Source organism: Streptococcus minor DSM 17118 (genome assembly GCF_000377005.1).
GTDB classification, from domain to species: Bacteria; Bacillota; Bacilli; order Lactobacillales; family Streptococcaceae; genus Streptococcus; species Streptococcus minor.
In genome coordinates this window covers 169,724-218,829 of the sequence record NZ_AQYB01000032.1, presented here as the reverse complement: position 1 = coordinate 218,829, position 49,106 = coordinate 169,724, and the positions used below count along the sequence as shown (strand labels likewise).

48 protein-coding genes (1 of these 48 cut by a window edge) are annotated in these 49,106 nt (G+C 41.5%); 19 read left to right on the top strand and 29 right to left on the bottom strand.

Annotation, left to right across the window (positions count from 1 at the left end):
* The first annotated feature begins 456 nt into the window (after positions 1-456).
* Positions 457-1,092 (top strand): MBL fold metallo-hydrolase, encoded by a 636-nt coding sequence (locus F602_RS0106300; RefSeq protein WP_018167118.1) that lies wholly within the window; start codon positions 457-459, stop codon positions 1,090-1,092.
* A 129-nt stretch (positions 1,093-1,221) separates the two neighbouring features.
* Here the strand turns inward: F602_RS0106300 and ftsX are convergent, their stop codons facing one another.
* From ftsX to F602_RS0106270, 6 genes are all read right to left on the bottom strand, one after another.
* Positions 1,222-2,151: a permease-like cell division protein FtsX gene (gene ftsX, locus F602_RS0106295; protein ID WP_018167117.1), complete on the bottom strand. Its 930-nt coding sequence runs from the start codon at positions 2,149-2,151 to the stop codon at positions 1,222-1,224.
* Positions 2,144-2,836 (bottom strand): cell division ATP-binding protein FtsE, encoded by a 693-nt coding sequence (ftsE, locus tag F602_RS0106290; RefSeq protein ID WP_026183338.1) that lies wholly within the window; start codon positions 2,834-2,836, stop codon positions 2,144-2,146. The genes ftsX and ftsE overlap by 8 nt, the downstream gene beginning before the upstream one ends.
* Before the next feature lie 36 nt (positions 2,837-2,872).
* Positions 2,873-3,968 (bottom strand): peptide chain release factor 2 gene (gene prfB / locus F602_RS0106285; RefSeq protein ID WP_156801869.1). Its coding sequence is split into 2 segments (ribosomal slippage): positions 2,873-3,895 and positions 3,897-3,968, totalling 1,095 coding nucleotides; the frame shifts between segments, so codons are not numbered across the junction.
* A gap of 58 nt (positions 3,969-4,026) precedes the next feature.
* The gene (queG, locus tag F602_RS0106280; RefSeq protein WP_026183337.1) at positions 4,027-5,148 is read right to left on the bottom strand and encodes a tRNA epoxyqueuosine(34) reductase QueG; all 1,122 of its coding nucleotides are present in this window, start codon (positions 5,146-5,148) and stop codon (positions 4,027-4,029) included.
* A gap of 176 nt (positions 5,149-5,324) precedes the next feature.
* Positions 5,325-5,684: a TM2 domain-containing protein gene (locus F602_RS0106275; protein WP_018167113.1), complete on the bottom strand. Its 360-nt coding sequence runs from the start codon at positions 5,682-5,684 to the stop codon at positions 5,325-5,327.
* Between the two features lie 71 nt (positions 5,685-5,755).
* Complete coding sequence (locus F602_RS0106270) at positions 5,756-6,484, bottom strand: glycerophosphodiester phosphodiesterase family protein (protein WP_018167112.1); 729 nt, start codon at positions 6,482-6,484, stop codon at positions 5,756-5,758.
* Between the two features lie 103 nt (positions 6,485-6,587).
* Here F602_RS0106270 and F602_RS0106265 point away from each other — a divergent pair, with 103 nt between their 5' ends.
* Positions 6,588-6,989 (top strand): hypothetical protein, encoded by a 402-nt coding sequence (locus F602_RS0106265; RefSeq protein ID WP_018167111.1) that lies wholly within the window; start codon positions 6,588-6,590, stop codon positions 6,987-6,989.
* Positions 6,990-7,045: 56 nt separating this feature from the next.
* Here F602_RS0106265 and F602_RS0106260 read toward each other — a convergent pair whose 3' ends face one another.
* A complete protein-coding gene (locus F602_RS0106260; protein WP_018167110.1) occupies positions 7,046-9,727 on the bottom strand; it encodes a cation-translocating P-type ATPase in 2,682 nt (893 codons plus the stop codon).
* A 286-nt stretch (positions 9,728-10,013) separates the two neighbouring features.
* The gene (locus F602_RS0106255) at positions 10,014-10,406 is read right to left on the bottom strand and encodes a YwiB family protein (protein WP_018167109.1); all 393 of its coding nucleotides are present in this window, start codon (positions 10,404-10,406) and stop codon (positions 10,014-10,016) included.
* A 115-nt stretch (positions 10,407-10,521) separates the two neighbouring features.
* Between F602_RS0106255 and F602_RS0106250 the strand changes: the two genes are divergently transcribed.
* The 4 genes from F602_RS0106250 to F602_RS0106235 are packed head-to-tail and all read left to right on the top strand — an operon-like array spanning position 10,522 to position 15,080.
* Positions 10,522-11,835, top strand: coding sequence for an HD domain-containing protein (locus F602_RS0106250; RefSeq protein ID WP_018167108.1), 1,314 nt, complete (start codon positions 10,522-10,524; stop codon positions 11,833-11,835).
* Complete coding sequence (gene yidA / locus F602_RS0106245; RefSeq protein WP_018167107.1) at positions 11,825-12,634, top strand: sugar-phosphatase; 810 nt, start codon at positions 11,825-11,827, stop codon at positions 12,632-12,634. The genes F602_RS0106250 and yidA overlap by 11 nt, the downstream gene beginning before the upstream one ends.
* Complete coding sequence (locus F602_RS0106240; protein ID WP_026183336.1) at positions 12,634-13,851, top strand: aminoacyltransferase; 1,218 nt, start codon at positions 12,634-12,636, stop codon at positions 13,849-13,851. The genes yidA and F602_RS0106240 overlap by 1 nt, the downstream gene beginning before the upstream one ends.
* A complete protein-coding gene (locus F602_RS0106235) occupies positions 13,848-15,080 on the top strand; it encodes an aminoacyltransferase (RefSeq protein ID WP_018167105.1) in 1,233 nt (410 codons plus the stop codon). The genes F602_RS0106240 and F602_RS0106235 overlap by 4 nt, the downstream gene beginning before the upstream one ends.
* A gap of 103 nt (positions 15,081-15,183) precedes the next feature.
* Here the strand turns inward: F602_RS0106235 and F602_RS0106230 are convergent, their stop codons facing one another.
* From F602_RS0106230 to F602_RS10615, 3 genes are all read right to left on the bottom strand, one after another.
* On the bottom strand, positions 15,184-18,516 hold the full coding sequence (locus F602_RS0106230) for a GBS Bsp-like repeat-containing protein (protein ID WP_018167104.1): 3,333 nt from the start codon (positions 18,514-18,516) through the stop codon (positions 15,184-15,186).
* A gap of 71 nt (positions 18,517-18,587) precedes the next feature.
* Positions 18,588-19,340 carry a triose-phosphate isomerase gene (gene tpiA, locus F602_RS0106225; RefSeq protein WP_018167103.1) on the bottom strand — a complete coding sequence of 251 codons (753 nt, stop codon included), beginning with the start codon at positions 19,338-19,340 and terminating at the stop codon, positions 18,588-18,590.
* A gap of 83 nt (positions 19,341-19,423) precedes the next feature.
* Positions 19,424-21,298: a GBS Bsp-like repeat-containing protein gene (locus tag F602_RS10615; RefSeq protein ID WP_018167102.1), complete on the bottom strand. Its 1,875-nt coding sequence runs from the start codon at positions 21,296-21,298 to the stop codon at positions 19,424-19,426.
* Between the two features lie 164 nt (positions 21,299-21,462).
* On the opposite strand from F602_RS10615, the gene F602_RS0106215 reads away from it, so the two are divergent.
* The 4 genes from F602_RS0106215 to F602_RS0106200 are packed head-to-tail and all read left to right on the top strand — an operon-like array spanning position 21,463 to position 22,848.
* Positions 21,463-21,882, top strand: coding sequence for a hypothetical protein (locus F602_RS0106215; protein WP_018167101.1), 420 nt, complete (start codon positions 21,463-21,465; stop codon positions 21,880-21,882).
* The gene (locus F602_RS0106210; protein ID WP_018167100.1) at positions 21,875-22,447 is read left to right on the top strand and encodes a DUF3796 domain-containing protein; all 573 of its coding nucleotides are present in this window, start codon (positions 21,875-21,877) and stop codon (positions 22,445-22,447) included. The genes F602_RS0106215 and F602_RS0106210 overlap by 8 nt, the downstream gene beginning before the upstream one ends.
* A 1-nt stretch (position 22,448) precedes the next feature.
* Complete coding sequence (locus F602_RS0106205; protein ID WP_018167099.1) at positions 22,449-22,661, top strand: helix-turn-helix transcriptional regulator; 213 nt, start codon at positions 22,449-22,451, stop codon at positions 22,659-22,661.
* A gap of 1 nt (position 22,662) precedes the next feature.
* Complete coding sequence (locus tag F602_RS0106200; protein ID WP_018167098.1) at positions 22,663-22,848, top strand: hypothetical protein; 186 nt, start codon at positions 22,663-22,665, stop codon at positions 22,846-22,848.
* Between the two features lie 171 nt (positions 22,849-23,019).
* On the opposite strand, the gene tuf is transcribed toward F602_RS0106200, so the two are convergent.
* The 7 genes from tuf to F602_RS0106165 all read right to left on the bottom strand — a co-directional run bounded on the left by tuf (position 23,020) and on the right by F602_RS0106165 (position 30,988).
* The gene (gene tuf / locus F602_RS0106195; protein ID WP_018167097.1) at positions 23,020-24,216 is read right to left on the bottom strand and encodes an elongation factor Tu; all 1,197 of its coding nucleotides are present in this window, start codon (positions 24,214-24,216) and stop codon (positions 23,020-23,022) included.
* A 127-nt stretch (positions 24,217-24,343) separates the two neighbouring features.
* Positions 24,344-25,429: an anti sigma factor C-terminal domain-containing protein gene (locus tag F602_RS0106190; protein ID WP_018167096.1), complete on the bottom strand. Its 1,086-nt coding sequence runs from the start codon at positions 25,427-25,429 to the stop codon at positions 24,344-24,346.
* Positions 25,413-25,910, bottom strand: coding sequence for an RNA polymerase sigma factor (locus F602_RS0106185; RefSeq protein ID WP_018167095.1), 498 nt, complete (start codon positions 25,908-25,910; stop codon positions 25,413-25,415). Before F602_RS0106185 ends, F602_RS0106190 begins: the two co-directional genes overlap by 17 nt.
* Positions 25,911-26,005: 95 nt before the next feature.
* Positions 26,006-28,702: a phosphoenolpyruvate carboxylase gene (ppc, locus tag F602_RS0106180; protein ID WP_018167094.1), complete on the bottom strand. Its 2,697-nt coding sequence runs from the start codon at positions 28,700-28,702 to the stop codon at positions 26,006-26,008.
* Positions 28,703-28,737: 35 nt separating this feature from the next.
* A complete protein-coding gene (ftsW, locus tag F602_RS0106175; protein ID WP_018167093.1) occupies positions 28,738-29,949 on the bottom strand; it encodes a cell division peptidoglycan polymerase FtsW in 1,212 nt (403 codons plus the stop codon).
* A 177-nt stretch (positions 29,950-30,126) separates the two neighbouring features.
* Positions 30,127-30,501 (bottom strand): DUF4430 domain-containing protein, encoded by a 375-nt coding sequence (locus tag F602_RS0106170; RefSeq protein WP_018167092.1) that lies wholly within the window; start codon positions 30,499-30,501, stop codon positions 30,127-30,129.
* Positions 30,473-30,988: a hypothetical protein gene (locus F602_RS0106165; protein ID WP_018167091.1), complete on the bottom strand. Its 516-nt coding sequence runs from the start codon at positions 30,986-30,988 to the stop codon at positions 30,473-30,475. Before F602_RS0106165 ends, F602_RS0106170 begins: the two co-directional genes overlap by 29 nt.
* A gap of 118 nt (positions 30,989-31,106) precedes the next feature.
* On the opposite strand from F602_RS0106165, the gene F602_RS0106160 reads away from it, so the two are divergent.
* The 6 genes from F602_RS0106160 to F602_RS0106135 all read left to right on the top strand — a co-directional run bounded on the left by F602_RS0106160 (position 31,107) and on the right by F602_RS0106135 (position 36,533).
* Positions 31,107-31,958 carry a glycoside hydrolase family 25 protein gene (locus tag F602_RS0106160; protein WP_018167090.1) on the top strand — a complete coding sequence of 284 codons (852 nt, stop codon included), beginning with the start codon at positions 31,107-31,109 and terminating at the stop codon, positions 31,956-31,958.
* Positions 31,959-32,071: 113 nt separating this feature from the next.
* Entirely contained in the window at positions 32,072-32,914 is an 843-nt protein-coding gene (locus tag F602_RS0106155; protein WP_018167089.1) for a DUF368 domain-containing protein, read from the top strand.
* Complete coding sequence (locus F602_RS0106150) at positions 32,911-33,399, top strand: aminoacyl-tRNA deacylase (protein WP_018167088.1); 489 nt, start codon at positions 32,911-32,913, stop codon at positions 33,397-33,399. The genes F602_RS0106155 and F602_RS0106150 overlap by 4 nt, the downstream gene beginning before the upstream one ends.
* Positions 33,396-34,043 (top strand): histidine phosphatase family protein, encoded by a 648-nt coding sequence (locus tag F602_RS0106145; protein WP_018167087.1) that lies wholly within the window; start codon positions 33,396-33,398, stop codon positions 34,041-34,043. The genes F602_RS0106150 and F602_RS0106145 overlap by 4 nt, the downstream gene beginning before the upstream one ends.
* 118 nt (positions 34,044-34,161) lie before the next feature.
* Positions 34,162-35,658: a lysine--tRNA ligase gene (gene lysS, locus F602_RS0106140; protein WP_018167086.1), complete on the top strand. Its 1,497-nt coding sequence runs from the start codon at positions 34,162-34,164 to the stop codon at positions 35,656-35,658.
* A 266-nt stretch (positions 35,659-35,924) separates the two neighbouring features.
* On the top strand, positions 35,925-36,533 hold the full coding sequence (locus tag F602_RS0106135; protein WP_018167085.1) for a TetR/AcrR family transcriptional regulator: 609 nt from the start codon (positions 35,925-35,927) through the stop codon (positions 36,531-36,533).
* Between the two features lie 53 nt (positions 36,534-36,586).
* Here the strand turns inward: F602_RS0106135 and F602_RS0106130 are convergent, their stop codons facing one another.
* The 4 genes from F602_RS0106130 to F602_RS0106115 form a co-directional block, all read right to left on the bottom strand.
* The gene (locus F602_RS0106130; RefSeq protein WP_018167084.1) at positions 36,587-37,639 is read right to left on the bottom strand and encodes an LLM class flavin-dependent oxidoreductase; all 1,053 of its coding nucleotides are present in this window, start codon (positions 37,637-37,639) and stop codon (positions 36,587-36,589) included.
* 282 nt (positions 37,640-37,921) lie between these two features.
* Positions 37,922-39,172, bottom strand: a complete 1,251-nt coding sequence (locus F602_RS0106125) for an ABC transporter permease (protein WP_018167083.1) — start codon at positions 39,170-39,172, stop codon at positions 37,922-37,924.
* The gene (locus F602_RS0106120; RefSeq protein ID WP_018167082.1) at positions 39,172-39,867 is read right to left on the bottom strand and encodes an ABC transporter ATP-binding protein; all 696 of its coding nucleotides are present in this window, start codon (positions 39,865-39,867) and stop codon (positions 39,172-39,174) included. The genes F602_RS0106125 and F602_RS0106120 overlap by 1 nt, the downstream gene beginning before the upstream one ends.
* Positions 39,839-41,008 carry an efflux RND transporter periplasmic adaptor subunit gene (locus F602_RS0106115; protein WP_018167081.1) on the bottom strand — a complete coding sequence of 390 codons (1,170 nt, stop codon included), beginning with the start codon at positions 41,006-41,008 and terminating at the stop codon, positions 39,839-39,841. The genes F602_RS0106120 and F602_RS0106115 overlap by 29 nt, the downstream gene beginning before the upstream one ends.
* A 256-nt stretch (positions 41,009-41,264) precedes the next feature.
* On the opposite strand from F602_RS0106115, the gene gorA reads away from it, so the two are divergent.
* Positions 41,265-42,617: a glutathione-disulfide reductase gene (gene gorA, locus F602_RS0106110; RefSeq protein ID WP_018167080.1), complete on the top strand. Its 1,353-nt coding sequence runs from the start codon at positions 41,265-41,267 to the stop codon at positions 42,615-42,617.
* A gap of 201 nt (positions 42,618-42,818) precedes the next feature.
* Here gorA and F602_RS0106105 read toward each other — a convergent pair whose 3' ends face one another.
* From F602_RS0106105 to F602_RS0106080, 5 genes are all read right to left on the bottom strand, one after another.
* The gene (locus F602_RS0106105; RefSeq protein WP_018167079.1) at positions 42,819-43,445 is read right to left on the bottom strand and encodes an ABC transporter permease; all 627 of its coding nucleotides are present in this window, start codon (positions 43,443-43,445) and stop codon (positions 42,819-42,821) included.
* On the bottom strand, positions 43,438-44,208 hold the full coding sequence (locus F602_RS0106100) for an ABC transporter ATP-binding protein (RefSeq protein WP_018167078.1): 771 nt from the start codon (positions 44,206-44,208) through the stop codon (positions 43,438-43,440). The genes F602_RS0106105 and F602_RS0106100 overlap by 8 nt, the downstream gene beginning before the upstream one ends.
* Before the next feature lie 13 nt (positions 44,209-44,221).
* Positions 44,222-45,139 (bottom strand): glycine betaine ABC transporter substrate-binding protein, encoded by a 918-nt coding sequence (locus tag F602_RS0106095; protein WP_018167077.1) that lies wholly within the window; start codon positions 45,137-45,139, stop codon positions 44,222-44,224.
* A complete protein-coding gene (locus F602_RS0106090; RefSeq protein ID WP_018167076.1) occupies positions 45,129-45,761 on the bottom strand; it encodes an ABC transporter permease in 633 nt (210 codons plus the stop codon). Before F602_RS0106090 ends, F602_RS0106095 begins: the two co-directional genes overlap by 11 nt.
* 553 nt (positions 45,762-46,314) lie before the next feature.
* Complete coding sequence (locus F602_RS0106080) at positions 46,315-46,887, bottom strand: DUF459 domain-containing protein (protein ID WP_018167074.1); 573 nt, start codon at positions 46,885-46,887, stop codon at positions 46,315-46,317.
* Positions 46,888-47,022: 135 nt separating this feature from the next.
* Here F602_RS0106080 and F602_RS0106075 point away from each other — a divergent pair, with 135 nt between their 5' ends.
* Positions 47,023-47,562, top strand: a complete 540-nt coding sequence (locus F602_RS0106075) for a biotin transporter BioY (protein WP_018167073.1) — start codon at positions 47,023-47,025, stop codon at positions 47,560-47,562.
* A gap of 5 nt (positions 47,563-47,567) precedes the next feature.
* Here F602_RS0106075 and F602_RS0106070 read toward each other — a convergent pair whose 3' ends face one another.
* A complete protein-coding gene (locus tag F602_RS0106070) occupies positions 47,568-47,783 on the bottom strand; it encodes a YdbC family protein (RefSeq protein ID WP_018167072.1) in 216 nt (71 codons plus the stop codon).
* Between the two features lie 89 nt (positions 47,784-47,872).
* On the opposite strand from F602_RS0106070, the gene F602_RS0106065 reads away from it, so the two are divergent.
* A complete protein-coding gene (locus F602_RS0106065; protein ID WP_018167071.1) occupies positions 47,873-48,196 on the top strand; it encodes a hypothetical protein in 324 nt (107 codons plus the stop codon).
* Between the two features lie 14 nt (positions 48,197-48,210).
* Here F602_RS0106065 and F602_RS0106060 read toward each other — a convergent pair whose 3' ends face one another.
* On the bottom strand, positions 48,211-49,106 hold the 3' portion of the coding sequence (locus F602_RS0106060; protein WP_018167070.1) for a peptidase U32 family protein. Its footprint extends 391 nt past the window's final position; only the last 896 of its 1,287 coding nucleotides appear in the window; its start codon lies off the right edge, out of view; it ends in the stop codon at positions 48,211-48,213.

Here is a 49,106-nt window from a genome sequence, read left to right as displayed (position 1 = left end):
TCCTTTTTTATAAGTTGTATCCATAACGGTTTATAATTAAGTGCCATAGTTCATTCTCTTATCTACATAAACTTTATCGATTATAACATATAAATTGAATAAACTTAATCTAATGTTTCTCAAACTCAGTTTTGCAAACCTTGTTTTACTTGTTATTTCATCTTTATTCTGCCATTAAATGCTTGATGCACGGAGAGGATCTAGTTGCATTGACCTTAGTCATAGGCTGAATCAGCACTACTTCAATGATAATCTGCTCCTTGCTATCGGCTATCCACCAGTTAGTTGCCCGATTTCTTCCAGCATTTTTTATACAATTCGTACACAATCAACTCCATATACTCATCCTCTCATCTTTTTTTGTAACAAAATTCAAGTGAAACTTTTATGCAGAAGCCACCAACTCTGTCAAATTTTTATTTTTTTGTTAGACTAGTATCATAAGGAGGATTTCCTATGAAACTACACCGTATCACTAATACCATCGCAGCTGAAAATACCTATATCCTTGAAAAGGATAGTCATCTGATGATTGTTGATCCAGGTAGCGACTGGTCTGTTATTGAATCCACTATCCGTAGCCTCAATAAGCCCATTGCAGCGATTTTACTGACTCATACCCACTATGACCATATCATGAGTTTAGAAAAAGTGAGAGAAAACTTTGACAAACCACCTGTTTATGTGGCGGAGAAGGAGGCTAGTTGGCTCTATTCTCCTATGGACAACCTTTCCGGTCAGCCTAGGCACGATGACTTGCCAGATGTCATCTGTCAACCAGCCGAGCATATTTTCCAGTATGACACTGTATACGATATAGCAGGGTTTCAGTTCCAAGTGGTCGAAACCCCCGGTCATTCTTGGGGCGGTGTGTCCTTTATTTTTCCCAAAGAGGAGCTAGTCATCACTGGGGATGCTCTTTTTCGTGAAACGATTGGTCGCTATGACCTCCCCACAGGAAACTTTGAGCAGCTGATTGAAGGCATCAAGGCAAAACTACTTTCCCTACCAGGACACTATAGGGTCTACCCCGGTCATGGCTTTGATACCACTATCAACCATGAAAAAGTCTTTAATCCCTTTTTACGATAAAAAACCACTCTCTGGCTCACTTACAGTGAGTGCCTTTTAGCTAACTAGGTCTATTTTGCTAGTCACTTACTCCCAGTAAATCTTGCTTTCCAGAATAAAAAATACGCCTTGATGGGCGTATTTTTAGCTTTAAATCTTCAAGAAGCGGCTCATAGAGATAGTAGAACCAATTGCTCCGATGACAATTCCGACCAAAAAGAGGCTTCCAACCATGATTGGAACAAAGATGTTCATTGGAATCAATGACAAGTTCTGTGAAGCTAGACTTGGGCTCACTGACTGGTAGGCAATCTGATAAAGGAAGTAAATCAAAGCCGATGGAGCAATAGCTCCAAGTAAACCAACCCAGGCACCTTCTAGGAGGAAAGGTCCACGGATATAGGAATTCTTGGCACCAACCAGACGCATGATTTGAATCTCACGACTACGGGAAATAATCGTAATCCGAATGGTATTAGAAATCAAGAGAATGGCTGTGACCAACAATAGGACGGTCGCAACCAATCCCCATGTACGCACCAAATCTGCTAGTTTAAAAATTCGCTCAGTTTCTACTTCACCATCACGAACCTCAGAAACACCATCAATCTGTGCTACTGCATCAGCTACTTTTTTCACCGATTCAGGTGTCTTGGTTTCGATAATATAAGCATCATAAAGTGGATTAGCATCACCTGCAAAAAGATTCCAAGTTTCTCCCAATGTATCTGTCAAATGTTTGAGTTGCTCATCCTTGCTCGAATAAATTACATTATCAACATCTTTCATGTCCTTGATTTGGTTAAAAATAGCCAAATAACTCTCATTTTGAACCGTTTCACCGACATCATTGACAACCATTTCTTGTTGATCTGTTGCACCTTCTCGCAGATAGACATTGATGCGAACATTATTTTCTAAATCAGTAGCCAGCTTAGCTGTATTCAAAATCACAGAAGCAAAAATCCCTACCAGAATCAAGGTAATGGTAACAGAAGAAATGGCTGCAATGGTCATCCAACCATTTCGCTTGAGACTCTTCAGCGACTCAAGAAAATGTCTAAAAAATCGTCTAATCATCGTATCCGTACTCTCCTTCATGTTCATCACGTACCACTCGTCCATCTTCAATCGCAATCACGCGGTGGCGGAGGGTATTGACGATCTGGCTATTGTGGGTCGCCATTAAAATCGTTGTTCCTTGCAAGTTGATGCGCTCCAGCAGATTCATAATTTCCCATGAATTTTCTGGATCCAGGTTACCGGTCGGTTCATCCGCAATCAACACTTTTGGATTGTTAACGATAGCACGGGCAATGGCAATTCGTTGCTGCTCCCCACCTGAAAGTTCATTTGGGAAGGAACGAATTTTATGCTTCAAGCCGACCAAATCCAAGACTTCCATGACTCGCTTTTTGATATTGCGGGGTTTTTCACCAATAACTTCCATGGCATAGGCAATATTTTCAAAAACTGTTTTTCGTGGTAAAAGTTTATAGTCTTGGAAAACAACCCCAACACTGCGGCGCAACAAAGGGACATCTTTTTTCTTGATTTTGGCCAGATTAAAATCCCCAACCGTCAAGTTGCCCTTATCAATTTTTTCCTCACGATAAAGCAACTTAATAAAGGTTGATTTACCAGCTCCAGATGGACCTACAATGTAGGCAAACTCACCTGATTCGATACTAACAGATACCCCTCTAAGGGCTGTTGTTCCGTTTCCATATTTCTTAGAAACGTCTCTCATTTCTATAATTCTCATAAGTTTCCTGTCCTAAGACAGTCCTTTCTTCAGATTTTAGCGGATACGCCATTTCAAATAGGCGTCAATAAAGCCTTCAATATCCCCGTCCATGACCTTGTCCACCTGAGCCACTTCAAAGCCTGTACGGTGGTCTTTGACCATGGTATAGGGGGTAAAAACATAGGATCGAATCTGACTCCCCCAGGTAATTTCTTGCTTGTCTCCCTTAAGAGCATCTACCTCGGCTGCTTTCTTTTCTTGCTCCATTTGATAAAGCTTGGCCTGAAGCATTTTCATAGCCCGATCTCTGTTGCCATATTGGGTACGATCAACAGTAGATGCAACCACAATTCCAGTCGGAATATGAGTCAAGCGTACCCCAGTGGAAACCTTATTGACATTTTGACCACCAGCTCCTCCTGAGCGGAAAGTATCCATCTTGATATCATCTTCACGAATATCCACTTCGATAGTATCGTCCAATTCTGGCATAACCTCCACGGAGGTAAAGGAAGTATGGCGACGTTTGGCTGAATCAAAGGGAGAGATTCGGACTAGGCGATGAACACCCATTTCTGATTTGAGAAAACCATAAGCATTTGGTCCCTCAAAAGAAAGAGTGACAGACTTGATACCAGCCTCATCTCCTGCCTGATAGTCCAAGGTTTCAACCTTGTAACCCATAGCATTACCATAACGCATATACATACGCATGAGCATCTCGCCCCAATCCTGAGCCTCCGTTCCACCCGATCCCGGATGGATTTCTAAGATGGCATTATTGTGGTCATAGGGCTCTGACAAGAGCAGGGTCATCTCATAGCTGGTCATCAACTTATCCAATTCCCCTAGCTTCTCCACCAATTCATCATGTACGGACTCATCCTCGGCCAGAAAATCTCTGAGGATTTCTGCTTCTTCTAACAAATCAATCATCAGATGAAAATTGGTATAGGTTGTTTTCAGCTCATTGAGCTCCTGCGATGTTTTTTGGGCCGCTAAATTGTCATTCCAAAAATCAGGTTCGGTCATCTTATTTTCTAAGATGGCAATCTCTTCTTCTAGACCATCTAAGTCAAAGAGACCCCCTGAATGAGTTCAATTTGGCCTTAAGTTCTTCGATTTTTTGTCGAATTTCTGCTGTATCCATATACACCTCATTCTTCATTAGCTGTGTAAACAGCCTTATCTTATCTATTTTATCACATTTATAGCCCTTTGGCTAATTTGACAAATGCAGCTTGCTCCACTAAGACATCGGGATGGTCTGTTTGAATACCTTCAATAAAAGAGATCAACTCCTCTGTCGGTTCCTTGACCAGCTCACCAAGGGCCCATATCGCCGTGGCTGCATGAATTGGATTTTGTCCCTTATCAATAATTTCCAAAAGTTTTGGAATAGCAGAACGATCATGAGCATTCGCCAAAGCAATGATAGCATTTCGCTGAAGGATATTCTTCCCTCGCCAAGAGCCAGCAATCTGTCCAAACTTTTCCTTAAACTGACCATTGGAGAGCTCAAGAAAGGGAATCAGTTCAGGTTGAGCCAAATCAGGGTCAATGTCAACCACTGGCGGACTATCAATCCCCTTATTGTAGGGGCAACATATCTGGCAGATATCGCAACCATAGATGACTGTCTTGATCTTCTTGCGAAATTCTAGCTCCATCATCCCCTTGTCCTGAGTTTGAAAGGAAAGGCAACGCCTAGCATCCATGGTCGAATCTCCTAGTAAACAGGAGGTTGGACAGGCTTCCACACAACGATTACAGTCTCCACAATCATAATCTACTGGACTATCTGGCTCTAGTTCGAGATTGGTAATCAATTCCCCCAGAAACATGTAAGAGCCATATTCTTTTGAAATGACCAGACCATTTTTTCCGATAAAACCTATACCTGCTCGCCTGGCAACCGCCGTATCTACTAGGGCACCGGTATCCACCATTCCCTTATACTCAAAGTCAACTGTCAGCTCCTCAATTCCCCGAGCTAGACGCTCCAACTTGTCCTGAAGGATATAATGATAGTCCAATCCCCAAGAATTAGGTGTAATTTTTCCACGACGAAAACCTGTCTTTTGTGGCTGTTGGGGCAACCGCCTTGGATAAGCTACTGCAATAGAAATGATCGTCCTCGCTGATGCCAAACTGAGTTTAGGATTTATTCTCTCCTCAATATTTTTATGCTCAAAACCGGTGGTCCGTCCCTCTTCTACACCAGCTCTTAAGGACTTCTCTAGGTAGGCAAAATCATCTGCAGTAGTAAATCCTATTTTTGAAATCCCTATTTCTTGGGATAATTGAATAATTTTTTCCTTTAAATTCATCCCTTTTATTCTAATCAAAAAAAAAGGAAAAATCAATCGCATTCTACGATTATTGGTCCTTTTCTCTCCTAGGTATCGGAGTATTATAACAAAAAAAAGAGAGACTTTGGTTACAGTTTCGTAACGATTCCCTCTTCTTATTACATTATTTTTACAATTTGAATCAATCAGTTCTCTTAAGGATGAAACATCGTCGCAGCATTGATAGCATGATTCAAGTTTTCAAGGTTAGTCTGACGAGTCGCTCCCATGATAAGAAACCAGTCTATTAGTGGCCAAAGTCCCAAAGTCATCCAGGACAAGAGCAGTTTTGCAACTCCTAAACCTATATGACCAATATAAAAGCGGTCAACTCCCAAATAACCAAAGAAAATAGAAAAAATCAAGGCTGTGGTAGGATTCTTCAAATCAGCCGAAAGGACATATGCTTTCTGGCTTTCTGTCAAGTTTTCCAGGCGTTGGCGAAGCATTGGGATGGCTTCTGGTGGAAGATTACTAGCATTGGCTGCCAAATAAGAATCAGAAAATACGGACATGATAATCTCCTTTTTTATTTATTCATTTATTATACACAGAGTGAATCCTTTTGTAAAGAAGAAGCCACAAACTAGTCCCGCTTCACTTGACTTCGTAATCGGATAGCCTCCTCTGGTTTATCTGTGATGATGGCTCTGATATCTGAGCGAAAGGCTTTCTTCATGACTTCTTCATTATTGACTGTCCACAAGCGCACTCCTTTTTTATAGGTCGACTGATTATGAAAATACCACTTGTGAGATAGGTGTAGGGTCGTAATCCAAGGCAATATTCTACCTAAAAGAAGTAAAAAACGACTCTTTTTAACCAAATAAGCAACCTCTGCCGTAGGATCTAACCGGTGCATCCGCAACAGTGCCCGCAAACTAAAAGAAGAGTACATGATGTCAAAAGGCCAGTCCTTTTTGTCCAACAAAACCTGGACCTTTTTCTCCATATTTGGATAGGGGTGAAAGCCAGTCTTAAACTCGATATTGAGACTCCCTCTAAAGCCTGTCCTCTCCAAGAGTTCTAAAACTTCAAGAAGAGTTGGAATCTTTTCTCCTGTAAAGGCTACATCAAACCAAGAACCTGCATCTAGTTCTTTCAATTCTGCTATCGTTAGATGACGAACCCGTCCACTCCCGTTTGTTGTCCGATCCACTGTCTCATCATGAATCACCACAACTTCACCATCTTTACTAAGGTGGACATCTAGCTCGATACCATCTGCACCGACACGAATGGCTTCTGCAAAAGCTGTGAGTGTATTTTCTGGTCGATTGATTCGACTCCCTCGATGGGCAACAATTTCTGTCATCAATGTCTCATTTCTCTTCATTTTTTACATTGTATCACAATTTCTCAAAAATTTAATGCCGTCCATCTTTTCCTATGATATAATAAGAAAAAGAGGTGATAATATGGCTGTGACCATTCTACGAAAAACAGGCTTTTGGGGAGCGTGGGGTAAACTATCCTTGATAGTACAAGATGAGGAAATAACGACTATCTCAGACGGGCAAACTGTGACCTTTGACTTGCCCACCTATCCAACTTACATCAGTATCAAAGGAAATCCAAAGTCCGCAGTACTGGTCAGTGACCATCACCAATACATTCTCTGTACCCATCCGCAGTTTATCTGGGCTCAAGTTTTATCTGCCAACATTCTAATTCTTAGTGCATTTATCCCCAGCCTAGTTATCAAAATGTCCATGTATCTCTGTTTTATCTCCTTGGCAATCATTTTGTACTTCTTTCTCCCCCACTACTCTTTCAAGCCCCTCATTGGACCAAAAATAAAGATTAAAAAATTTTGTTAAAACAATAAAAACCCGAATCGTATGAGTCGGGTTTTTATGATGTCTTATAATGTCATTTAGATAGCTTTTTCATCTTGTCCAAGTGCACGTTGAACAGCTTTTACGATTTCTACAAGCACTAACATAAGGAGACTTCCAATTACAACAACTGTCCACTGAGTTGGTGTCAAGACTGACACATGGAAGAATTTATTAAATCCTGGAAGGACAATGGTAATCATCAAGAGAACAAATGCGATTGGAATCGACATATTGAACAGACGATTCTTGAAGAGTCCAACCTTAAAGATAGATTGATAAACGGACTTGACATTAAAAGCATGCACCAATTGAATCAAACCAAGAGTAGCATATGCCATTGTCAAGGCATCTGCATGCATCAACTGGTATTCCGTATGTTCTGGATACTGAAGAGCAAACCAGTAAACTCCCAAGACCAAGAGGGTTTGAAGAGCACCCTGGTAGAGAATAGCTTCCAAGACGCCTCCGTCAAAGAAGCTGGATTTGCGTCCACGAGGTTTATGAGTCATAACACCTGGCTCTGCAGGCTCTACACCAAGGGCGATGGCTGGAAGAGTATCTGTAACCAAATTGATCCACAAAAGGTGTACTGGCTCTAGAACATCCCAGCCAAAGAGGGTTGCCAAAAAGATGGTAAATACTTCGGCCATATTCGCTGACAATAGGTACTGGATTGTCTTTTGGATATTGGAGAAGACTTTACGGCCTTCTTCAACTGCCACAATAATAGTTGCAAAGTTATCATCAGCAAGAACCATATCAGAAGCACCTTTAGATACTTCTGTACCTGTGATACCCATACCAATACCAATATCGGCTGTCTTCAGAGATGGAGCATCATTGACACCATCACCAGTCATGGCAACCACTTTGCCATCATTTTGCCACGCTTTGACGATACGTACCTTATGTTCTGGAGAGACACGGGCATAAACAGAATATTGCTTGAACACTTTTTGGAATTCTTCATCTGACAACTCATTTAGTTCAGCACCAGTGAAGACATGATCCTCTGTGTCATTCTCATCGATGATACCCAAACGTTTGGCAATAGCTTCTGCCGTATCTTGGTGGTCACCGGTAATCATAATTGGACGGATGCCAGCTTCTTTAGCAACTCGTACAGCCTCTTCAGCTTCTGGACGCTCAGGGTCAATCATCCCTACCAGACCTGAGAAAATAAGGTCAGCTTCGACAATTTCTGTTTCTAAAGTTGGTATAGCATCTGTGTATTTGTAAGCCATCATCAGGACACGAAGAGCTTGTTTGGCCAATTCTTTATTGGTACCAAGAATAGCTTCGCGATCCTCATCCGTAATCGGACGGACAGAACCATTATCTTCGATTTGAGTTACTCGTTTGAGCAACTGATCTGGAGCACCCTTAACTGCTACGAAGTATTTGCCATCAGCTTGTTTGTGGATAGTAGACATAAGCTTACGGTCTGAATCAAATGGCAATTCTGCCACACGTGGCTCAGCAAGTAAAGCTTCACGAACATCAAAGGTGTGGTCTAAGCCGTACTGAACAAGAGCAGTTTCTGTTGGATCACCAATCAATTTGCCAGATGGGTCAACCTTAGTGTCATTTGCGAAATTCATAACACGCAAGGTATTGTTATCCATAGCAATTTCTGCACCAGAAGAAAGCAACTGACCATTGGTGTAGATTTTCTCAACTGTCATCTGGTTCATGGTCAAAGTACCTGTTTTATCAGATGCAATGATTTCAGTTGAACCAAGAGTTTCTACTGCTGGCAATTTACGTACGATGGAATTGCGTTTTGCTAACACTTGAGTTCCCAAGGAAAGGACAACTGTTACGATGGCTGGTAAGCCTTCTGGGATGGCTGCAACTGCGAGCGCCACCGCTGTCATCAAACCATCTAATGGTTTTTGGCCACGGAAGATCCCAACAGCAAAGGTAACTGCTGCAACTGCCAGAACGACATAAGTCAGAATCTTAGACAATTGGTGTAGGTTTTGCTTGAGTGGTGTATCTGTTTCATCAGCATTAGCCAACATGCCAGCGATATGCCCAACCTCAGTATACATACCTGTATTCGTGACAACACCTGTACCACGACCATAAGTAACATTGGAGTTTTGGTAAGCCATATTGACCCGGTCACCAATACCTGCATCCTCTGATACTTCAACAGACAAATCCTTTTCAACAGGAACAGACTCACCCGTCAGGGCTGCCTCTTCAATCTTCAGAGAAGCTGCTTCCAAAAGACGCATATCAGCTGGAACCACATCCCCAGCTTCCAAAAGGACGATATCACCTGGTACCAACTCTTTGGAGTCGACTTCCACCACATGACCATCACGGCGAACACGCGCCATTGGACTGGACATTGACTTGAGAGCTTCAATAGCTGCTTCTGCCTGACCTTCTTGGTAAACACCAAAGGCAGCATTCAGAACCACAACGGCCAAGATAATAATAGCATCCGTTAAACCATGCATTCCTTCTGTGATAACAGATAAAGCCGCAGCTACCAAGAGGATGATAATCATCAAATCCTTGAATTGATCCAAGAATTTCATAAAGAGGCTGCGTTTTTCCCCTTCATCCAACTCATTGCGCCCAAAGTCTGTCAGACGTTTCTTGGCTTCTGCCTTGGTCAAACCATCTGTGTTGGTTTCCAAGCTAGATAAAACCTGCTCCTTAGACTGCGTATAAAACAATTCTTTCTTTTGTTCTTTTGACAAAATACACTCCTTCTAGTCTCTTTTTCATACAAAAAGAGACCTGTTTGATTAAAACAAGTCTCGCTGTTTAAGATTATGCCGGAAATGGGTGATTTCGTAATGACGACATAAACGCAGTTTTTTCCTATTTGTCATCGTCTGCTCTCCATTTTCTTTAGAAAATCGGAAAAACATACGCAACATCAGACTAAAAAACTACTAGCTACTCCCTCTGTTTACTTTAAATTATATCAAAATGAGGGAAATTTTCAAGAATAAGAACCATTGAAAACGTTTTACAAATCCTTTAACCCCATGTAATCTCCATCTGGTAGGAGGCAAAAACGCCCTCGTTATCCAGTTGTTTTAGGTCATAGTGAAGTTCGATTCTTTGTTGCTTCTGGTCAAATAGGTAGTGTTTAGTATCCGTTACAAAGTGCTGGATACCAAGTGGTGTTTGGAGGGTAACAATGGCTTCTTTTTTTGTCACAAAGCGCATGACGGACTTAGGATTAGAAAAGCGAGTCATGACTAACTCAGCCACGTCGCATTTGATAAGTGTCTTTTCCTTTTCTTCGTTTGTAAAGATGAGATAGAGCTGTTCTTTTTTGACCCTGGCTTCCACAGGATAAGATTGGTCTACCACTTCCATTTCCAGCTTGTCATCTAAATAGATTTCATTTCGTAAACGAATCTGCATATCTGCCCTTCCTTTTTGTTTCTTGATACTATTATAAGCTAAAAAGCAACTTTCGTAAATCTTTGAACCTAGGCAATCTTTTCATTTTTTATCCAATCTCTGCTATAATAGAAGAATGATTGAAAAAGTATTTCGTGACCCTGTTCACAACTATATTCATGTTGACCATGAAGTCATTTACAAACTGATCAATAGCAAAGAATTTCAGCGACTACGCCGCATCAAGCAACTAGGAACAACTTCCTATACCTTCCATGGTGGCGAGCATAGTCGTTTTTCACACTGCCTCGGTGCCTATGAGATTGCCAGACAGATTACCGAAAAATTTGAAGAAAAATATCCTGAAACTTGGGAAAAGAGTGAGTCTCTCCTAACTATGGTGACAGCCCTCCTTCATGATATTGGGCACGGGGCTTATTCCCACACCTTTGAGCGCCTCTTTGATACCGACCATGAAGAAATGACCTGCGCTATCTTAACCAATCCGAAAACAGAAGTACACGCTATACTCAAGCAAGTGGCTCCTGATTTTCCAGACAAGGTAGCCAATGTCATTCGTCATACCTACCCAAACAAACAAGTAGTACAGCTGATTTCTAGCCAGATTGATGTCGATCGGATGGATTATCTTCTACGGGATTCTTATTTTACAGGGACCAATTATGGTCAGTTTGATTTGACCCGAATCTTGCGGGTTATTCGCCCAACAGAGACTGGTATAGCTTTTCGCGAATCAGGTATGCATGCAGTGGAAGACTATGTCGTTAGTCGGTATCAGATGTACATGCAGGTATACTTCCATCCAGCTAGTCGCTCCATGGAGGTTCTCTTGCAAAATCTTCTCAATCGTGCCAAGGTCCTCTACGCTGCTGAAAGAGATTTCTTTGCCCAATCCTCACCTAGACTGCTACCATTCTTTGAGCATCGATTTACCTTGGAAGACTATTTGTCTCTGGATGATGGTGTTATGAATAGCTATTTCCAAAGCTGGATTGATGGACCTGATCGAACTCTATCTGATTTGGCCCAGCGCTATATCAATCGAAAAGTCTTTAAATCTGTGACTTTTTCATCAGAAGATGAGGATAAGCTAGACATTCTCCGCAATATTGTGGCAGATGTTGGGTTTGACCCTGAGTACTATACTGCTGTTCACCATAATTTTGATTTACCTTACGATATTTATCGACCACGTGCTACCAAAAAGCGCACACAGATCGAGATTATACGCAAAGACCATTCTCTCATTGAACTTTCTCAACTATCCCCTATCGTGGCCTCTCTTTCAGGTACCATCCACGGAGACAGCCGCTTCTACTTCCCCAAAGATATGCTTGAGGAGACAGGGATTTTTGCAACTAAAAACGAAGAATTTTTAAGTTATATTTACAATGATCACTTTAGCCCAGGAGAAAAAAATGAAAATTAAACTCGTAGCTGTCGATCTAGACGGAACTCTTTTGACGAATGAACGTGAAATCACACCTCAAGTCTTTGAAGCGGTGCAAGATGCCAAAAAGGCTGGTGTTAAAGTCGTGATTACCACTGGCCGCCCAATCAGTGGCGTGCAAAAAATCTTGCAGGAGCTCCAGTTGACTGACCCAGGTGACTATGTCATCACCTTTAATGGCGGTCTGGTCCAAGATGCCGCGACTGCTGAAGATGTTGTGAAAGAAACCTTATCCTATGATGATTATTTGGATATCGAAGCCTTGGCCCGCAAACTGGACGTTCCTATGCATGCCAGTACCAAGAAAGGTATGTATACAGCCAACCGCAACATCGGTAAATATACTATTTACGAATCCATGTTGGTTGATTCCCCTGTTTTCTACCGAACTCCAGAAGAAATGGTTACAAAAGAAATTGTCAAAATTATGATGGTTGATGAGCCCCATATCCTAGACGAAAAGATCAAGCTCATTCCATCAGCCTTTTTTGACAAGTACAATATCTCTAAATCAGCTCCTTTCTATCTGGAAATCACACCTAAAACTGCCAACAAAGGGAAGGCGATCCAGTATCTGGCTGAACACTTGGGGCTAACACTAGCTCAAACCATGGCTATCGGCGACCAAGAAAATGACCGCTCCATGCTAGAAATGGTAGAAAACCCAGTTGTCATGGAAAATGGTACAGAGGAACTGAAAAAAATAGCCAAGTATATCACCAAATCAAACCAAGAAAGTGGCGTAGCTCATGCTATTCGCGAATGGGTATTAGACTGATGTATACTTATAAAATTGGGATTCCTGCAGAAGAACATGATTCCTTTGTCAAGCAGAGTCCGCAGAAAAATCTCCTCCAAAGCAGTTCATGGGCTAAGGTCAAAGATGATTGGGGAAATGAACGTATCGGTTTTTATAAAGATGGAAATTTAGTTGCTACTGCTTCTATCCTCATTCGTCCTCTTCCCTTAGGCATGACCATGTTCTACATCCCGCATGGTCCAGTGATGAATTATCTGGACAAGAACTTAGTCGCCTTTGTCATGACTAGCCTCAAGAAACTAGCCAAGCAGAAAAAAGCACTCTTTATCAAATTTGATCCTTTTATCCTCTTCCAACACCATCAGATTGACGAGCAACCGATTCAAAATCCTGATGCTAAAACTATCACCCGCAACTTACAGGATGCGGGCTGTGAATGGGGCGGACGTACGACAGATATGTCAGAAACTATTCAACCCCGCTTTCAGGCCAATATCTATTCTAAGGATTTTTCGGAAGCGAACCTATCTAAGAAAATTCGTCAATCTATCCGAACGGCTAAAAATAAAGGTGTCCATGTACGTTTTGGTGGTCATGAGCTCTTAGCGGATTTCGCTGATTTGATGAAAAAAACTGAGGACCGCAAGTCCATCCATCTCAGAGGTATCGACTACTACCGTAAACTCTTAGATGCTTATCCAGAGCATTCCTATATTACTCTAGCTACTCTCAATCTCAAACAACGCTTGGGGGAATTGGAGAAAGAATTGGAAACTGCCGAAAATGCATTGGTAAACTATCCAGAATCCGTCAAACCAAACAAGATTGCCAATACCAAAAAGGATATTGAGCGCCTGACGGATGAAATCAACTTTCTCAAAGAAGAGTTGACCAAAGGCAAAGAAACAGTAGCCCTATCCGGTACGTTATCTCTTGAATTCGGCGCTACCTCCGAAAATATTTACGCAGGGATGGATGAGCACTTCCGTCGCTATCAGGCAGCCATCTATACCTGGTTTGAAACAGCCAACCATGCCTTTGAGTGTGGAAATGAATGGCAAAATATGGGTGGAATTGAAAATGACCTGTCTGGCGGACTCTATAGCTTTAAATCTAAATTTAAACCTGAAATTGAAGAAATGATTGGGGAATTCAATCTCCCTGTCAGCCCACTTTATAAACTATCAAATCTTGCTTATACCATCCGCAAGAAATTGAGGAGTAAACGCAAATGACCTTGAAACAATTAACCCCGGAAGAATATGTCGATTTCCTCCAGCACCAAAAAGACTACTCCTTTCTGCAAACCAGTGAAATGGCCAACCTCCTAAGTAAAAAAGGAATGACCGTCCGTCCTATGGCCCTGGTAACAGACAACCAAGTGAAAGTCGCTGGTCTTCTTTATAGCATGCCTATGACAGGCGGACTTCACATGGAAATCAACTCTGGTCCAGTCATTGCAGACGAGACTTATTTGACAGATTTTTACAAGGAAATTCAAAATTTTGCCAAGAAAAATGGTGCTTTGCAGCTCATTATCAAGCCTTATCAGACCTATCAGACTTTTGATGGGCAGGGTCAACCTATGACGCCAGAGAAAAAAGAGTTGATTGAACAATTAACCCAGTTAGGATTTCAATTTGATGGTCTCCAAACTGGCTATCCGGGGGGCGAACCTGATTGGTACTTTGTCAAAGATTTATCCAATTTGACTCAAGATAGCCTCATCTCATCCTTCAGTAAGAAGGGGAGGCCCCTAGTCAAGAAAACCAATAGCTTTGGCATCAAGATCCAAGCCTTGAAACGCCACGAACTAGAACGTTTCAGCAAGATAACGTCTGCTACTTCTGATCGCCGGGAATACCAAGACAAGTCCTTAGACTACTATGAAGATTTCTACGATAGTTTTGGGGATAAGGCGGACTTTCTTATGGCTAGTATCAATTTCCAAGATTACCATGACAACCTACTAGCTGGTCAGGCTAGCCTGCAAGAAAAATTGACTCTGATTCAGGCAGATTTGGACAAGATTCCAAATTCCCGTAAAAAACAAAATGAACACCGTGAAATCTCCAGCCAGATTGAGACCTTTGAAGTGCGCCTAGCTGAAGCCAAGAATTGGATGACTAAATATGGCACAGAGGATATCGACCTCGCAGCCAGTCTCTTCATCTATACGCCTCAAGAAATGGTCTATCTCTTCAGTGGTTCTCTAACAGAATTTAACAAATTCTATGCCCCGGTTGCCTTGCAGGAATATGCCATGAGAAAAGCATTAGAATTGAACATCCCTTTCTATAATTTCTTAGGAATCCAAGGTGTTTTTGATGGGACAGATGGGGTCCTACGCTTCAAGCAGAATTTTAATGGCTACATTGTCCGCAAGATGGGAACCTTCCGCTACTATCCAAACCCACTCAAATTCAAGTTACTCCATACCATCAAAAAAATCTTGGGAAGATAAAATCTTATTTCCTTTGAACTATCTCATGTACCCACATACTGAAAATAGTACACAAAAAGAATCTGACTTACTCCTGTCAGATTCTTTTTTGTTTTCTTAAAGGTTATTGTGTAAACCGACCAGTATAGTCAATATTTAAATCAAAATAAGGACGATTTTGTAGCAGAAGTGCTCGTGAGGTGAACTGCCATGCTGCTGCTGCTGCATAATAGGCCAGACGTCTCGCCTGCTCTACTGGCATACCGTTGATATAAGGATACTGCGCTACCCAGAAATTACTTAAACCGAAATCCCCAGTTCTGATAGGGCCAGCATAGCCCAGATTATTGTTATCAATCCAGCTGGCTCCTGTATAATGAATCAAGTTATTGTAACCAAGACGGCGCATCTCAGCTTCCCAGGCTTTCATATTGGCATTGATATTTTCACGGCTCTTATATTCCTCAATATCATTCACCATCACAATTGTCTGATATAGCCCTAATCTCTTAGCTGCATCGACAAAATAACGAGCCTCTGCTTGGGCTGTACTAGCCGATGTAAAGTGTGAATAATGGTAAACAGATACCTTCAAACCAGCAGCTTGAGCATTTTTGATTTGATCAGGGGCATAGGGATTAAAGTAACTAGTACCTTCTGTCAACTTGACAACCACACCATACACACCCTGTACCTTGAGTGCATTGTAATCTGCCACTGATAAATAGCCATTGTGACTACTGATATCAATAAAGGCTTGTCCTGTTTTTTTAGTATACGTTACATTAGCAGTAGCTGCCCCAACACCATATTGGCGACCATTACTTTCAATGTATACATGGGCATTGTAAACCCCTGTCTCATATTTATGATTGCCCAAACGTATCGTCGCATGATAGTTTCCATTGGATTGTTTGTAGGCTTCATACCAAATGATATCATTTTGACCATTGATACTGGACCAAACCGGTATTTGGACCTTGGTTACTCCAGCTGGTGCAAAGATATTTGAGACAACAACATTAAAGTACCCGTAGGTATTGTCTATATCTTGAATCGAAACCTTGGCACTAACACCCGTTTGAGAAATAGAAATAGCTGTTTTGGTTTGAGCTACTCCCACTACACTACCATCTTTCTGTTTGAGATAGAGGTGAATATGGTAAGAACCAGTATCGTACTTGTGGTTGCTCGCTTCAACTGTTACTTTATAGGTACCATCTGCCTGTCTGCTAGCAAGGTACCACTGAATATCATCCTGGCCATTTTTTTCTGACCAGACTGGTACTTGAACAGCATCCAAACCTTTCGGTGCCACAATATCAGAAACAACAATATCAAAAGTACCTTTCTCTTGATTGTGATTACGAATAGTCAGTTTTCCAGCAGCATCCCCTTCTGGCAAGGTAAATTTACTGCTGGTAATGCCATCTGTTTTACCATTTTTAAAATGGAAATAAAGATGAACCTCGTAGACGCCACGACCATTTTTATGGTTCTTACTATCTACTGTCACACGATAATTACCGTCATTTTGTTTCGTTGCAGTATACCAACGAAGGTCATCCTGGCCGCCTGCTTCTGTCCAGACTGGCACCTGCACAGATTGAATCTCTGAAGTAAAGACTGGCTTGGAAATCAAAATATCAAAAGTTCCAGCTTGTCTATTCACATTGCTAAAAGAAAGTTGAGCCGATGATTTACGATTCAAGGTTGCTGTTGTTGCAGCAATACCAACCAACTGGCCATTTGAAAGCTCATAATAAAGATGGGCCTGATAAACTCCTAAACCATTCTTATGGTTCGATTTTTGAATATGAACCTTATAAGTGCCATCAGACTGCTTAATGGCAGTGTACCATTTAATATCATCTTGACCACCTTCTTCTGTCCAGACAGGGACCTTGACAGCCTTGATAGGCGTAGCAGTAAGGATATTGGAAATAATCAAATCAAAACTTCCTGATTCTTGATTAAGATTCGTTGCCTTGATACTGCCTTGATTAGCCAAACTAGCTTTGGTCGTTGCAACACCTTGAACCTGACCATCACTGTATTCGTAGTAAAGATGAACTTGATAGATTCCTAACCCATTTTTGTGATTGGAAATTAGCACTGTAGCCTTATAGGTCCCATCTGCCTGACGATTCGCTACGTACCAACGAATGTCATCTTGACCACCGTCCTCTGTCCAAACCGGAATTTTAACAGCTTTGATAGGCTTGGAGCTCTTTACATTGGATACAATGATGTCAAAACTACCCCTACTGCTATTTTGATTGGTAATACTTAAACGACCTGTTGTTGGAATAGCTAGTGTTGTCTGAGTAGCTGTAATTCCTTGACTGGGTGCATTATGATAGTCGTAATAGAGATGAACATGATACTGACCACTACCATTTTTATGGTTTTTCTTATTGATGGAAACCTTGTAAGTCCCATCAGCCTGACGATTAGCTGTATACCAACGAATATCATCCTGACCGCCTTCATCAGTCCAAACCGGTACTCTCACTGATTTAATCGCATGAGGACTAGATACTTCACGAATGATGATATCGAAGGTTCCTGCGTTGGCATTTACATGCTGGATAGAAATCTTTCCTGTTGCAAGGAAACTTGTTCTAGCAGTAGAAACACCAATCATTTTTCCCTTCCTATCTTCATAGTAAAGGTGTACATGATAGATCCCCGTACCGTTCTTATGATTCTTTCGGTGAATCGTCACCTTATAGGTTCCATTGGCTTGTCTATGAGCAGTATACCACTGAATATCATCCTGACCGCCTTCATCAGTCCAAACTGGCAGTTTAACCGAACGAACACCAGATGTATTTGAAACATTGGAAATGACAACATCAAATGTTCCGGCTGCCACATTGTGCTGGAAAGTCAAGTTGCCTTTGGCTGCTTCTTGCACTGCACTCAAGCTAGAAGGTTCAGTAATTGTGCTCGCCACAGAAGTTGTCTCGCTACTCGTTCCCTGGCTTGTTGTCACTGTCGTGGTAGTTCGAGGATCTGTTGTTGTATTTATAGGCGTATCAACTAGCCACTCAAAAGTATAGTCTTTGAGTAGATAGGTGGCATTATCTTGGGTTAGTGCCTCTATCTCCAAAAAATATTTCCTACTTCCAGATGCCTGATCAGCTTGAAAATTAGCTACAAACTCACCTTCTTCATCTAATTTCAAAGATAATTCAATCAAATCTGAACGATCCTCTAAGCTCCAGAGTTTAGCTTTGACTGATTGGAAGACTTGGTCTTGTGGGGTAAAACGAATCATCGCGTGACCTTCTTCAAGACTGATTGTCAACTGACCTTGACTTTCTACCATTTCAGTTATTCCTTGCAAGGTGAGTTTGGCTGGTTCTGCTACTATCGTGTCAGCCTGTGCCGGCTGCCCCATCACCATAGCGGCAAATAAGCCCGCGAGATATATCCATTTTCTAAATTTCAATTTTTCTCCTCTTTCGCCGAAAAAACTCCTAGCTCTAGAGTTAGAAGTTTTTCAGTCATATATTGTATAAATTAGAACTTCAACAATGCCAAGAAGCTTGCTGGTTCAAGGGAAGCACCACCGACAAGGGCACCATCCACATCTGGACAAGCCATGTACTCAGCAACATTTTCAGGTTTCACTGAACCACCATATTGGACGCGAACCTTGTCTGCTACTTCTTGACCGAAGTCTGCAGCTACTACATCGCGTACAGCCTTACACATGTTTTGTGCATCTTCTGAAGTAGCGGATTTACCAGTACCGATAGCCCAGATAGGCTCGTATGCAATCACCAATGATGCCACTTGCTCAGCTGACAAGTCCTTCAAGGCAGCAGAAACTTGAGCACCTACAAATTCAACTGCTTTACCAGCTTCATAGGTCTCAAGAGACTCACCACAGCAGATGATTGGTGTCATGCCATTTTTAAAGATAGCATGTGCTTTTTTATTGATATCTTCATCTGTTTCATGGAAGTAGTCACGACGCTCTGAATGACCAATGATGACATAATCCACTTCAAGAGCTGCGAGAGTAGCAGGGCTATTTTCACCAGTGAAAGCACCAAAATCTTCGAAGTAACAGTTCTGCGCTGCAACCTTCAAGTCAGTTCCCTCCACGCCTTTTTTCATACCTTCAATGAAAAGTGCTGGCGAACCAATAACAGTTTCTACTACATCTGATGAAGGAATCTGATCTCTCACTGCCGCAACAAACTCACGAGCTTCAGCTGCAGTCTTATTCATTTTCCAGTTACCGGCAATAATTGGTTTACGTGACATTTCACATACCTCTTTTTTATTTATTTTTATAAATTCTATTGTAGCATATTTTCAAGAAATATAAAAGCGTATTCTAATTGAAATTAGTAACCACCCCCAGCCACGCCAAAATATTCTTCTAAAGATAAACCACTCTGATAAATATCTGTTGCTTCTGGCCCAATGTAACGAATATGCCACGGCTCAGCCATGTAACCTGTAATACTTTCCTTACCTGATTGATAGCGAACAATAAAACCATAATGATGAGCATGATGGGCTAGCCAGTGCACAGCATGTGGTTGTGAAAGCAGTCCACCACCTGTACCCAGCACATCAAAAGCAAGACCTGACTGATGCTCACTGTAACCTGGCCGAGCTGAAAATCTGTCCGCTTCTGCTTGCCCATATTGATGAACATAATTCCAGTAAAGACTACGTTGAGTAGAATAACTCCTAAAGCCACTATAGGAATAGGAAATTCCAAATCCTAGAGCACGCATTTGGTTGGTCAAGGAGTTGAATGCAGCTTTGGCAGTCGGATTTTCCCCAGGATTGTACGATGCGTTGATAGGGTGTTTTTTATTGATGATGGGAATATATCCATGCTTTCCGTGGATTTGATAATACTGACCATTATACTGCAAGCCATCAAATTTCATGTCAAAACTTTGAGTCCCGACTCCTATCTGCTGACCATTTGTAGATTGAATATAAGCATGAACATGGTATCTTCCCTTTTGGTAACGATGATCCGCAATATAAATCCTGGCCTGATAATCACCATTAGCCTGACGAGTAGCTGTATACCACCGGATATCATCTTGTCCATTAGCCTCCGTCCACACTGGAATGGAGACCTTCTGAATCCCCATTGGGACAAATAGGTCTGTTACATGAACGTCAAACGTTCCTCGCTGACTATTAATCTGTTGGATGCTAACCTTTCCTTCAACACGAGACTGCTGGATGTCCACACGATGTCGGCCAGCTGTCACAAAAACAAGTTCTCCTGCTTGCGTTTTATAATAAAGATGAATATGGTAGTTCCCTCTACTATACCGATGATGACGTGCTTCTATCTTGACGCGGTAAGTCCCGTTTTCCTCTGGCTTTGCTTCATACCAAATCAGGTCATCCTGACCTTTATCTTCTGACCAAACCGGAAGTAAGACAGAATGCAGCCCCTTTGGACTAGAAATACCCGATATCCGAATATCAAAACTCCCTTTTTGTTGGTTGATATTTTCAATGATCAACTCTCCTGTTAATTTTACATGATTGGGTGGTAAAGGTTGACTAGGCTCTCCTATGCCGTAGAAAGCTATACCCTCTTGATGCCACCCCCTCCCACCTAAAATCTGGTATTCTCGCATATCACTTGTATAAAGGTGTCGTTGTAGGCCAGCATGGTAAAGACGGTAAATTGGCATTTGCCCATAGGACCGAAAAGCTTCTCCTTCTTGGTGCCATCCTCTATTTCCTAGGAGGGTATATTCGTGGAGATCCTTAGTATAAAGATGGACCCTCATGCCAGGGTGAAATAGACGATAAACTTTCTCTCCTTGAGCTAAAGAGGTTTTCCAGGAAACCCCTTCTTGGTACCAACCGCGACCACCAAGCACATTGTATTCATATGTATCTTTGGTGTATAGATGGACACGTAGCCCTGGATGATAGAGGCGATAGAGTGAGGCTGTTTTAGACGACACACTTTCCTTCACTGCTTCTTCTGTGACCTGTGGTTCACTTTCAACATCTTTGCTTACAGTCGACTCTAACGATGGGGTTGTCATACCTTCTTCACTAGACGTGCCTTCCTCAGAATAGAAACTTGTAGATATGGGTGGATGTTCCGTATACTCCACTGTCTGACCATTCTCTATAGTTGTTGAGCTATACTCCGCAAAAACAGGCTTTGATGCAATGCACAACGATAGAAAACTGATAAATATGAAAAATCTACTTGATTTTTTCATGATAAGCACCTCCTACTACTAGTTATATTATACAAGAAGAAAGCGTTTTTACAAAATGTTAGAAAAAGATATCATTTCTCTTGATATCTTTTTCTTTTTGTGATATATTTATAACATAAAAGGTTATAAATAATTAACAAATATATAGAAAGAAGGTCTTACTGATGAAAACTCAAGGCTATAAGCATGTTCCATTTGCGATTTTATTCCCAATATTTCTGATCAATTGGTTCAGCTCTGCTGATTCAAACCCAGTCTGGATAAAACATCTTGTCTATGGAGTTACGACTGTCCTGCTAGGACTTCTCTTTTTCCTATTTACTTTCCTTCGTTTCCCTGCGAAAAGCGAGACTAAAAAAGTGAGTTGTCAATCTCAACAAAACTTCCACCCTGCTTACCTGATTCCAGGTCTGGCACCTCTTCCAATCATTGCCTTCAACATCCTCAACAGCTCTCTACCTACTGCAACAAAGGCCATGCTGATTCTGGGAACATTTGGCCTTATCGCTATCATCTTCATCCTAGCTTGCCGGAAACAAGCTCAAAAGAATCTCAATCTCAATAAGGAAAACCGTCATGAATAAAATATACCCTTGGTTTATACTCTCACTTTTACTAACAGGAGCAATCTGGTTTTTCACTCCTGCTTCCAATCCAGACTGGATAAAAAATAGCATTTTTATCGGACTAATCATCTACTTGCTTCTCCTCTTCTTATTCTTTTCTAAGTTTCCAACGCCAGACTCAAACAAACAGTATTACTTTGGTTTGACTGAAAAACTCTATACCGGAACCTTGATGGCTGCTATGGGGATTTACTGTAAAGGGATTTGGTTCATCACCCCAGACACCAACCCTATCTGGCTCAAACACCTGTTTTTAGGAATTGGTCTTCTGATACTTTTTGTATTCTTCCTCTACTTTGTCTTCAAAAAAGTTGATGAAAAACCAGACGACCGTTTCTATACAAACTTAGCCAGAGCCGCTTCCTTTACGCTCATAACAGTACTCATAAGCTTGCTGATTTTGAGTATGGTTACTTTTATGGTTCCATTTACTTTAAATGCTGGAATGCTCCTCATCTATGGCGCAGGGATGATCCTTATCTTTGATTTTTCCTTTTTCTTCTTTGAAAAGAGAGGTGGCTAACATGGCTAATATTATCACCAACCTCAAGGAAAGACGGAAGGAGAAAAAAATCAGCCAACAGGAGCTAGCACAACTGGTCGGTGTTCGCCGAGAAACCATCGTTCACCTAGAAAATAACCGTTATAACCCCTCTCTCGAAATGGCTCTAAAAATTGCAGAAATTTTCGAATGTCATGTTGAGGAAATATTTCAACTCAATACAAAGGAGAATTAAGATGAAAATTCAATTAATCTGTCCTTATTGCGAAAACACAACTTTTGTCGTTGGCAAAGCAAATAAAACATATGGTGGTGTTGGTAAATCAATGAATTTCCCCAACCAGCCTATTTGCCATGATATTTGCGAACAGTGCGGTAGTGTTGTACGCACATATGTTGAACACCCAGAGAAATTAAAATAAACTAAACAGAGGAGTTCAAGTCTGAGCTACATCAAATTTCATTGATAGAAAAGGGTATCTTTGTTGAGATACCCTTTCTTTTTTCAACATAAAAAATCCACCGCCCTAGGACAGTGGATTGCAATTATAAGTTGTCTGACTTAAATTGTTATTTCTGGGAACGTAATCGAATTAAGCTTCGATTTCAGTAACCATACCTGAACCAACAGTACGTCCACCTTCACGGATAGAGAAAGTTGTACCTTGTTCAACGGCGATTGGGTGGATCAATTCAACGTCGATTGTTACGTTATCACCAGGCATTACCATTTCAGTACCAGCTGGCAATTTGATTGAACCAGTTACGTCAGTTGTACGGAAGTAGAACTGTGGACGGTAGTTGTCGAAGAATGGAGTGTGACGTCCACCTTCTTCTTTAGTAAGGATATAAACTTCACCTTTAAATTTAGTGTGTGGGTTGATTGAACCTGGTTTCGCAATAACTTGACCACGCTCGATTTCATCACGTTGTACACCACGGAGAAGGATACCAACGTTGTCTCCTGCAAGACCTTCATCCAATTGTTTACGGAACATTTCAACACCGGTAACAACTGCTTTTTTCTTATCTTCCTTGATACCAACGATTTCAATTTCATCGTTGACACGTACAGTACCACGATCGATACGACCTGATGCTACAGTACCACGACCAGTGATTGAGAATACGTCCTCGACTGGAAGAAGGAGTGGTTTGTCAGTGTCGCGTTCTGGTTCTGGAATGTACTCATCAACAGTGTTCATCAATTCCATGATGATGTCTTCGTATGCTGAGTCACCTTCAAGAGCTTTAAGAGCTGAACCTTGGATAACTGGAAGATCGTCACCTGGGAAGTCATATTCTGACAAGAGGTCACGGATTTCCATTTCAACCAATTCAAGCAACTCTTCATCATCAACCAAGTCAACTTTGTTCATGAAGACGATAAGGTGTTTAACACCTACCTGACGAGAAAGAAGGATGTGCTCACGAGTTTGTGGCATTGGACCGTCAGTTGAAGCTACTACAAGGATCGCACCGTCCATTTGGGCAGCACCAGTGATCATGTTTTTAACGTAGTCCGCGTGTCCTGGAGCGTCGATATGCGCATAGTGACGCTTTTCAGTTTCGTACTCAACGTGTGCAGTGTTGATGGTGATACCGCGCTCGCGTTCTTCTGGAGCAGCATCGATAGACGCATAGTCTTTTGGTTGGTTAACTGATGAAGGCAAGCGACGTGCCAATACAGTTGTGATAGCTGCAGTCAAAGTAGTTTTACCGTGGTCAACGTGTCCAATGGTACCAATGTTAACGTGGGGTTTACTACGATCGTATTTTTCTTTTGCCATTTTGGTAAAAGCCTCCAATAAAATATATTTTATAGATAGACAGTAGGCAATACGGTCTAACTTTACCTTACTATTCTATCAAATTGTTGGGAAAAAGCAAGTGTTTTGTGCCTTTTCCTTTATATTCTTACTTATCTAGCTTGTGATAAGGTTGAATCTGGATACTTTGACCAATATTAGATGCATAAATCCACTCTGCATTTTGTAACTGAGCAAAGTTTTCTGCACGGCCAGTGAGGATGACACCGGCAAACTTAGCCGTTTCTGGATTGTCGTTGGCTTCAAGGTAATCTTTTAGGTAATCTTCTGCTGAGTATTCCTTTCCATCTTCACCTATTGTTGTTGAAAAACCATAGCCAGCATCTAGGTATTTTTGGAGATTGGACTGGAAGATACTATAGTTGTTTTGCAAAGCTGTCACTTCAGAGACCTGGCTTTCCTTTTCATACTTCTCATAGATGGACGACAAGTCTGCATCCGGATCTTTTTCCAGGGCAGCAGTAATTTCCTTTTCGAGGGCCGCCTGCTCCTCAGCAGTCAGTGAGGCACCTGCATAGTTGGTAAAGCCGAATTGATTGGCTGGACTGTCCCCAAAATCAAATCCAGTTTCTTGACCAATCCAAACCCAGTTCAATTTAAGGTTATCTGGCACCAGTTCAGCAATCTCAGAGAGGGTATAAGCCTTGTCAAAGGTGATGGCCACTTCTACCGCTTGTCCTGTCATCTGCGGTATAAAGTCTAGGTCTTGGGTCACTTTTTTAACTTCGTTTTCTGTTTCTCCTAAGTTATAAAATACAGGTACCTTGTACAGGTTGCCATAGGTGTATTGGGAACGGCCTTCTTCCCCAGACCTTAATCTTTCATCCTGGTTGAGATGGTCGCTCAGGATGATTCCGTAATTGCCAGTGTATTTTTCAAACGGTACAGTGATACCATCGATATCCTTAACCCGATTGGAGTAAAAGTTGCCTGAAAAATGGGAGGTGGCCTCATAACCCCAGGTAATATAGTCAATATTTGGATAGGCAATTTCTGATCGCAGTAAGTAATGCTTTTGAATCTTTTCTGCATTATTTTCAGCCATCCGAACCAGTCCTAAATAGATACCAGCCGTTGCAGCCAATGTTACCACTGTACTAATAGAAATAATTTTTAACCAACTTTTGCGTTTGTTTTTTTGAGCAATTTTCTCAAAATCAGATAAGGTCTTCATAGGTCAATCCTCTTTTCTTTATGATTGCTTTTAATTGATGACGTGCACGCATGAGGTCAATTTTTACCTTGCTCTGCGAGCAACTAAGAATGTGGCTGATTTCTTTGACAGAAAAGCCTTGAAAGTAATGGAGATCTAAGACTAGCCGATACTGAATTGGCAGCTTTTGGATGAGTTCGTAGACTTCGCTACCCCTCGCTTGGTCATAGTGGGATAGACCCTCTTGAAAAAAAGAGGACTGTATGATTTCTTGGTACTTTTTTCCCCTTCGATAGAGGTCAATGTAGTTGCGGATGGCCACCCGATACATCCAAGCTCTGATTTTTTCACGAGGGAGGACGAAGTTGTTCTCTAGCATCTTGAGCAAGACATCTTGAACTACGTCTTGGCTGTCTTCCATGCTGACTCCTGACTTCATCAGATAGAAAACGATCTCTTCTGCTATGGTGACCAATTCTTTTTCATATTGGTCTAGCTTCATGGCCTCACCTCTCCTTCTTTCACTATTATAACGAATGAAGATTGCAATTGGTTACATAAAAAGAAAAAAGTTTAGGTTTTTCCTAAACTTTTAAATTAACCAGAATTTCGAAGTCCTGTCGCAATACCGTTGATGGTGATATGAATGAGGCTTTCCTGATCCGCACTCAACTCACCCTTTCGCAGGCGATTGATGAGCTCAATTTGGATATAGTTGAGAACGTTGAAATAAGGCAGGCGATAGTTCAGGCTGGCTTTGAGGGAAGGTAATTCTGCCAGGAGTTCTTCCTGTTTTTCAATCTGCAAGATGACATTCTTAGTCAACTGCCATTCATCTAAAATCACATTGAAAACATCACGAACATCATCGTCTTCTACCATCTTGGCATATTCAAAGGCAATATTCATGTTGGATTTGGAAAGAACCATATCCACATTGGATAGGAGGGAGCGAAAGAACGGCCAAGTTTCGTACATCTTTTGTAACTGTTCCAGATTACCTGGTGCTTGGTCGATAAAACGTTTGAAGCTAGAACCCACTCCGTACCAACCTGGTAGCATAATACGATTTTGTGACCAAGAGAAGACCCATGGAATCGCACGCAGACCAGAAATCTCTGTGATGGTCTTCCGAGCTGCTGGACGAGAGCCGATATTGAGACTAGAGACTTCTCGAATCGGACTAGCTGCGAAGAAATAGTCATAGAAATGCGGGTTTTTAAAGACCAAATCACGGTAGATGTTATAACTATCCGATACAATTTCATCCATGGTTGCCCGATAGTGAATAATTTCTTCTGGATCAGCAATCATCTGGGTTACCATACGATCCAAAGTGGCAGAAACGAGCATTTCCAGATTGTAGTATGCAGCATCAACATTGCCATACTTATTTCCGATAACCTCACCTTGCTCAGTCAGGCGGATACGATCTTTTATGGAACCAAAAGGTTGCGATGTGATGGCATCATAGGATGGACCGCCACCGCGGCCAACAGTTCCACCGCGACCATGGAAGAAGGTGATTTTGACACCGGATTCGTCCCCAATTTTAGTCAATTCATTTTGAGCCTTATAAAGTGTCCAACCAGATGATAGATAGCCTCCATCCTTATTAGAATCCGAATAGCCCAACATGATTTCTTGGTAATTGCGATTACCAGCAATCCATTTCTTGGCCAAATCTAGGTTCAAATACTGACGCATGATGTCAGAAGCATTGTCCAAATCCTCAATCGTTTCAAAGAGAGGGACAATCTGTACACGGGCTTTTTCAGTATCAACTAAACCAACTTCTTTAAGGAGAACAGCCAACTCAAGCAAATCCGATACACTTTCTGAGTGGGAGATAATGTGCTGCTTGATGACCTCCTCGCCCAATTTATCTTTCAATTCACGCGCCGCTTGGAAAATAGCCAATTCCTTTTGGAGCTGCTCTGATTTTGGAACATGAGTGGCAGACAGAATACGGGGATCTTCCTCCAAGACCTTAAGTAGGACATAACATTTAGCCTCTTCTGAGAGATTGCTGTAATCGTCTACTACACGAGCCGAAGCTAGTAGTTCTGCCACACTAGCTTCATGAATACTAGAATCCTGACGCATATCAATGCTGGCTAGATAAAATCCAAAGGCCTCGATTGCTTCTAAGAGCTCATTGAACTCACCTTTTATCAAAGCAATAGCTTTATTCTCTTCCAGAGAGGTCTTAATCGCTTGTAGATCTTTCTTAAATTCCTGAACATTGGCATAACGAGGCTCAACTTTTTTATCCTCAATCAAGAAGTCCTTGGTATTGTTGAGCTTCATCTTGATATAATGAAAGGCACGGCGATATGGCTCTCGCTCACGATAAACGGAACTATCCTCAGATAAACTAGCCATAACTTCCACTTCTGTACTAACATTGACGATAGTAGTGGACAGAGAGAATGTTCTATAAAGGCTATGTAGCTTTTCATCATAGTAGTTCATGATGACTTCAGCTTGGGTCAGGGCAGACAGTTTCAAAGTCTCAGCAGTTACAAATGGATTTCCATCGCGGTCTCCACCAATCCACATTCCCATGGTAATCGGGTGCGGGTGCTGCAGGTGTATCCCTTTTTGCGCAGCTAGGCGTTTATACTCAGTCTGCAATTTAGTGACAGCCTTGATAAAAGAACTCTCATAATAGTTCATGACATTGGTAATTTCGTTACTAACCTTGAGTTTCTTCTCTCGAATCATCTCGGTCTGCATGATGATTTCTACATAGCAACGCAACTCATCCAGCCACTTGTCACGGTTCATTAGCCCTAAGCGAACATCTCGGTAACGACGCAGAAGATTGTGAATCTTATGAGTCAACTCCAGCATGGATTGGCGCTGGACTTGTGTCGGATGGGCTGTCAAAACGGGAACAACATTCAGATGTTCTAGTATTTCAGCGGCGTCATCTCGGTCAGCCACTAACTCAATGGTTGTAGACAATTTGCCCAGATAATCTTCGTTGGCATTATTCTTGTAGTTGATTTCGTAGGCCAGATCCACATCTTCAGAAATATTGATGAGCAAGGGAAGGACAGCGAAATAACGAGAAATAACAGCCAATTCATCGTTGGTCATGGTGCCGATAATCTGTAGTAGCTCCTGATAATTATCCTCTGTTGACAGATCAGCCAAAGCAACAATTTTTTCAAAGGTTTCCTCCGAAATCAGCTGCTTTGCCACATCTCTTAGCGTATCGGTTAGAATTGCCACTTCTTCTTGGATAGCACTTTTATTGTTATAGTTTTCAAGTTTTTGAATAGACATTTGCTTACCTTTTCCTTTCGCACATCAGAGTAAGGTTAATAAAGTGTTTGTTCGATTTCTTCTTCTAGCAATAAGCGACGCTCGTGGGCATCGATATTGAGCACAAAGGCTACTCCAATGGAAATAATTAGGAGACTGCTTCCACCTTGAGATAAGAAAGGGAATGTTACACCTGTCGCAGGAATCAGGCCTGAAATCCCACCGATATTGACAAAGGTTTGTACCAATAACATCCCTGCAATCCCCAAAGCCATCATAGCATTGAAAGGATCTCTAGCTCGAATACCAACTACGATAATCCGCAAAATCATAAAGAATAGGATGGCTAAAATCAGACTAGCTCCAACCAAACCAAGCTCCTCAATGACAATGGAAAAGGCAAAATCCGTATGAGCCTCCGGCAAATAGCCTTTCTTTTCAATAGAATTACCCAAACCACGTCCCAACCAACCACCATTGCTCATTGCATAATAGGAATTGGAAAGCTGCAAGCCCGCATTGGTCGCATCTTCAAAAGGATTGAAGAAGGCCGCAAAACGTTTAGCAATATAGCCAAAAACTGGAATCTTGGCAACCACATCTACACCCATAACCCAAATTGAGCCAAGTAGAACCGTCGCACCAACTGTAATCCCCATCAGGGCTGTTGAGAACCAACGGTGACCAACCCCACTGACAGATAACATGATGATGATAATTAGGGTAATGATGGTTGCATTTCCCAGATCAGGGAGTGTGACCACTAACCCCAAGAACAACAGGCTAACAACCCGCCAGTCATTGAGACGGTTAGGAACCCAACTTCCTTTTGTCAATGCCTGGTAGTCATACGTTCCAATTTCAGATTGAATCTTGTCAAATTTATGAGCTAAAAACCAGATAATAATGAGTTTCAGGTACTCTGCTGGCTGCATGCTAAAACCAGCAAAGCGAATCCATCCATGGGCACCATTGACTGGTTCAAAGAAACGAGAAGCAATTAACAGTAAGATTTCAACAACAATCACAATGTTAACGACAGAACTTTTTCGTAAAAAGCTCAATCGCATCCGATAGATAATGAAAATCCCTACCAAACTAACCAACCAAAAAAGGGACTGGTTGATGACCAAACGCATCGGACCCCCACCTTGCTGGATTTGGTAAGCGGACGTTGTCGAATAAACGACAATTAGACCGATAATCGACAACATCAGGTAGGGTATGAGAATGGAATAATTCAAAAAATGCCTTTTCGCAATTTTCATTTTTTCTCCTATGTACCATTTTCTAAAAAGTGACTGATTAAGACCAGTCACTGCAAAATCACATTCCTAGCTGGAATATTTTTACTATTATACCATAAAATTTCACATCTGGATGCCTGGTCAGTACAATTCCAAATTGACAGTAAAAAGAAGAGGCATCTTTCATCCTCTTCTTGCTTACTCAAAGGTTTCTAAATAAAAACGGACTGTGTCTCCATGAGAAATGGTCATTTCTTCTGCACCTTTTGGAGCCAACTCATCATTGACATCATACATCCAATAAGTATTTTTCGAAGCATCTTGACTGACACCATTGATAGCCAGGACCATGCCTGACTCTTCTTCCACCTCAAAGTGGTCTTCCAGAATATCCATCACACTGTCATCGTTTTCAAAAACGATTTCCTTGCTATCCACCTTATCTCCAAAATCAACTATCAAAGTAGCCTTGGACACCAGGTCTGTTTCAACTTTAGTTTGCGGATTGGATTGACAAGCTGCTAAGACAAAGAGACTGATAATGCTAGCAAGACCTAAAATTATTTTTTTCATGATGGTAAAACCTCCTTAGTAATAAATAAATGACAGGATAAAAAAAACTAGTTGAGAGCGCATGGAGCAAATCAAAAAAGAGTCCATTTAACCAATAAAGATAGAGATTCATGCCGAATTGAACAGCAACTGGAATGCTTATCCAAAAACCGTATGTCATCGTAATTAGCCCAGCCAGAATACTATGTATCCCAATGCGGTGAGAAAGGTCCTTGGTCAAGGGTATGACAAGATATCGCCAAGCCAGCATGAGAATCCCAAAACTGGTAATTTGCCAAGCCACCACCAAACTAAATCCAAAGAGTAGACTAGAGCCAAGCATGGTCATAGCCATCACCAAAAAAGCATCCCAGAAATCTAGATAAAGAAGACTGACTAAAAAGAAAGCCGTCACAGGCTTGATATTTGGAAACGGAGCAAAGACTAGACGTAAAACGATGCAAAGAGCCGCCAACACAGCCACTTGACTCACTTTTTTTGCTGACATCTTCCCAACCTTCCACGCTCTCTTACCTACTACTCTACCCCATTCCCCTATCCCTGTCAAGACAGACCTGCGTACATTTCTTTTGATTTTTATCACTAATTAAGTTAAAATAAAAAAAATGAGAAAGAAATTAAAATCTATATTTGTTTTTGCTTTTTTCTTCTTGTTTATTAGTTTGATTTTGTTTACAAGGAGTCTAGCTGAAGAGGGAAGAAAAGAGAGCACAAATCCATCCAACACAGTAAATAGTGTCTCCACTACACCTTCATCTACGGTCGCATCTGGACCTTATCATATTACCAATGCTCTTGAGATGAAACCTATCATCGATGTCTCTGGTTGGCAGTTGCCTTCTGAAATAGACTATGATACCTTATCTCAAAACATCTCTGGTGTCATTGTCCGCGTTCAAAGCGGTTCTCATACAACCAAGGATAATAACGCTTCGGATGCAAATGGTCTGGACAAATCCTACAAGACACATATCAAGGAATTTCAAGCCAGAGGTGTCCCCGTTGCGGTCTATGCCTACGTTACTGGCAACAGCATCCAATCTATGGAACAAGAAGCGATTAGCTTTTATAAAGCCGCTTACAAGTACAAACCTACCTTCTACTGGCTTGATGTGGAAGAAAAAACCATGGAGGATATGAACGCTGGTGTCGAAGCTTTCCGAGCTAAACTAGCCAGTCTAGGAGCTGAAAATATCGGAATCTATATCGGAACCTATTTTATGGAAGAACACAGTATCTCTACTGATAACTTTGATTCCGTTTGGATTCCTACCTACGGCACAGACTCCGGTTACTACAATGCTGCTCCCAAAACCGACTTGGACTATGACCTACACCAATACACCTCGCAAGGTCGCCTCAATGGTTTTAAACATGTCTTAGACTTAAATATTGTAACAACCCTTAAAGATCCAAATGAAGTCTACCAAAAACTATTTACAGTTCCTGAAAAATAGCTCACTCCTATCCGCCATCTCTTTTATGAAGGGATGGCGTTTTCATTTTCTTTTCTTCCTCATTTTGTCAAAAAAATGGTATAATGATGCCATCTTATTTTTTGGAGGAATCTATGACTTCGTGGATTGCAAGAATTGTCAAGGGGATGATTATCGCCCTTGGATTTATCCTACCTGGAGTATCTGGTGGTGTACTGGCTGCCATACTTGGTATTTACGAACGCATCATCCGTTTTCTGGCCCATATCCGTGAAAACTTTTTGGAAAATATTCTTTTCTTTATCCCTGTTGGAATCGGTGGTATTTTGGGTATTGCCCTCTTTTCCTTCCCTGTAGAGTATCTTTTGAAGCACTACCAAGTACCGGTCCTTTGGGGTTTTGCTGGTGCCATCGTGGGAACCATCCCAAGCTTGATAACAGAATCAACCAAGAAAAGTTCCCGTGATAAGATAGATCAAGCCTGGTTGGTAGGAACTTTTGTCATTTCGGGGCTGTTACTCTATTTCCTGAATAGTCTCGTGGGAACAGTACCTGCGGGTTTTGCTGGTTTTGTGCTAGCTGGTGTCCTCATGGCCTTGGGGATCTTGGTTCCAGGTCTCAGCCCATCCAATTTACTCTTGATTCTGGGGCTCTACGCGCCCATGCTCGATGGCTTTAAGTCACTAGATTTGATAGGTACTTTCCTACCTATCGGCATCGGTGTTCTCTTAGCCATGTTAGCATTTTCCAAAGCGATGGACTATGCGCTAGAGCATTACCACTCTCGAGTGTACCACTTTATCATTGGTATTATTCTTTCTAGTACCCTTCTTATCCTCTTACCAAATCCTAGTAACCAGGAAGCTATCTCCTATGCTGACGCAAGTATCCTGACTTGGATTGCAGCCCTTGTCCTCTTTGCCTTAGGAATCTGGCTAGGCCTCTGGATGAGCAAGCTTGAGGAAAAATACAAATGAGCAAGAAGCCCAAAATCAAGAAAACCTTAGTAGATCAAATTCTAGATAGGGCTAAAATTGAGCACGATTCTCTAGTTCTCAATGCTCTGACCGGAGACTTGCCAGATGGCATCAAACAAGCCGATATTTACAAAACTCTAGCTCTGATAGGAGATAAAACTGGTCCTATCATCGGTATCATCCCCCTTACAGAACATTTAGATGAGAAAAAACTAGCTGCCATTTCTGGCAATAAAAAGGTCCGCATGATTCCACAAAAGGAACTGGAAAAAACAACAGGCTATATACATGGTGCCAATAATCCTGTTGGTATCCGCCAAAAACACAACTACCCCATCTTCATCGATAAGTCGGCCCTAGTGAAGGGAAAAATAATTGTCTCGGCTGGAGAGGTGGGGCGTTCGATTGGTATTGATAGCCAGATATTGGCAGACTTTGTCAAGGCTCGTTTTGTAGATATTATTGAAGGAGATTTAGATAGATGAAAATCTATTTTATACGCCATGGTAAAACACAGTGGAACTTAGAAGGTCGTTTCCAAGGTTATTCTGGTGATTCAGACTTATTGCCAGAAGCTATTGAAGAAGTCCAGCTTTTAGGTCAACATTTGGAGACTGTACCTTTTGATCGCATATTTTCCAGTGATTTGAAGCGAGCACATACCACAGCCGAGCTTCTCTGCAAAGCCAACCACTACTCTACCATCGTAGAAACTACTCCCCAATTGCGGGAATGGAATTTTGGCCGCTTGGAAGGGACAAAAATCCGCTTGTTACAAGACATCTATCCGCAACAATATAGTGCGCTTAAAAACAACCTGGCTCAATTCAAGAGCGATATGTTCGGTGCTGAAACTGTCTACCAAGCAACTCAGCGTATCATTCAATTCGTCAAAAGTCTCAAAGATAGCCAGGCTGAAATTGTTTTGATTGTGAGCCATGGGGCAATTCTGACGGCATCAATTCAGTCTTTACTTGGTTTTAGCCCTGCCCAGTTGCGTCAGAGAGGAGGCTTGGATAATGCCTCTATCACGATTTTAGAAACCCAGAATTTTGAAGATTTTACTGAAATCAGCTGGAATGACACAAGCTACAAACTGACAGAAGTAATCAGCGTGGCAGCCAGCTAAGACAAACTGAGAGAGCAGGTGCTCTTCTCAGTTTTTTGAAGAGTAACTATTCTTGCTGATTTTTTCAACTATCTATGTTAGAATAGGACTAGCAGACTTTGGAGGAATAAAATTAGTTATGTCTAATCAACACATTGAAGAATTAAACGATCAACAGATTGTCCGCCGTGAAAAAATGGCTGACCTAGCCCAACAAGGTATCGATCCCTTTGGGAAACGTTTTGAACGCACAAGCGACTCTGGCAAGCTCAAAGAACTATATGCAGATAAAACCAAAGAAGACTTACATGATTTGAATGAAACAGCTATCATTGCCGGCCGTCTCATGACCAAACGTGGAAAAGGAAAAGCTGGCTTTGCCCATATCCAAGACCGTGAAGGCCAGATTCAGATTTATGTCCGTAAGGACTCGGTCGGTGAGGAAAACTATGAGATTTTCAAAAAGGCTGACCTAGGTGACTTCTTGGGAGTTGAAGGCGATGTAATGCGGACTGACATGGGAGAATTGTCCATCAAAGCGACTAAGCTGACCCACCTATCCAAAGCCCTTCGTCCCCTTCCAGAAAAATTCCATGGTCTAACAGATGTGGAAACCATCTACCGTAAACGCTATCTGGATTTGATTTCAAATCGTGAGAGTTTTGAGCGCTTTGTGACCCGTTCTAAAATCATCTCAGAAATCCGCCGCTATCTAGATGGACTAGGATTCTTGGAAGTCGAAACCCCAGTTCTTCACAATGAAGCTGGTGGTGCCGCGGCCCGTCCTTTCATTACCCACCACAATGCTCAAAATATTGACATGGTATTACGGATTGCAACAGAACTCCACCTCAAACGCCTAATTGTCGGTGGGATGGAGAAGGTGTATGAAATGGGGCGTATCTTCCGTAACGAAGGAATGGATGCTACCCACAATCCTGAATTTACTTCTATTGAAGTCTATCAGGCCTATGCTGATTACCTTGATATCATGGATTTGACAGAAAGTATCATCCAACATACAGCACGCGCTGTCAAGGGAGATGGACCTGTCAACTATCAAGGTACTGACATTGCTATTCACGAACCATTCAAACGTGTCCATATGGTCGATGCCATCAAGGACATTACGGGTGTTGATTTCTGGCAAGAAATGAGTCTTGAAGAAGCACAAACCCTTGCCAAGGAGCACCATGTCCCTCTTGAAAAACACTTCAACACTGTTGGCCATATCATCAATGCCTTCTTTGAAGAGTATGTAGAAGAAAGTTTGATTCAACCAACCTTTATCTACGGCCACCCAGTAGAAGTGTCTCCATTGGCTAAGAAAAACGATGAGGACCCACGCTTTACCGACCGCTTTGAACTCTTTATCATGACCAAAGAATACGGTAATGCTTTCACTGAGTTGAATGACCCTATCGATCAGTTGGAGCGCTTCAAGGCTCAAGCACAGGCCAAAGAACTCGGTGATGACGAAGCAACTGGCATTGACTACGACTTTGTTGAAGCTCTCGAATATGGAATGCCACCAACAGGTGGACTAGGAATCGGAATCGACCGTCTGGTCATGCTCCTAACAGACACCACTACTATCCGTGATGTACTCCTTTTCCCGACGATGAAAAATCTATAAACCTCTACAGACCCACTGGAAATTTCCAGTGGGTCTATTTATATCTATTTATCACGACGTAAGCATATTATATGCAAGCTATCAAATAATTTGATATAATCTTGTTATAAAATTCACAGAATGTTGATGTGATTTATTGGGCATTATATGGTCTTACCCTCTTTTCTATCTATTAGAGAGACTATTGAGCCTTGCTAGCTTTTACAGCTTTCACCATCCGTTTTCAAGGATTAGATTAGCACCATATAATGTTTAGGAAGAACCAGATGAAAAAGAATACTAAAATCGAAAAGAGTAAGATTTTGTTGCAGAAAGCCCTGCTCCATCTATTACTACAAAAGCCCTATCAAAATATTTCTATTCATGAACTTTGCCAACAGGCAAAAGTTGGTCGCTCTACTTTCTACAATCATTACCATGATAAAAATGATTTATTAAAAAGTACTGTTGATTTTTACAGCAGTATTGCCCGCGAAGCAACTGTTACAGCCTTTCTCAGTCAGGATAACATGGACCTGCACGCTAATCTCATTAGGGACTATCGCACAACCGCTCAATATAGCTATGTAATTCGAGCTCTCTTGTCTGTGCACTTGCCTAATGCTGACTTCGAGGCCAATATGCGCCAGATTTTGCTTGATAAATACCAGATTCTTTTGGCCAATAGTCAATCCACTAGCTTTCTTCCTGAGGCATTAGCAGTTGAACTCTTTATAGCAAATGCCCTTACGGTGACTAAATTTATTGCCTATCATCCGGATACCGCCAATATTGAAAAATTGGCCAACTTTATGGTTCATATCTACATCCGTCTCTTTGCACCACTAGACGAGGAGACGCTAATCCTAGACCCCTATACTTCATCTGAATTATAATAGAGTAAGCTATACCTAGATTCCTTCAGAATAGAGAAAAAAGCCGAGACGACTCAGGCTTTTTTCTTATTTTCAAAGTAAGTACGAACACGTGGTGCGACTTCTTTTCCGTAGAGTTCGATAGCACGAAGAACATCTTCATGAGGGAGAGAGCCGACAGGCAAATGCAGAAAGAATCTATCCAAATCAAGTGTCTCAATGATATGGATAATCTTTTGAGCAACATGGTCTGGATCGCCTACTATCGTTGCTCCTTGATCCGACAGCGAGCGTAAGTAATCTTCCTTGGTCATCTCTCGCCAGTGAGGACGATCCTTAGCGATATTGTCCACTGTCTGCTTATTTGGATAGAAATATTCCTCCACTGCCTTGCTCTGGTCATCTGCAATCCATCCCCATGAATGGGCTGCTACTTTGATACGATTTTGTGGATGACCTTCATTGGCCGCGATTTTTCGATAGGCATCAGCCAGAGGCTTGAAATGTTTCGGTGCTGCGCCAATAACAGCATAGACGATGGGAAGCCCTAATTGCGCTATCTTAACAGTGGACTCGACATGACCACCTGTAGCTACCCAAACTGGAAAATCTTCTTGTACAGCCCGAGGGTAGACCGGCTTGTTGAGTACGGTCTGAGCATGTTTCCCCTGCCAAGTCAAGTTGGTCTCATCTTTAATACGCAACAACATATCTAATTTTTCATCAAAAAGCTCTTCATAGTTAGCTAAATCATAACCAAATAGAGGAAAAGACTCCGTAAAGGAACCACGGCCTGCCATAATTTCAGCTCGGCCATTAGACAGGGCGTCAATAGTCGCATACTGCTGATAAAGGCGAACCGGATCCATGGAAGATAAAATAGATACTGCTGATGTCAATTTGATATGTTGGGTATTAACCGCTCCTGCCGCCAGCACAATCTCAGGTGCAGATACAGCAAAATCTTCTCGGTGGTGCTCTCCGATACCATAAACGTCAAGACCTACACTATCTGCCAGTTCGATTTCCTTAACCAACTGACGAATTCGCTCTTCATGACTGTATGTTTCCCCTGTTTTTTCCAAGGGAGTTGTTTCACCAAAGGTCGAAATACCTAGTTCAATCATCCTACTTACCTCACACTTTATAAATTTCAGTTATATTTTATCACTAATTATTGATTCCAACAAGCCATGTGCTCATTTATAGATAGAAAAAGGCCCAGCACTTGCTGGACCTTCTCTTCTATTTTCAAGATTTTTTAGTGACAATGTTTAGACTCAGATGCACATATGACACTTTTCACTCGGGCACCATACTGTCTTATGTGTAGAGCATCGGCTATTACTAGCAAATAAGTAAAATAACATTATGACATAGACCGCATAGCCCTTTTTCCATGAATTTTACTATTCATAGCGAAGTGCTTCAATTGGGTCCAATTTGGAAGCCTTATTGGCTGGAAGGACACCAAATACTATACCGACTGCAGCTGAGAAAGCAATACTGCCCAAAACAACTGGTAGAGAAATTGTAGCCATTATTTCAGGTCCTAATGGTTTAGCTATATTGATTAAGAATACCAATAACTGAGCAATTCCTAAACCAATCAGACCTCCTAAACTGGTCAAGACCATAGCCTCAATCAAGAATTGGATAAGGATATTACCTCGAGTGGCTCCCAAAGCCTTCCGAAGTCCAATTTCTCGGGTTCGCTCCGTCACAGATACCAACATGATATTCATCACACCGATACCACCAACTAAGAGGGAAATCCCTGCGACAGCTCCAATAAACATGGTCACGCCAGCCATCTGCTGGTTAAAATCTTCCAGCATTTTACTCAAATCAAAAATGTCATAGCGGGCTGTTTTCAAACCAGTTGCGCGAGTCAAGTAATCTGCTGCAGCTTGACCTACTTCACTAGAGCGAGTGACATCATTGACATGCACATAAACCATAGCATGCTCTTTAACACCTTCTTCCGCAGCAACCTGAGTATTGGTCATCACAGCATTTCCATCTGTCTTCATTCCATAGAAGGCTGTCCCTGCATTTGGATCTTCATAGACACCCACTACCAGATAGGACTTATTTTTAACACTAACTGTTTGGTTCAGGGCAGACTCGATATTGCCAAAGAGTTTTTCTGCTAATTTTTTATCAAGCATGATAATACGAGCAAATTTCGTATAGTCATTAAGAGTAAATTTCCGTCCAGTAAGAATATCATACTTTTTGACATCAAAATAAGACTTACCTACACCCAAAATACTGACATTATCTGCCTTTTTCTTACCGAAACTGATTTCTCCAGCTGTACTATTGGTGGTATAGTAGTTATCCAAACCATCAATATCCCGCAACCCTTCCAGAATAGTGTCCGTTAAAGTAGGTTCTTCCTCATAAGAAATCTCTTCATAGACAGTCCCTGTAAATAGCCCTCCATCAGATGTCTGCTCGGTAGCTATTGTACTAAAATAGACTTCTACATCCTTATTGTCTCCACCCAAAGAATTGGCCAGACTCTCACTCATTCCAGCTCCCATAGCCACGATGACCACAACGGCTGACACTCCTATGATAATTCCCAACATTGTCAAGAGGGAGCGCATCTTGTGGGCAAGGATAGATTTTAGGGCAAATTTCCAATTTTCCATTAAATGTCCTCCTTGCGACTATCTTCTGTGATGACACCATCCCGTAAGACAATTTTACGCTGAGCATACTCTGCAATTTCTGGCTCATGGGTGACCATGATGATTGTTTTGCCTTCACGGTTAAGCTCGGTCAATAATTCCATAATTTGCTGACCTGTTTTAGTATCTAAGGCCCCTGTTGGCTCATCAGCTAAGATAATAGAAGGATTGTTGACCAAAGCACGAGCAATGGCTACACGCTGTTTCTGACCACCAGAGAGCTCTGAAGGCAAATGGTGCATCCTCTCAGAAAGCTCAACTTTTTCTAAGAATTGTTTAGCTAAACCTTGGCGTTTACTTGTAGGAACACCTGCATAAATGAGAGGAAGTTCGACATTTTGAAGAGCATTGAGCTTAGCAAGAAGGAAGAATTGCTGGAAAACAAAGCCGATTTCTTTGTTTCTGACCTGGGCCAGCTTTTTATCGGATAAGTGGCTAACCTCGGTCTCATCTAGAAAATAGTCTCCAGAGCTAGAGCGATCTAGCAACCCAATGATGTTCATCAAGGTTGACTTTCCTGAACCCGACGGGCCCATAATAGCTAAGAATTCACCTTCTGCTACTTCCAAATCAATATCTTTGAGAACCCGAAGCTCTTGGTCACCGTTTTGATAGCTTTTGTTAATGTTATTTAATTGGATTAGCTTCTTCTTCAATCGCCTTCACCTCTTTTCCATCTTCCAAATCCATACTTGGGTTTGAAATGACATGGTCACCAGCAGTTAAGCCAGAAGAAATTTCTTGCTGCGTAGCATCTGCATTACCAAGGGTTACTTCTACTCTCTTAGCTTTACCATCAACGATAGTCCAGACATGCTGTTTGTCTCCATCTGACAAGACAGCCTCTACAGGAACTAGAATAGATTTTTTAGCATTGACCACTTCAATATTAACTGAGAAACCTTGTTTGAGAGGTCCAATATCACTAGTCAAGGCAATCTTAAATGGATACTTAGATGATGCCCCTCCTGTGTTACCTGGCACTCCTTGTCCCCCACCATTTCCTTCTGGATAATTGGAAATATAGGTGATTTTTCCTGACCAAGTTTGATCAGGGTAAACCTTAGATGTCAGCTTCACTTCTTGATCGACAGATAGATTGGCCAAATCATATTCAGAAAGGTTACCAACAATCTGAAGGCTACCTTGATTGACAATGTGAATCAGAGTTTGACTGCTAGTACTAGATTTTGAAACAGAAGTATTCACTTCGACTACTGTTCCAGCAACATCACTGACTACAGTAGCCTCGTTAAGAGCAGCCTGAGCCTTATCGACAGTCGCCTGTGCATCTGCATAACTGTCATTTAAGTCACGGAGCTGCGACTCAACTGAGCGTTGAGCAGTGGCCATACTGCTTTCATCCTGAGTTGGATCACCAGTCAAGTCTACCGTTTGACCATTGGTCTGCAAATCATAAATTTGTCGGCCAATTTTGTCACGTGCACGAATAGCCATATTAAGGTTACTTTGTAATTCAGCAGTATTGTATTGAATCAAGGCCTGACCAACACCCACTTGATCCCCTACCTTGACTTTAAATTCAGCAATGTCGCCCTTTGTTGGATCATAGTAGATGTACTGTTCTTCCGCTGCCTCAACAGTACCAGCTAGAAGGGTCGATGAAGCAATGGATCCTTCACTGGCAACGCGGTAATACAACTGGCCCTCTCCTGCAGCAGGCATATCAGTACTTGTATTACCACCACCCCAAAGCAAGGCATAGGCAATCAGGCCAACAGCAGCTAGCCCTAAACCTGAGAACAAAGCAATTTTTGCTTTTTTAGTCTTCAACATAAATGTTTCTCCTTTTCAATCGACCGATTCCTTTATCACAGTCTTTGTACTGTTTATATAATACACAAATACAAAAAGAATTGCAAGTGTTTCTGAGATTATTTTAAGCTATTTCTTTCATTTTTTCATCTATCCACCATTATTTTTGTCTTACAGTTTTGTAAGAAAGCATCCGTAGCAAATTTTTGCAGGAAAAACTAAAAAAGACTAGAATAGAAAGAAGACAGACTTGAATCGAGAAAGGAAGAAAAGACAAATGACTAAAAAATTTGATATTATCGCAATCGGTGGTGGTTCGGGAGGCATTGCAACCATGAACCGAGCCGGTGAACACGGCGCTAAAGCTGCTGTTATTGAAGGCAAACTGGTTGGTGGTACCTGTGTCAATGTCGGCTGTGTCCCTAAAAAGATCATGTGGCATGGCGCCCAAATGGCTGAGTCCCTACTGCACTACGGCCCTGAATATGGCTTTACTGCAAAGGAAGTATCCTTTGACTTTGCTACTTTGAGAAAAAACCGTGAGGCCTATATCGAACGCTCCCGCAATTCCTATAATGGTTCTTTCCAGCGCAATCAGGTAGAATTGATTGAAGGCTACGCTAAATTTGTGGATACTCATACAGTGGAAGTCAATGGTGAGCTTATCACAGCTGAACATATCGTGATTGCGACAGGGGCCAAACCAACCATTCCAGATATTCCTGGTAAGGACTTGGGTATTGTTTCCGATGATGTCTTTGAATGGGAAAACCTACCAACTTCAGTTGCAGTCCTTGGAGCAGGTTATATCGCTGTCGAAATGGCTGGAGTGCTTCATAACCTTGGAGTTAAGACCAGTCTTTTCTATCGTCGGGAGAGGCCCTTACGATCCTTTGAACCCTATATCATCGAAGCACTCCTAGAAGAAATGGATCGAACAGGACTGCAACACCAAGGACATAAGATTCCTAAACGTCTAGATAAACTAGATAATGGACTGATTCAAATCACCTTTGAAGATGGGGAAATCCATACAGCCGAACAAGTCCTTTGGGCTGTTGGTCGCCAACCAAACTTAGATGGTCTGAACTTAGAGGTTACGGGTGTCAAACTGAATGACAGAGGCTATATTGCTGTTGATGAGTACCAACAAACTAATGTTCCCGGTATCTACGCTTTGGGCGATGTAACAGGAAAAATCGAGTTAACTCCTGTCGCAATTAAAACTGGCAGACTCCTGTCTGAGCGACTTTTTAATGGAAAAGAAAAAGCTAAGATGGACTTTAGCTTGGTTCCGACTGTTATCTTTAGCCATCCAGCCATCGGCACAGTCGGGCTGACAGAGCCTGAAGCCATCGAGAAATACGGAGCAGATCAAATTAAGGTTTATACTTCTGCCTTTACTTCCATGTATACAGCTCTGGGTAGCAACCGTCAAATGAGTAAATTTAAACTCATTACTGCTGGACCTGAAGAAAAAGTGATTGGCTTGCATGGATTTGGCTTTGGAGTAGACGAAATGATTCAAGGCTTCGCTGTTGCCATGAAAATGGGAGCAACCAAGGCAGATTTTGATAGCGTCGTAGCCATCCACCCAACCGGATCAGAGGAATTTGTCACTATGAGATAACTAGCTATAAAGATCTAAGGACATTTTTGAAACCAAGGACATGATTTTAAGTTTCCTTTAAGATAGAAAGGTTATACTTACCTTATACCAAATCTTTCTTTTTCATATATCTCCAAAAATCAGCCCAGTTATGGGTTGATTTTTTTGTTTTTCCATCAAAAAAAAGCCAAGTAGAATGACTACTTGAACCTTTGTATATCTTTAAGAAAGTCCTGGTTGGTCAAATAAGTTTTCAACCAGACCAATTATCAAACTCAATAATAGACTAAGCCCTACTGATAGAAGAATGCCCCAGCTTAATTTGACCATACTCATAGTTCTGAGGCCATCAAACAAGATAGTTCCTAATCCACCAGCATTGATAGTCGCGGCAATGGTGGCAATCGCAACCAGAGATAAGGTTGCTAATCGGATCCCTGAGAAAATAGCTGGCTTAGCTAAAGGCAACTGAATCTTGAACAAGATCTGCCAAAAGTTCATCCCCATCCCCCTGGCAGCCTCCAATATACTAGGTTCCACTTTATAGATACCTGTTAAGAAGGTGCGTACTAGGATGTATTGAGCATACAACACCAAAACAATTGTAGCTGTTACCTGCCCAAGGCCTGTCCAGGGTATAAGTAGAGCAAAAAAAGCAAAGCTGGGAATAGCATAAAGAATAGATAGGCTATAGACTGAAATAGTCTTCAATCTAGGATTTTTTAAGATTAAAACAATCAGTATACTAGCCAAAATCAGAGCGACTCCCAGAGATTTTAAAACCAAAAATAAATGCTCTATCGTGGCATCTATCAGTTCATCTGATGATTGTTGGAAGTAATCAAGCATAGGTTCTCCATATTTTTTCTTGTTCCTTGACTGTTTCAATTAAATTGGCTACAAAAGCACCTTGTGGTGATTGGATGATCTGCTCAGGGCTGTCAAACTGACAAATCTTACCTTGGTCCATGATCAACACCCTACTCCCTAACCGAAAAGCTTCATAGATATCATGAGTAATAAAGATGAAGGTTTTATCCCCCAATTGGCGATGAATATTTCTAAGTTCTTCTTGTAAAGAGCTTCTAGTAATCGCATCAATAGCCCCAAATGGCTCATCAAAGAGAACAACATCCGGATTAGCAGCCAGAGCTCTCGCTACTCCAACCCGTTGCTGCTGACCTCCTGATAGTTCTTTTGGGTAGCGATTGCTATATTCTTCATAGGGAAGCTGGATCAAGTTCATCAATTCCTTCACTCTAGCATTTATCTCAGCCTGGTTCCACTTGAGCAGCTTTGGAACGGTCGCAATATTTTCTCCTATTGTCATATGGGGAAAGAGCCCTATTTGTTGGACCACATAACCAACTCTTCTTCTGAGGGAGACCGGATCTAGCTGAGAGAGTTCTTCTCCTTCAAATAGAATCTTTCCGCTCGTTGGTTCAATCAGACGGTTCATCATCTTAAGTATCGTCGTCTTACCTGAGCCCGAAGTTCCTAAGATAGTGATAAATTCTCCTTTCTGAATCGCTAGACTGACCTGATCAACCACCGTTTTCTCATTATAAACCTTGCTAACTTCCTGAAAGGAAATGATTGTCTCAGTTGCCATCCTTTTCTCCTCCTTACTTGATTGATTGGTAAAAATCTCTAGCAACGCTACTATAATTTTCGCCGTCTACATCCACTCTTGCATTTAACTTGGTGATGGTTTCGGTATCGAGACTAGCTGATACTTTATTGAGAACTTCAGCCAGTTTTGGATTATCTTTTAAAACTTGGTCCCGAACCACAGGTGCCAAATTATACGGTGGCCAAAATTGTTTATCATCTTTTAGCAAAGTAAACTTGGCCTTATTGACCAACTGTCCTTCTGTTGTGTAGGCTGGAGTTACATCCGCTTCATCATTCTCTAGGACACTATATTTTAGGCTATTATCATAAACCTTAGAAGACTTCCAATTGAAAACACCATAAGTTTTTGTCAACCCCGGAATACCATCATCTCGTTGGTCAAATTCCCCCTGAGAAGCAAAGCGGAGCTCAGCTGCATGTTTCTGTAGCTCTGAGATGCTGGTGATGCCTAATTTCTCAGCAATATCTGTCCGAATAACCAAACCTTGTCCATCATTAGCCTTGGAATAATCCAACCAAGTAACCTGGAATTTCTCTTTATAGGCGTCCTTCACGGTCTGATAAACCTTCTGAGGATCTGTTTCCAAGGGTTGACCAAGGATAGACAAGAGGCCTGTTCCTGTGTATTCAGGATACAAATCAATCTCATTACTGATTAAGGATTGGTGGATAAGTGAGCCAGAGATATTGGATAGGCGCTCAACCTTGTAGCCCTCATCCTCTAAAGCTAAAGCATAAAGTTCTGCAACAATCAGATTTTCTGTAAAATCCTTGGAACCAACTTTGATAACAGATGTCCCCTTCTCAACTTGTTTCTTAGCTTGATTGTTTCTATTCAAGATAAAAACACTACCTGTGACTAAAATAGCAGCTAATAAAATGCCCGATACTAATTTCTTAATCCTCATACTTTATTCTCCTTATAAATAGGTCAAACCCTAACATACTGATGAAGGATAAGAGGGCTACACTTCCTCCTCCAATCAGCAAGAGGTCCATCCGGTAAAGTCCCAAACCGGTAAAAATCAAACTACCTAAGCCACCTGCTCCAATGTAAGTTGCAAGGGTCGCACTGGCAATGACCTCAATTAAGGCCAATTTGATACCATTTAAAATATGAGGCAGAGCTAGAGGAAAGGTCACCTTAGTAAAGAGCTGGCTTTCACTCATTCCCAAACCCAAACCAGTTTCTAGCAAAGCTGTTGATACTTCTGAAAAACCAAGGATGGTATTGATAAGGATAGGTGGCACAGCCAAAATCACCAAAGCAATTAAAGCTGGAAACTTTCCTACCCCAACAAAGGGAATCAAGAAAAACAAAATCCCTAAACTAGGGATAACCCTCAAAGCCTGAGTGACACCTGTCGTCAGGAGTCTAGCTGCCTTGTATTTGTAACCAAGGTAACCCAATGGTAGCCCAATGATGAGGGCAATCAATAAGGCTGAACCACTCAATTCCAAGTGCTGCCATACACTCTTTAAATAGGTATCTAGATTCTGAGCAAAGTAATCTCTCAGTTGTTGAAACATCGTTCTATCAAAACCTCCTTTTCAAAACAAATGATAGGCTCTTGCTTGGCGAAGCTGCTGGAATATTCCATCCATATTGTCACCCAGCAGATAATATATAAGCTATGCTTGAACTAAAAACAAATCTGAATCAAGTATCTGTTTCTAAACTTTCTTGATAACTTCTACTTTTAGTTTTTTCATCCTGCCCTCTTTTTCCTCATCAAAGATAGGATGAGAGGAGCTAAATGCCTGCATTTCTTGTATCAATAGAAACTTGCCTCCTATCTTTAGGATAAACGACAAATTAAAACATTTTAACAGTGAGTCTACAGCCGCTAGCCAATTGGTTACTATCATTGCCTTAGATTTCTTTTTTTACAACCACAATTGAAACTTCTCTTATCATAGCACTTACAAAAGAATATGTCGAGTAACTTTTACGGCAAGTTCAAATATGGAGACCTCTCCGACCAATCTCTAACTATCAGACGATGCTAAAGAGAGCAGCTTAATGTTTTGTATTGACTGCAAATCATAAAAAGATTCTTCAAGGTCTCCCTTCAAGAATCTACTATCTTTCATGTTTTATGTAAATTAGCAAGGTCTGAGCCAGTATCTCATAGCCCAAAGAACCAAAATGTAGGCCATCATCCATACTTCCCCTTAGAATATCAACCAAGGAATAATCAGCTTGTCCAAAAACCTCCTGCATGGAAATAAAGGAACACCCTGCTTCTTTCGCTACCTTCTCCACTATATCGCTGTAATAGGTGACTAGCCGATTGGTCCTATAAAGTTGCTTACTTTCATCTATAGGAGCTGGCCCCAGAAAAATAACTTGGTGAGGTAAATAGATTGAGCGTAGCATTTCTACCACCTTGCGTAGATTATCCTGAAACTCTCCTAGATAGACTTGCTTATGGGTAGCTAAATCATTAGCTCCTATCCAAACAAAAACCATATCAAATCCAGAAATGTATTCTCTTGCCAACTTTTCCAGTAAATCAAAACTATTATCTCCAGACTCTGCCAAGTTGCAAATCTCCAAATCCGCATCCATTTGCCTAAGTGAATAATTGATATGGGGCTCCTTCTGCCCTTCCCATCTAGCAAAGAGACTATCTCCTAGCAATAAAACCTTCATAAAATCTCCTTTTTTATGTATTATACATACTCTATTTAAATCTTTCAAGATGTGACAACCGATAAGAAACTCTTGACTTTCTCAAGTTGAATCTTTATAGTATAGTTAACCTATTTTTATCGAAAGGGTAACAATATGAAAAAAATATCAACTCTTCACTTGACCTATACGGCAATTGGAGTAGCTTTAATCGCAGCGCTATCACAAGTTGTCATCCCAATCGGACCTGTTCCATTTACCTTGCAGACCCTTGCTATTGGCTTGATTGCTAGCCTCTACAAACCTAGAGAGGCTACTCTGAGCGTGATTTTCTATTTACTTTTAGGTGCCATCGGTCTTCCTATCTTTGCTGGCTTTTCTGGTGGTTTTTCAGCCCTTTTTGGTCCAACTTCTGGTTTTCTTTGGGGATTTGTTCTCTACGCAGCAATCACCTCTACCATCAGCAAAGCACACCCTACCCCCACTGGAAACGCCATCGCCTGTTTTTTAGGTGTACTAGCCTGTTTTTTGATAGGAAGTCTAGTCTTCAAATTGGTCAGTGGCGCAGATTGGGCAAACACTCTAACTTGGACAGTCATTCCTTTCCTTCTTCCAGAGATTCTAAAGATTATAACAATCATATCACTGGTTAAAGCTTTAAAACCAATCCTAAAAAAAGAAGCCTACTTTTCGTAAGCTTCTTATTTATTCGCAAAGGCATCCAACAAAACCTGAAACTCCTCATTGGACAAGGTAATCCCCTTACCCATCTTGCTATGGTCTGGACTCCAGGTTCGGATGTCATACTTAGCTGGTGCTCCATTAAAAGAGACACGATTGAGTTCCTTTGTCCAACCTTTATCATTTTCAGATAGGACTAAAAGATGTTCTTCAATTTCAAATGTAAATTCTGCCATTGTTCCTCCTCATTTATTTATTCGTAAGCGCTTGTCTTTTTGTGAAAAATTCGTTACTATAATTGTATCAAGGATATGAGGATTTTGCCATGAAAAAGTTTACCCAAGTTTTACTTGAACGATTGAGCCTATTTTTGGGAAACACAGCTCCAAGCCCCGTTGCAGATGATGAACTGGAGCAAGAATTGATTTTAGACAAGATACAATTAGCCCTCTACAAAAAGGCAGCAGTCCATGTTATCTACTCTAATCAAAAAAGTATTACAGGCGAAATTATCAAATGGGATGAAAAACGCCAACAACTCATTGTTAAAAATTTTAATAAAAACGTGAGTGCCATCATTCGCCTACGCACCATTCGCAAAATTAGTCTGGTACCAGAAAGCATCCGTATAACGCAAAAGGCTAGATAAGACTAGCCTTTTTCTTATGCTCGAACGGTCATGGATTGACCATTTTCCTTATAAAGGTTAATCAGCCCTGACTGGCAGGAGCGAATCATATCTCCTGGATAAACAACCTGAGGAACTGTGATTGTCAACAATTCCATAGGCTTATTGGCCCGGTCAATCGCCAAACCATCAGAGTCTGTCAAATTTTGAATAGTTGTCTCAAAATGGCGGAAACCAGGTCCATAGAACTCAACCTCATCACCTTCATTGATCACATTGCGTTGACGGATGGTGGCTGTCATGCTAGCTTCATCAAAGGCCACGACTTCACCGATGAATTTATACTGAGGAATCTTGCGGCGAGCTCCGAAAAGCTGCTCATTCTCTGTTGGCGGATTGTAATAAAAACCGGTTGCTAGCTCACGCTGGGCGACCTTCCACATCTCATCAATCAAGTCCTGCTTGATGGCCTCAAATTTTTCAGGACTTTCAAGGTAAGCATCTACTGCAGCCTTATAGCAGTTGGTCACAGTCGAGACATAGTGAACAGACTTCATGCGACCTTCTATTTTTAGACTATCAACCCCATTCTCAATCATATCTGGAATATGGTCAATCATACACATATCCACTGCAGACATGGAAAACTCTTCTGGAACCTCTCCCCTAATACTGCGGCGTTCATCACCAAAAGGTAAATCATAAAGATTGTATTTCCAGCGGCAAGATTGGGAACAACCACCACGGTTAGCATCACGGTTGCTCATGTGGTTGGAAAGAACACATCGGCCAGAGTAAGAGATACACATGGCACCATGTACAAAGGCTTCAATTTCAACGCTCGTCCGCTTGCGAATTTCAGCCAGCTCCTCCATAGTCACTTCCCTAGCTAGAACTACTCGGGTCAGCCCCAACTCCTTCCAAAACTCAA

Coding starts and splice junctions, on each gene's coding strand:
- F602_RS0106205 (WP_018167099.1), top strand. CDS start 22,449: ATGGCTAATATTATCACCAACCTCAAGGAAAGACGGAAGGAGAAAAAA.
- ftsE (WP_026183338.1), bottom strand. CDS start 2,836: ATGAGAATTATAGAAATGAGAGACGTTTCTAAGAAATATGGAAACGGA.
- F602_RS0106090 (WP_018167076.1), bottom strand. CDS start 45,761: ATGTTTCAACAACTGAGAGATTACTTTGCTCAGAATCTAGATACCTAT.
- F602_RS0106275 (WP_018167113.1), bottom strand. CDS start 5,684: ATGTCCGTATTTTCTGATTCTTATTTGGCAGCCAATGCTAGTAATCTT.
- queG (WP_026183337.1), bottom strand. CDS start 5,148: ATGAATTTAAAGGAAAAAATTATTCAATTATCCCAAGAAATAGGGATT.
- ftsX (WP_018167117.1), bottom strand. CDS start 2,151: ATGATTAGACGATTTTTTAGACATTTTCTTGAGTCGCTGAAGAGTCTC.
- F602_RS0106215 (WP_018167101.1), top strand. CDS start 21,463: ATGAAAACTCAAGGCTATAAGCATGTTCCATTTGCGATTTTATTCCCA.
- F602_RS0106115 (WP_018167081.1), bottom strand. CDS start 41,008: ATGTTGAAGACTAAAAAAGCAAAAATTGCTTTGTTCTCAGGTTTAGGG.
- F602_RS0106270 (WP_018167112.1), bottom strand. CDS start 6,484: ATGACAGAAATTGTTGCCCATCGAGGGAGTCGAATCAATCGACCAGAA.
- F602_RS0106105 (WP_018167079.1), bottom strand. CDS start 43,445: ATGCTTGATTACTTCCAACAATCATCAGATGAACTGATAGATGCCACG.
- F602_RS0106125 (WP_018167083.1), bottom strand. CDS start 39,172: ATGGAAAATTGGAAATTTGCCCTAAAATCTATCCTTGCCCACAAGATG.
- F602_RS0106200 (WP_018167098.1), top strand. CDS start 22,663: ATGAAAATTCAATTAATCTGTCCTTATTGCGAAAACACAACTTTTGTC.
- F602_RS0106065 (WP_018167071.1), top strand. CDS start 47,873: ATGAAAAAGTTTACCCAAGTTTTACTTGAACGATTGAGCCTATTTTTG.
- F602_RS0106150 (WP_018167088.1), top strand. CDS start 32,911: ATGAGCAAGAAGCCCAAAATCAAGAAAACCTTAGTAGATCAAATTCTA.
- gorA (WP_018167080.1), top strand. CDS start 41,265: ATGACTAAAAAATTTGATATTATCGCAATCGGTGGTGGTTCGGGAGGC.
- F602_RS0106255 (WP_018167109.1), bottom strand. CDS start 10,406: ATGCAGATTCGTTTACGAAATGAAATCTATTTAGATGACAAGCTGGAA.
- lysS (WP_018167086.1), top strand. CDS start 34,162: ATGTCTAATCAACACATTGAAGAATTAAACGATCAACAGATTGTCCGC.
- F602_RS0106135 (WP_018167085.1), top strand. CDS start 35,925: ATGAAAAAGAATACTAAAATCGAAAAGAGTAAGATTTTGTTGCAGAAA.
- yidA (WP_018167107.1), top strand. CDS start 11,825: ATGAAAATTAAACTCGTAGCTGTCGATCTAGACGGAACTCTTTTGACG.
- F602_RS0106235 (WP_018167105.1), top strand. CDS start 13,848: ATGACCTTGAAACAATTAACCCCGGAAGAATATGTCGATTTCCTCCAG.
- F602_RS0106240 (WP_026183336.1), top strand. CDS start 12,634: ATGTATACTTATAAAATTGGGATTCCTGCAGAAGAACATGATTCCTTT.
- F602_RS0106190 (WP_018167096.1), bottom strand. CDS start 25,429: ATGAAGACCTTATCTGATTTTGAGAAAATTGCTCAAAAAAACAAACGC.
- F602_RS0106265 (WP_018167111.1), top strand. CDS start 6,588: ATGGCTGTGACCATTCTACGAAAAACAGGCTTTTGGGGAGCGTGGGGT.
- F602_RS0106210 (WP_018167100.1), top strand. CDS start 21,875: ATGAATAAAATATACCCTTGGTTTATACTCTCACTTTTACTAACAGGA.
- tpiA (WP_018167103.1), bottom strand. CDS start 19,340: ATGTCACGTAAACCAATTATTGCCGGTAACTGGAAAATGAATAAGACT.
- F602_RS0106100 (WP_018167078.1), bottom strand. CDS start 44,208: ATGGCAACTGAGACAATCATTTCCTTTCAGGAAGTTAGCAAGGTTTAT.
- tuf (WP_018167097.1), bottom strand. CDS start 24,216: ATGGCAAAAGAAAAATACGATCGTAGTAAACCCCACGTTAACATTGGT.
- F602_RS0106080 (WP_018167074.1), bottom strand. CDS start 46,887: ATGAAGGTTTTATTGCTAGGAGATAGTCTCTTTGCTAGATGGGAAGGG.
- F602_RS0106300 (WP_018167118.1), top strand. CDS start 457: ATGAAACTACACCGTATCACTAATACCATCGCAGCTGAAAATACCTAT.
- F602_RS0106070 (WP_018167072.1), bottom strand. CDS start 47,783: ATGGCAGAATTTACATTTGAAATTGAAGAACATCTTTTAGTCCTATCT.
- ftsW (WP_018167093.1), bottom strand. CDS start 29,949: ATGAAAATTGCGAAAAGGCATTTTTTGAATTATTCCATTCTCATACCC.
- F602_RS0106165 (WP_018167091.1), bottom strand. CDS start 30,988: ATGTCAGCAAAAAAAGTGAGTCAAGTGGCTGTGTTGGCGGCTCTTTGC.
- F602_RS0106095 (WP_018167077.1), bottom strand. CDS start 45,139: ATGAGGATTAAGAAATTAGTATCGGGCATTTTATTAGCTGCTATTTTA.
- ppc (WP_018167094.1), bottom strand. CDS start 28,702: ATGTCTATTCAAAAACTTGAAAACTATAACAATAAAAGTGCTATCCAA.
- F602_RS0106160 (WP_018167090.1), top strand. CDS start 31,107: ATGAGAAAGAAATTAAAATCTATATTTGTTTTTGCTTTTTTCTTCTTG.
- F602_RS0106075 (WP_018167073.1), top strand. CDS start 47,023: ATGAAAAAAATATCAACTCTTCACTTGACCTATACGGCAATTGGAGTA.
- F602_RS0106250 (WP_018167108.1), top strand. CDS start 10,522: ATGATTGAAAAAGTATTTCGTGACCCTGTTCACAACTATATTCATGTT.
- F602_RS0106130 (WP_018167084.1), bottom strand. CDS start 37,639: ATGATTGAACTAGGTATTTCGACCTTTGGTGAAACAACTCCCTTGGAA.
- F602_RS0106170 (WP_018167092.1), bottom strand. CDS start 30,501: ATGAAAAAAATAATTTTAGGTCTTGCTAGCATTATCAGTCTCTTTGTC.
- F602_RS0106145 (WP_018167087.1), top strand. CDS start 33,396: ATGAAAATCTATTTTATACGCCATGGTAAAACACAGTGGAACTTAGAA.
- F602_RS10615 (WP_018167102.1), bottom strand. CDS start 21,298: ATGAAAAAATCAAGTAGATTTTTCATATTTATCAGTTTTCTATCGTTG.
- F602_RS0106155 (WP_018167089.1), top strand. CDS start 32,072: ATGACTTCGTGGATTGCAAGAATTGTCAAGGGGATGATTATCGCCCTT.
- F602_RS0106185 (WP_018167095.1), bottom strand. CDS start 25,910: ATGAAGCTAGACCAATATGAAAAAGAATTGGTCACCATAGCAGAAGAG.